Origin of the sequence: Nocardiopsis flavescens, from assembly GCF_900141985.1 — a bacterium.
GTDB lineage: Bacteria > Actinomycetota > Actinomycetes > Streptosporangiales > Streptosporangiaceae > Nocardiopsis > Nocardiopsis flavescens.
Genome location: NZ_FQZK01000011.1, coordinates 173,014 through 228,997, shown reverse-complemented (window position 1 = coordinate 228,997; position 55,984 = coordinate 173,014). Strand labels below are relative to the sequence as shown.

Genomic DNA, 55,984 nt, shown 5'->3' with positions numbered 1-55,984 from the left:
GCGACGGCCAGCACCATGATGTACAGCGTGCCGAAGAAGCCGGCCGCGTAGCCGCCGCCCTCGCGCCGGGGCGGGGGCTCGGTGGCCGTGAAGAACTCCAGGTTCACCACGCCGATGCCGCGCCGGGTGACCTCGAAGATGATGAGGAACAGCGGGATCATCGCGAGGATCATCGCGCCGGTCAGGATGACCGTGGCCGAGCGGTTCTTGAACCGCCGGAAGCCGGAGCCGGGCGGGCGCACGCTCAGCGGGACGTGCTGCGCCGGGGTCGGGGGTGTCGTGGTCGCGGTGCTCATACTGCGGCGTCTCCCGTGAACTGCCCCAGGCGCCACACGACGACGCGGGCCAGGACGTTGATGATCATCGTGACCAGGAACAGGGCGACACCGATCGCCATGAGCCCGGTCCGGGTCTCCGGCGAGGACTCGCCGAAGGTCGCGGCGATGTGCGAGGCCATGCTGCTGCCGGTGCCGAAGAGGCTGGCGCCCCAGGACTGGGAGCCGCCGATCAGCATCAGGACCGCGATGGTCTCGCCCAGGGCGCGGCCCAGGCCCAGCATGGTCGCGGCGACGATGCCGGAGAAGCTGGAGGGCAGCACCACCTTGGTGATGACCTCCCACCGGGTGGAGCCCAGCGCGTAGCCGGCCATCTGCTGCTCCAGCGGCTGCACCGCGATGACCTCGCGGATGATGGCGGTCATGATCGGCAGGATCATGATCGCCAGCACGATGCCCGCGGGGAAGTAGCCGACGCCGCGCACCGGGCCCTCGAAGAGGAAGAACCAGCCCAGGGTGGACTCGACCAGCTCGAAGAAGGGGCGCATCACGTTCGGCAGGAACCAGTGCAGGCCCCAGAGGCCGAAGATGACGCTGGGCACCGCGGCCAGCAGCTCCACTGTGTAGGAGAGCGGCTTGGCGATACGGCGCGGGGCCATGTGGGTGAGGTAGACGGCGACCATGATCGCCAGGGGCAGCGCGATGATGATCGCGATGGTCGCGGTCACCAGGGTGCCGTAGATGAACGGCCAGGCGCCGTACGTGCCCGTGATCTCGGTACGGGAGCCGCCGGCCGTCCAGTCCTGCCCGAAGAGGAACCCGAAGAAGCCCTCCTTGGCGAACACCGGCCACGCCTCGGTGGTGGTCCGGATGACCATCAGCGCCAGGATGACCAGCACGATGGTCCCGGAGGCGGCGACGGTCCACTTGAAGATCGGGTCGGCCATCCGCCCTCTGCCGGACGCCAGGGTCCTCCGTGGGGAGTCCTCGGGGGCCTGCGGGGCCTCGGGGGCCTCGGTGGGCATGTGCTTCTCCTCTGTGGCTTTCGTGGGGAGTGGAGAGCGGTCCCGCCCCGGCACCACGGGGCGGAGGAGGGGGTAAGGGGGCGGCGGCCGGGCCGGGGGCCCGGCCGCCGCGGGCGGTCTCCGGAGGGTGAGGGGGTGCCTCGCGCCTCGGGGAGGGGTCCGCTAGTTGGCGGAGTTGGTCTTCTCCAGCTCGGCGATCACGCGGTCGGTCAGGGCGTCGCCCAGGGGGGCGTAGCCCAGCTCGCCGGCCAGGTCGCGGGCGCCTTCGTCGGTGAGGGCCCAGGTCCAGAAGTCGATGATCGCGTCGGCGTTGGCCTGCTCGTAGCCGCAGGTGTAGGTGAAGATCCAGTTGGTGCCGGCGATCGGGTAGCCCTCGCCGCCGACGTTGTCGATCGCGAACTGGAAGTTGTCCGGGACCTCGACCTCCTCGGAGGCGGCGATGGTCGCCTCCAGGGTGGGCTCGATCGGGGTGCCGTCCTCGTTCACGATGTGGGCGACGGACAGCCCGGCCTCCTGGGCGAAGGACTGGTTGACGTAGCCGAGGCCGCCGGGGTTCTGGGTGATGCCCTGGGCGACGCCGTCGTTCTGCTGGCCGCCGACCAGGCCGTCGGCCCAGTCCAGCTCCTTGCCCTCGCCGTACTTGTCGGCCCACCAGTCCACCTCGGTGGTGAGGTAGTGGCTGAACACGTACGTGGTTCCGGAGCTGTCGGAGCGGTGGACCGGGATGATCTCGTCGCCCGGCAGGTCCAGGTCGGGGTTGAGCTCGGCGATGGCCGGGTCGTCGAAGGTGGTGATCTGGCCGTCGTAGATCTGGGCGACGGTCTCGGCGTCCAGGACCAGGCCGTCCAGGGCCTCGTTGTTGAACGCGATGACGACGGCGCCGAAGACCACCGGGAACTGCACCGCGGCGCAGCTGCGGGCCTCCTCGGCGGCGGCCAGGTCCTCTTCGTCCAGGAACTCCTCGGAGGAGCCGAAGTCGACCGTCTGCTCCAGGAACTGCTCGACGCCGGCACCGGAGCCGACGCTCTGGTAGTTGATCTGGACGCCGGGCTGCACGTCGCTGTTGTAGGTGTAGATCAGGTCCTGGAAGAGCGGGTCCGGGAAGCTGGCGCCCGCACCGGTCAGCGAAGCGCTGAGCTGCTCGGCTGCGGCGTCGCCGCTGGTGTCGCCACCGGTGTCGCCTCCACCGCCGCACGCAGTGGCGAGCAGGGGGATGGCCGCCAGGACGGCGAGCTTGGAACGCCCGTTGCGCATGTCGAAGTTCTCCTCGTTGAATCACCGCTGTCGGGGCTGACGTAAAACGACGTTAAACGCGAAGAAAGTCGCGTCGTCATCGAAATGGCGGCCAGGTGGTGGAAGTCGGGTGAATGGGGGGTGAATGGTGGTCACATTCAGGTAACGAGCCGTGTGCGACCGCGAGGTGGCCGGAGAGTCGCCGTGACGCATCCCACCGTGATGACCTGTGGGTATGCCAAGGGGAGGCGGGGGGTGCGCGGTCATCGCGCCGATATTCGTATTTCTTCGTCATTCACTTTCGCGTGTGTCTTCCGGGGAAGTGACGCGAACATGAACAAGGGGCCGCCCCGGGTGATCCGGGGGACCCTTGGAGTACTGCTCAGACCATGCCTATCCGCCGTTCGCCGTGTCCAATCGATATCCGATCCCGCGCACCGTGTGGATGAATCTCGGGCGGGCCTCGGAATCACCGAGCTTGTGGCGCAGCCTGCGGATGTGCACGGCGATGGTGTTGTTGACCGGGGGCAGCGGCTTGCGCCAGACCTCGGTCCACAGCTCCTCGCGGCTGACCACGCGGCCGTGGTGGCGCAGGAGGAAGTCCATGATCCCGAACTCCCGCAGCGCCAGGTCCACCGGGTGTCCGTCCACGAACAACCGGTGGCCCAGGGCGTCCAGCTCCAGCGCGCCCGAGCGCAGCGAGGCGCCCGGCGCGGCGACCTGCTCCAGGTGGCCGCCCCCGTCCATGCCCGGCAGCGAACCGCGCAGCAGCGCGGCCAGCTCCGGGATGCGGTACGGGCGGCTGACACAGGCGGTGGCCCCGGCGGCCAGCGCGCGCAGCGCGCGCTGGGAGTCGCCGGGGCCCACCCCGATGAGGATCGGTATGTCGGTCGCCCGCCGGGTCACCCGCACCAGCGTCTCCAGGTCCACCTCGGGAGGGGCGGCACTGGTCACGATCGTGTCCGGGCGGATCAGCCCCACCCGCAGCAGCGCCTCCGCCCCGTCGACGCACACCGTGATGTCCACGTCGTGGCCGCTGAGCGAGAGCACCAGCTGGTGCGACTGCTCGGACTCGGGCTCCACCAGCAGAACGCGGAGCGGACCCTCGGCGCGCTCCACCACGTCGTCCGGGGCGCCCGAGGGGTGGGGCACGGACGTGGAGGGGGAGAGCGCGGTCATGGTCATGGTTCCACTTCGTCGGAGGGGCGTGTCGAAGGGGCCGGGGGCGCGGGCTCCGATCAGCCGAAGCGGCCGGAGATGTAGTCCTCGGTGCGCTGGTCGGCGGGCTTGCTGAAGATCGTCGCCGTCTCGTCGAACTCCACCAGGCTGCCGTAGCGCTCGCCCTCCTCGTCGACGCCCGCGGTGAAGAAGGCGGTGCGGTCGGAGACGCGCGCGGCCTGCTGCATGTTGTGGGTGACGATGACGATGGTGTACTCGGCCGCCAGCTCGTACATCAGGTCCTCGATCTTGAGCGTGGCGATCGGGTCCAGTGCGGAGCAGGGCTCGTCCATGAGGATGACCTCGGGGTTCACCGCGATCGTCCGGGCGATGCACAGGCGCTGCTGCTGGCCGCCGGAGAGGGCGAAGGCGCTCTCCTTGAGCTTGTCCTTGACCTCGTCCCACAGGGCGGCCTTGGTGAGGGTCTCCTCGACCAGGTCGTCCATGTTGGCGCGCACGCCGTTGATGCGCGGGCCGTAGGCGACGTTGTCGTAGATCGACTTGGGGAACGGGTTGGGCTTCTGGAAGACCATCCCGATGCGGCGGCGCACCTCGATGGGGTCCACGTGCTGGGCGTACAGGTCCTCGCCGTGGTATTCGACCTTGCCCTCGATACGGGCGCCGGGGATGAGGTCGTTCATCCGGTTGAGCGTGCGCAGCACCGTGCTCTTGCCGCAGCCGGACGGGCCGATCATCGCGGTGATCTGGCGCGGGCCGACCTTGAGGTCGACGTCGCGCACGGCCTTGTTGGAGCCGTAGTAGATGGAGAGGCCGGAGACGTCGAAGACGGGGTCGCCCAGTCCGGGCACCTCGCGGTTGTACCGGATGGTGTCGGGGGCGACTCCGCGACCGGAGTCGGTGGCACGAGCGGACGCGGTGTTGCTGATGGACATGGGGCCACTTCCGGGTCGGACGGTGCTTGCGGGCTCAGGGAGTAAACCGGCGGAGCGCGGTCGAACCCATGCAAATATGCCCGCGTGAAGCTGCGGTGAACGATCCCCGTGGCCAAGATGAACGTGGGCGGTGGAGTCGGAGGTGCGATGACGCGGAACGTTGCCCTTCCGTCACCGAAACGGTCGGTTCGGCTCCGCCGGGCCGTGTCCGGCCAGGTGGGAGCCCCGCGCGGCGGGTCCGGACCCGGACACGGCGGTGCCCCGGCCTCGGGGCCGGGGCACCGGTGTCCGCCGCGCGTGCGCGAGCGCCCCGTCAGGCGCCCGCTTCGCCGGACTGCTCGGCGATCTTCTGCTTGACCTCGTCCATGTCCAGCTCGCGGGCCTGGCTGATCAGGCTCTCCAGGGCCTCGGAGGGCAGTGCGCCCGGCTCGCTGTAGATCACGGTCTGGTCCCGCACGATCATCAGGGTCGGGATGGACTGGATCTTGAACTCGAAGGCGAGCTCGCGCTCGGCCTCGGTGTCCACCTTGGCGTGCACGATGTCGGCGTTCTTCACCGAGGACTGCTCGAAGACCGGGGCGAACTGGCGGCAGGGGCCGCACCAGTCGGCCCAGAAGTCGATGAGGACGAACTCGTTGTTCTGCAACGTGTCCGCGAAGTTGTCCTTGGTGAGTTCGAGGGTGGCCACGGGTTCTCCTGCATCTGTCGGTGTCGGCCGGTCGGACACGCGGTCCGGCCGCCTTCCTCTTCGGTGGACTACAGCGATCGTGCCCACTCGTTTGTTCCACATGCCCGGACGGCGCGACCGGAGCGCTCCGCCGGGCCGGAATTCTCCTACCCAACACGTGATGCATACCTGTTTGGGCGGAAAGTGAAGATGCGGCTACCGTCGGAGGCGGGACGGAAGAGAAGAGGGGGATCGGATGGGCGCCGACACGGCCGAAGGGGACACCGGAACGGGCGGCGACACCGTCGACTACCGCTTCACCCTGGCCAACGAACGCACCTTCCTGGCCTGGGTGCGCACGGCGCTCGCCCTGCTGGCCGGGGCGGTGGCCGTCCTGCACCTGCTCCCCCTGGGCTGGGCCGAGGGGCCCCGCACGGTGGTCGGCCTGACGCTGGCGGCCCTGGCCGCCGTCATCACCGTCCACGCCCCGCTGCGCTGGTACCGGGTCCAGCGGATCATGCGCGACGGCGGCACCCTCAAGATGAGCCCGCTGCCGCTGCTGACCACGATCGCCGTGGGCCTGGTGTGCCTGGTCGTGGTGCTGGGGCACCTGCTGTGAGGAGCCCCGCCGACCGCGGGGACCCGGGCCTGCAACCCGAGCGCACCCTGCTGGCCTGGCAGCGCACCCTGATCCTGCTGGTGGCGGTGGGCCTGCTCTTCCTGCGCGGCGAGCTGGCGCCGGGGACGACGGCGGTCCCCCAGGCGCCGCCCGCGCTGCGGATGGCGCTGATGGCGGCGTTCCTGCTCGTGGCGGGGGTTCTGGGCCTGCACCTGTGGCTGCGGTGGCGCCGCAGCCGCGAAGGGCTGCGCGATCCCCGCACCGGCGCTCCGCCGGGCGCGGTGTCCGCGCCCTGGGCCATGCTCCTGCTGTGCGGGTCGGTGCTGGTCCTGAGCGCGGTCCAGGTGTTCACCGTGCTGGCGGGGTGAGACCGGCCCGGGCCGTGTCCGGAGGTGCCCCGGCCGGGCCGGTGGCCGGGTGCGGCTGCCGGGGTGACGGTCTTCGTCCTCCCCGGGTGGGGCCGGGGCACGCGGCCGTGTCGGCGGTCCGCCGGACCGGTGGCCGGGTGCGGTGCCGGTGCGCGGACCGGACGGGGTCCCGGACGGGCGGGGCCCTCGCCGCGGCCCGTCCGCGCCGCCCCGCCGGGGGCGGGATCCGTGCGTGCGGGCGGACGCCGGTGCCCGCGGCCGTGCGCGGGCGGTCTCCCCGGGGCAGGGGGGAGGCCGGCCCCCTTCCAGGGGGCGGGGTCTCCATGAGCGGGGATGGAGCGGGATGCCCTGGACGGGCGTGGGAAGGGCGGGCACGCGCTCCTGCCCTGTGGCGGGTGGGGAGCGGCCGTGCCGGTTCTCAGGCGGGCTGCGGGACCGTGGCGGTCTCCTGCGCCCGGCGGTGCTCCACGATCGAGGTGATGATGTCGTTGAGGTCGCGCGCGGGCTCGTACCCCACCAGGCCTCTGGCCAGTGATGTGTCCGGGTAGCGGCGCTGCATGTCCTCGTAGCCCTCGCCGTAGGCCTGGTCGTAGTCGATGTAGACGATCTCGCTGTCCGACCCGGTCAGCTCCACCACGCGGTCGGCCAGGCCCTTGATGGACACCTCCTCGTGCCCGCCGAGGTTGACCGCGCGGTTGTAGGCCGCCGGGGTGTCCATCAGCCGCAGCAGGCCGGGCACCACGTCGTACACCGAGCCGAAGCAGCGGCGCTGCGTCCCGGTGCCGTACACGGTGACGGGCAGGCCCGCCAGCGCCTGGTCCACGAACCGCGGCACGACCATGCCGTAGCGCCCGGTCTGGCGGGGCCCCACGACGTTGAAGAAGCGGGTGATCACGCACGGGACCCCGGACTCGGAGCCGTGCACGTAGGCGACCAGCTCGTCCAGGCCCTTGGCGGCGGCGTAGGACCAGCGGCTCTTGGTCGGCGAGCCGTAGATCCGGTCGTCGTCCTCCCGCAGCCCGTCCGCGTCGTTCTTGCCGTAGACCTCGCTGGTGGACGCGACCATGTAGGGCACCCGGTGGGCGACCGCGGCCTCCACCACGTTCTCCGTGCCGTGCAGGTTGATCCGCAGGGACCGCAGCGGGTTGTCCACGATGTTGTAGACGCCCACCGCCGCGGCCAGGTGGAACACGGTGTCCGCCTCCGCGACCAGGTCGTGGACCAGGTCCCGGTCCAGGACGTCCCCTTGCACGAGGCGGAACCCGGGCGCGCTCTCCAGTTGGACCAGATTCTCCGGCGACCCGGTCGACAGGTCGTCCAGGACGACCACCTCGTGCCCCTGTGCGACGAGGTGGTCGCACAGGTGGGAGCCGATGAACCCGGCTCCTCCGGTGACTACAGCCTTCATGGTTTCCCCTCCACTTACAGGCGTTGGATTCTCTTCTTCACAGGGGTGGTGGCGCGAAATGGGACGGGTGGGGGAGTCCGGGTGCCGGGGCGGGGTCCGGCGCCGTTCAAGCCAGGCAGCGCAGGACGTGGAACCCCTCGCCGAGGGCGACGCCGGCCTGCATGCCCCGCAGGACGGCCAGGCTGCGCAGGGTCAGGTCCGAGCGGGTGTGCGGGTGCCGGTGGCTCTGCGACCCGTACAGCTCCATGCCGAGGAGCTTGTCCCCCATCTCCTTCTCGGACAGCTCGACGATGAGGTTGGGGGAGGGCGCGTGCTCCAGCCGCCACTGGTCCGCGGCCTCCTCGTAGGCCAGCACCAGGCGCGGGTGGTGGCGCAGCGCCCTGTCGGAGGGGCGCAGGGCGGTGTGCACCGCCTCGGCCGTCACCTGGTGGTCCTGGTTGTAGCTGGTCCGGTGGGGCGCGATGACCGTGGTGGGCCGCAGCCGCGCCACGGACAGCGGGCTGGTGGCCTCGATGATCCGGGTGAGGTCCACGCGGGGCACCGCGTCCAGCCGCAGGTGGTACTCGTCGCCGGGCAGGGCCATGTGCCAGTCGTCCCAGCGGAAGTGGTCGGCGACCTTCTTGATCTCGGCGTAGCGCTCCTCCGCGGTGGAGAAGCCCTTCGGCGACTGGTCGGCCGTGTCCCCGACGGTCATGAACTGCACGAAGACCTCGGCGCCGGCGGCCTTGGCCTTGCTCATGAGGCCGCCGCAGCCGAGCGTCTCGTCGTCGGGGTGGGGTGCGAGGACCAGGATGCGCTCCTGGGACCAGTCCGTCGTCATGCTGCCTTCCCGTCCTTTACCTACCGGGTGGGGGCGCGCGCCCGCGCGGCGCGGGGCACCCCGGGTGACACGGCGGCCGCGGTGCCGCCACGGTGAGATCGGCTCCTCGTGGAGATCAGCCCCGTGTTCGCGCCCCACGGAGGATCTCCAGGGCGCCGGGACCCGCGTTGAGCAGCAGGTCGAGCGCCGACAGGCGGGGGGCGAAGTCGTCGGCCTCCCGCTGGTGCTGGCGGTACACCGGGTGCCGGAACCCCTGCCACTCGACGTCGATCCCGTAACGCATCAGGACCCGCGGGTCGAGGTAGTCCCGGGCACCGTCGCCGGACAGCAGCACGTCCGCTCCGGTCTTGGTGCAGATCTGGGCCAGCAGCTCGCTCTTGTGGCCGGGGAAGTCGCCGATCTCGCTGGCGCGCAGGACCGGGGTGTCGATGCCGAAGCCGCGCATCACCATCCGCGTGGTCGCGATGGCCAGGCCCGCGAGGTCGTCCCACTCGGTTTCGTACAGGCGGGCGATTTCTTCCTTGTAATCGTTCCAGTAGGGCGTCTTGGGGTAACAGTGTTCTGCCAGTGCCTTGAAGTGCTTGCTCCTCCATTTCTGGCTGTTGTCAATGGCTTTGTCCAGAATCAGGTCCTCCCGACTGCCCTGGGCGACGGGAACTGTCAATAGCACGGGACGTCCACGTCCGGCCACATAGTTGCGGTTTTGCCAGCCGCGTCGTTCGAACTGGACCGTATCGAGGACGACGAAGCGGTCACAACGGTCGAGTTTGTCGACCATTCCCAGCCACGGGAGGTAGTGCGGCTGGTGGATCGCCACCCGGACCCGTCGCTCCGGCGAGGTGTCCCCGCCGGTCACGGAGTCGGCGGCGGGGTCTCGGCCCGAGTCGGTCGGAGCGGGTCCGGGTGCTGGGGGAACCGGTTCACCGATCACGCCGTGCACTCTCCTTGTCTCCGTCCGTCCCAGAACATGATGAAGGGGCGAGATGTCAGGGACGTCCGGTTATAAACCGGTGGCGCGTGCGCCTCCGGCCCCCGATCTCAAATATCTTCTAATGGGTACCACTTCGCACAAGCCCGTGTATACGATTTCCGTGGCCTACATAGGACGCGAACTCGGGTGAACCCCTCCAGGTGGCAGGGCGTCAACCTAACGCCGACTTAGCGGGTTAATGTCGGTCCGAAACCGCTGACTTTCGGGAGGGGTCCCAAGGCTGTGCGTATCGTGCGCTTCGTCGGCGGCCTGCTGGTCGGGCTGATCGCCCTGGTACTGGCCGCCGCACTCTTCGTTCTCTGGTTCGACTTCGCGACCGACATGGCCGCCGCAGCCGGACTCGGCCCCGTGGGGTACGTGTTCCTGTGGCTCGCCTTCGGCGCCAACCTCCTGCTCTGGACCGTCGTCGGGGCGCTGCGCCTGGGCGACGACTCCGTCCGCGCCGTGCTGCGGCGCGACACCACGGCCGGCGACCGCCGCGCCGTCCGCTCCCGCGAACGCGTCCTCGTCGGCTCCGGCGGCTCCGCCGTCGCGTCCGCCGACTCCGACGGCACCGAGGACGCCGTGGCGGCCCGGGGCGGGGAGGAGCCCCGGAACGCCACCATCGCCGTGATCATCCCCGCCCACAACGAGGAGCCGGTCATCGGAGGGGCCATCTCCTCGGCGCTGGGCCTGTTCCCCCGGTGGGACATCTACGTCGTGTCGGACTCCTCCCGGGACTCCACCGCGGAGATCGCCGCCAAGACCGGGGTCAACGTCCTGGAACTGCTGACCAACCGCGGCAAGGCCGGGGCCATCGAGGCCGTCATCGAGGAGTTCGCGCTCACCGAGAACTACGACGGCGTGCTCATCCTCGACGCCGACACCGAGCTCGACCAGGGGTACGTCGACGGGGTGCGGCGCCAGCTGCGCGACCCCAAGGTGGCCGCCGTCGCCGGGTTCGTGGTGTCGGAGTGGAAGCCCGGGGAGCGCACCTTCGTCGGCCGGACGATCTCCGCCTACCGCGACCGCCTGTACTTCATGCTCCAGTACTTCATGAGGTTCGGGCAGACCTGGCGGGGGACCAACGCGTCGTTCATCGTCCCCGGCTTCGCCAGCGTCTACCGCAGCGAGGCGCTGCGGGAGATCGAGGTCAACCCCAAGGGGCTGGTCATCGAGGACTTCAACATGACGTTCGAGGTGCAGCACAAGCGCCTGGGACGGATCTCGATGCGGCCGGACACCAAGGCCTACAGCCAGGACCCGTTCACCTTCTCCGACTACCGCAAGCAGGTCGGGCGGTGGACGCTGGGGTTCTGGCAGACGGTGCGGCGCCACGGTATCTGGCCCAGCACGTTCTGGCTGTTCCTGGGGCTGTACATCTTCGAGGTCGTGGTGGTGTCGGCCATCCTGCTGCTGACCACGCTCGTCGCCGGGTTCGTCCTGGTCGGCACGCTCGCCGGGGAGGCGTTCGTGTCGGTGCCGCTGGTGGGGACGTCCTTCACCGCGGTCACCGCGTTCCTGCCCCTGACCGCGCTGGCGATGGGCCTGCTCATCCCCGACTACATGCTGACCTGCGTCATGACCGCGATCCGGCGGCGGCCGTCGTACCTGCTGTACGGGCTGCTCTTCTTCCCGATCCGGGTCGTGGACGCGTTCATCACGCTCAGGATGATCCCGAAGGCCTGGACCGCGCAGTCCGACGGCCGGTGGTCCAGCCCTGACCGCGTCGCCAAGAGGTGACCCGGGCGCGGGCCCGCCGGGTCCGCGCCGCGGGGGCGGGGGTGGGGAACGGCACGCGCCACCCCGGCGACGGCCGGTTCCGGACAGCGTTTAGCCTCGGGAAAGGGACCCCGACCCTCCTCGGGGAGCGAGCCGTCTGAGTGGGTGTGGAGTAGCGGTGGACAAGAGCCGTGTGTCGTTGGCGTTGTACCGGGTGCTGGCCTATGTGACCGGTGTCTTCCTGCTGGGCCTGACCTTCGCGGCCATGCCCGCCAAGTACCTGATCGGGGAGACCGCGCGGTTCTCCCTCGTGGCGGCGCCGGCCGGTCTGGAGAGGTGGTTCGGCCCCGAGTCGCCGCTGATGCTGTTCATCGCCATGCCGCACGGCTACATCTACATGGTGTACGTGCTGGTGGTGCTGTGGGTCGCCCTGGACCGCCGCTGGAGCGCGCCCAAGACGCTCGGGGTGGTCCTGGCGGGGACCATCCCGGTCCTGGGCTTCGTGGTCGAGCACCGCGTGGTCAGGACGGAGAAGGCGCGGGAGGCGGGGGCCTCCCCGGCTCAGGAGCCGGCGCCCGCGGGCTGATCCTCGGACTCCGGGGCCTCCTCCGAACCGGGGGCGGCCCCTTCGGCGTTCCGGGCCCGGCGCGCGTCCGCCAGCTCCCGCCGCATCAGCAGGACCCAGAACACCAGCGCGGAGGCGCCGAACATCGCCCACTGGACGGTGTAGCTCAGGCTCCGCCAGTTGACCGTGAACCCGGTGGGCGGCTCTGGCGGCGGCACCGGCGTCAGGCCCTCGGCCGCGGGGTCGCCCTCGGGCAGGATGACGTAGCCCTCGTAGAGGGGGTGGTCCCACTCGTTGACGAGCAGCGAGGTGGCGATCCGCTCCACCGTCCCCTCCCGGGTGGCGACGGGGGTGAACCCGCCGTCCGAGACCGGCGGCAGCAGCCAGCCGGAGACGGTGACCTCGTCGGCGGTGACCTCGGGGACCGCACCGTCCTCGGGGACCCAGCCGCGGTCGACGGTGACGGCGGCGCCGTCGTCGGTGACCAGCGGCAGGATGACGTCGTGGCCCGGGACGCCGTCCTCCGTGCGCGGCACCAGAAGCGTGTCCCGCGGGGCGTAGCGGCCGGTGACGGTGACCGCCGTGTTGGCGAAGGTCTCCGGGTGCATGTACTCGCCGGGTTCGAGCAGCCCGTCGAGCGGTACGGCGTCGGCGAGGTCCTCCACCGGGTTGGTGATGACCTCGCGGTCCGGCTCGAAGGCGCGGACGAACTGCCAGGAGGTTCCGGCGGTGCACACCGCGGCGACCAGGAGGATGCCGAGGTGGACGCCGATCCATCGGGGACTGAGCAGCGGTGATCTCACCCGACCAGGCTATGTGCGCCTTCGGGGGAGTCGATCATGACCCCGGGTTGACACTGCCCGCGGCGACTTGGGCCGGTATCGACGGAGGAATGGTGATCACTTTAAGTTATTCCTCGTGACTTAGGGTTGTCTATCGAGGTCGGGGTGGGTAGTGTCTCTATCAACACGGAACGACAACGTCGCTCCGGGGCCCGGGGTCCCGAGTGCAGCGGGTCGGCCGTGTGCGGACCTTCCAGGCCGCGACTCCAGGGGGGAGGAGTCGCAGGCCGTTTCCCAGGCGAGGGGCGCTTCCGTACTTTGAGGGGGGATGCGGAAGCGGCCCTCGCCGCCTTTTCACGACGGGGTGCGCCTTCGGGCGCACCCCGTCGTCGTGTGCGGGGCCCGGGCACCGGGTCAGCCCATCGTCTTCTGGCCGTCGAGGGACTCGCGGATGACGTCGGCGTGGCCGCAGTGCTGGGCGGTCTCGCGGAGGATGTGCAGCAGGACGTCGCGGACCGACCAGGAGGCGCCCTCCTCGAACCACGGCGCGGCCGGGAGCGGGTGGCTCCGCTCCAGGTCGGGCAGGGAGAGCACGTACTCCTCCGTCCGGGCCCCGACCCGCTGGTACCCGGCCAGCACGCCCTCCAGGGTCTCGCCCTCCAGCAGGCGGAAGCTGTCGACCTGCTCCTGCCAGGTCCCCGGGTCCTCGTAGTCGACCGGCTCGGCGGCGGGCCCCTCCTGGGCGAACCGGATCCAGTTCCGCTCCGCCTCGGACACGTGCTTGACCAGTCCCACGAGGGTCAGCTCGCTGGCGGTGGTGCGCCGGGAGGCCTGCTCCCCGTCGACGCCCTTGAGCGTGTACCGCAGGAAGTCCCGCTGGTCGGCGAGCATCTTGAGCAGGGACGTGCGCTCGGTGTCCGTCGTCATGGTGAACCGCCTTCTCTGTCGCCGTCTCGGTGCTCCCCACCCTAGAAACGGTGCAGGTCAGGTTCTGTCCTCCATGCGGGTCGAAAGTGGGGGGCGCCGCGGTGCTTGCGGATACCCTGGCGTTCTGGCGACTCGGAGGCCTCATGACCATTCCGCTCCAGTACCGGATCGACGGACCGCGGCACGCCCCGGTCGTGCTGCTCGTCCCGCCGTTCGGCACCACCCTGTCGGTGTGGGAGCCGCAGATGCCCGAGCTGACCCGCAACCGCCGGGTCCTGCGGATCAACCACCGCGGCCACGGCACCTCGCCGGCCGGCGACGGGCCGTGCGGTTTGGAGGACCTCGCCCTGGACGTGCTGGCGCTGCTGGAGCGGCTTCAGATGACGCGGGTGTCGGCGGTGGGAGCCGGGTTCGCCGCCTCGCTGGTGGTGTGGATCGCCGCCAACTCCCCGCGCACCCTGGAGCGGATCGCCCTGCTGGCCGCCGCGCCGCGCACGCCCCCCGCGCACCGGTGGGGCCTGCTGGCGGACCGGGTGCGCGAGGCCGGGATGGAGTCGGTGCTCGCCGATGTGTCGCTGCCCTGGTTCACCCCCGACATGGGCGAGCTGCGCCCCGACGTGGTCGACCGGTTCACCGGGGAGCTGGGCCGGATCGACCCCGGGGCGTTCGCCGCGGTGTGCGACGCGGTGCACACGATGGACCAGCGCCACCTGGTCGCGGGGGTGCGGGTGCCCTCCCTGGTGGTGTCGGCCGCGCACGACCCGATGCTGCCGCCCGGGCACGGGCGCAGGCTCGCCGACGGCATCGCCGACGCCCGGTTCGAGGTCGTCCCGGGCGCCGCCCACCTGCTCGGGGTGGAGCGGGCGGACCGGGTCAACGAGCTGCTGGTGGAGCACGTGGCCCCGTGATTCACAGGAGCGGGCTGCTGATCTCCAGCAGGTAGCCGTCCGGGTCGCGGAAGTGGGCGGCCCGGGTCCCCCACGCCGTCCAGTCGCGCGGCGCCATCACCTGGCGCGCCCCGTCGGAGACCAGCCGGGCGGCGGTCGCGTCCACGTCGTCCACCTCGAACACCACGGCCATGCGGTCCTGGTGGGGGAGCTCGGGGTCGGCGGTGTCCGTCTCCAGCGCCTCGGCCATGACCTCGCGCTGGTTCAGCGCGAGGCGGGTGGTGGAGTCCACGTCGAACTCGGCGTAGCGGCTGTGCTCGTCGCCGCGCAGCACGGGGAACTTGAGCACGTCGGAGTAGAACCTGAAGCAGGCCTCGTAGTCGTTGACGAGGAGCCGGATGTAGCTGCAGCGCATCTTGGGGCCTTCCAGCGGGGTCTGCGGTCGTCGGCACCAGTGTGGCGTGTCGGGGGGACTCCCCTCTTGAGTATCCGTACCCGGTTTCGGGGTCCAGGGGGGTTCCGACACGGCCGCCGACGGATTTCGTGCGGTCGGCCGGACGCGGCCGGGTGGCCGCGCTGAGCTGCGCCTTCACCCCCGATAGTCCACCTGCGTCAAGCCGTATCGCCTCTGCATCCAGATGTAGTCCTTGTTCTTCTGGATGTAGTACATGTACTATCAATCGCAATAGAAGGACGACGAGGGAGGTGCGGCCATGGCGGATGCCAGAGCACGATCGGTGGCCCGGGAGGTGGCGCACGGGGTGCCGGCCGAGGCGGCGATCACCGTGCGCGGCCTGCGGATGAACTACGGGACGACCGAGGTCCTGCGCGGTGTCGACCTGACCGCCCGCCGCGGCGAGGTCGTCGCCCTGCTGGGTCCCAACGGTGCGGGCAAGACCACCACCGTGGAGATCCTGGAGGGCTTCCGGGCCCGCTCCGCGGGCGAGGTCGACGTGCTGGGCACCGACCCCGCGCGGGGCGACGAGCGCTGGCGGTCCCGGATCGGCGTGGTCATGCAGTCCTGGCGCGACCACGCCGCCTGGAAGGTGCGCGACCTCGTGGACCACTTCGGCCGCTTCCACGCCCCCTACGCGGAGCCCGGCCGCCCCCGCCCCTACGACACCGACGAGCTGCTGGCGTCGCTGGGCCTGGAGGAGCAGTCCCACAAGCGGCTGCGCACGCTCTCCGGCGGGCAGCGCCGCCGGGTCGACGTCGCCCTGGGCCTGGTCGGCCGCCCCGAGCTGCTCTTCCTCGATGAGCCCACCACCGGCCTGGACCCCCAGGCCCGCCGCGACTTCCACGAGCTGGTCCACCGGCTCACCGACGAGGACGACACCACCGTCCTGCTCACCACCCACGACCTGGCCGAGGCGGAGAAGCTCGCCGACCGCGTCCTCATCCTCGCCGGCGGGCGCATCGTCGCCGACGGCAGCGCGGACCGGCTCTCCTCCCTGGTCGGCATGCAGAGCGAGGTCACCTGGTCCGTCGGGGGCGTCCGCCACGTGCACGCCACCGACAACCCGGCCCGGTACGTCGCCGGGCTGTACCGGGAGCACGGCGACGCCGTCACCGACCTCAAGGTCCTGCGCCCCTCGCTGGAGGAGGTCTACCTCGACCTGGTCCAGCGCTCCGAGTCCGGCGACGCCGACCGGGCCGCCGCCGAGTTCGCCGAGGAGATCCGATGAACCCCGCCCTCAACGCCGTCCGCGTCGGCCTCTCGCGCGGCTGGATCGAGTTCAAGAACACGTTCGGCAACTTCGGCGAGGTGATCGGCGGCTACCTGCTCACCCCCGCCCTCTTCCTGGCCATCGCCCTGTTCACCGCGGACTCCACGGTGGAGGGCGGGGGGACGCCCCTGGGCGCGTTCCTCATGGCCTCCGGCGTGACCATGCTGCTCCTGCTGCTCGGCACCATCACCATCGCCCAGGTCGTCGGCAGCGAACGCGAGGACGGCACCCTGCTGCGCTCCCGGGTCGTCCCCGACGGGATGGTCGGCTACGCGGTGGGCAAGACCTGGTACCTCGTCACCATGTCGGCCCTGTCCCTGGCCCTGATGCTGGTGCCCGGGATCATCCTCATCGACGGGTTCGCCGTCCAGGGGGTCGCCGGGGCGGTCACCCTGGCGTGGGTCTGCGTGCTGTCCCTGCTCGCCATCGCCCCGATCGGCGCCGTGGTCGGCTCCCTGCTCAGCAACCCGCGCACCGGCGTCGGCCTGCTCATGCTCCCCGTCATGGGGCTGACCGGGGTCTCGGGCGTGCTCCTGCCCATCGCCGTGATGCCGGGGTGGCTCCAGACCGTCGCCCAGGTCTTCCCCGTGTACTGGGTCGGCCTGGGCGTGCGCGCCGCGGTCCTGCCCGGGTCCCACGCCGCCGCCGAGCTCACGGGCACCTGGCAGCTGCCGCAGGTCGCCGCGGTCCTGGCGCTGTGGGCCGTGGGCGGGTTCGCCGTCGCCCAGTGGGTGCTGCGCCGGATGGCCCGCAAGACGTCGGGGTCGAGGGTCCAGCAGGCCCGGGAGCAGGCGATGCAGCGTGGCTACTGAGGAGAAGAAGGGCGGGAACGGCCGCCGCGGCAAGGCGGCGGCCGGGAACGCCGAGGTCATCTACAACCGGATCGCCATGCTGCGGGCGGAGCGGGAGGTCTCCCGCCGCCAGCTCGCCGAGGCGCTCGGGGTGCACTACCAGACCGTCGGCTACCTGGAGCGGGGCGAGTACAGCCCCAGCCTCCACCTGGCCCTGCGGATCGCCCGCTACTTCGAGGTCTCCGTGGAGGTCGTGTTCTCCACCGAGCCCTTCCCCCGCATCGGCGGCTGACCGCCGCGCCCGTACCCGGACAACGAGAACGAGAGCGAGACGAGGTACCACCATGATCGGCCGTATCGTCGACGAGTTCCGCCCCTCCCGCGTGATCGAGGACAACGACCGCGCCGCCTATCTGAGCACCGAGAACCCGCGGTTCCGCCGGGCCTGGGCCTCCCGCGCCCGGCGCCGCCGCCTCGCGGCGCTGTCCGCCGCGGTGTCCGCGGCCTCGGTCCCGCTGCTCGCCGCCGCGGTGGCCCTGCCCTCGCAGGTGTCGCTGCTCTTCGCCCTGGCGTTCGCCGTGGCGGCGTTCGCCTCGGCGGTGCTCGCGACCCGGCTCAACAAGGCGACCCGGATGTCCCTGCCCTACCGCCTGCTCGACGAGCGCCAGCGGGCGGAGCGGGACCGCTCCGTCCGGTTCGGGCACCGGGGCACCACGGCCCTGCTGTTCGCCGGGTTGATCGCCGCGGGGGCGCCCTCGTTCCTGCCCGGGGAGCCGGTGTTCCCCGCCGTGCTGGCGCTGCCGCTGCTGTGGACGCTCATCATCGTGCACACGTCGCTGCCCGCGCTGCACGCGGCCTGGACCCAGCCCGACGAGGTCGTCGACGACCCCGACGCCTAGGACCCCGGCCGCCGGACCGGCCGACAGCACCCTCCCGGGCCACGCCCGACCGCACCACAGCGAAGGATCACCATGTTCATCGGACAGCCCGACGACCGGACCCAGGAGCGCATGCGCGCCCTGATCGAGAACCCGCGCCGCCGGGCCTTCTGGGCGGCCCGCCCGCGCCGCCGCGCCGCCGTCGCCGTCTTCCTTGCCACCACCCTCGGGGCGGCGGCCGTCCTCGTCCTGCCCCTGGCCGCCGACGCGTCGTGGTCGCTCGCCGGGGTCGCCGGGTTCGTCGTCCTGCTGGTCACGAGCGCGGTGATCTCGACCCACATCAACATCGCCGCCCGGTGGGTGGCGGGCTACCGGGGCCTGGACGAGTTCCAGCGGGCGGAGATGGACCGGGCCACCCGCCTCGGGCACCACGTGACGGCCGCCCTGGCCACCCTCCTCGTCGGGGTGACGGCCGGGTTCGCCGCGGCGGCGCCCGGAACCGACATGGGCGCGGCGGTCCCCCTGGTCGTCCTGGCACCGCTGGTGGTGGTCACCGCCATGACCCACGCCGCGTTCCCGGCCTGCTACCTGGCCTGGACCCGGCCCGACGAGCTCTCCGACGACGAGGAGGGCGACGACGGGGAGGACGCCTGACGCGGGGCCGCGGCGCCCCCTCCGGGGGCGGGCGGGGGGCCGGTCACCAGATGTCGGGTCCGGCCCAGCCGTAGGAGTCGCGGTGCGCGACGGCGGCGAGCTCGTCCTCGGACAGGACGCGGGGGTGGCCGACCATCCGGGCGCGCAGGTAGGCGGCGCACAGCCAGTCGAGCAGGCGCAGGTTCTCCAGGGCGTGCTCCAGGCCCCGGCCCAGGGCGACCCCGCCGTGGTCGGCCAGCAGGGCGGCGTCGCGGCCCTTGAGCGCCTTGACCGCCTGGTCGGCGATGTCGCCGGTGCCGTAGGTGGCGTACGGGGTGACCGCGATCGCCCCGCCCAGGGCGGCGGCGCGGTGGTGGATCGGGGGCAGCTCGACCAGGACCGAGGAGGCCGCCACGGTGTCGGCGGTGAACGCGTTGACCACGGCGCCGACCTCGCGCCCGTGGCCGGCGGACCGCCGGTGGACCGCCATGTGCAGGGTGGTCTCGGCCGCCGGGTCGCGGCGGCCCTCCAGCATCCGGTCGTCCAGGGACATCACCGGGCAGTCGGCGGGCTGGATCTGGTCCAGCGGGATGCCGTGCGGGGTGACGACGACCAGGTCGCCGCGGCGCACGCTGAGGGTGGCGGATTCACCGGGCGCGACGCCGGGGGCGGCGGCGAGGGTGCGGGCGGCGAGGCAGACGTCCCGTCGTTCCTGCTCCAACAACATCTGGTGCTTTCCTCGAAGGTGCGCGGTCGGGACCCGGTCGGGGCCGTCGGTGCCGGACGCCCACGGACCGGGCGGAGCACGGAGGTACACCTCAATGTACGTCAAAGCCTCCTCCCCGTATTCCCCGGGTTCCGGGGAGGGGCCGGCCGCGCCCGCCCGCCGGGCCGCCGCACGGCGTTGTTTGCGCCGGGCGGACGGGGGCAGACCGGGCCCGTGAACGAACGCCATGACACCCTCCCGGAGGCGCCCTACCTGGCCCCTGCGGGCTCGGTCCGCGCCACCAGCATCCACGTCGACGGGGAGTGGAGGGCGGCCCGGGACGGCCGGGTCCGGGAGATCGTCGACCCCGCCGACGCCTCCGTGCTGACCGTGGTCAGCGAGGGCGGCCCGGACGACGCCGGGGACGCGGTCGCCGCCGCCCGGCGGGCCTTCTCCGGCCCCTGGCGGAGCACCCCGGCGGGGGAGCGGGGCCTGCTGCTGGAACGCGTCGCCGGCCTCCTGCGGCGGGACCGCGCGGAGATCGCCCTGGCCGAGTCCCTCGACACCGGCAAGACCGTGGAGGAGGGCGGCATCGACGTCGACGACGTCACCGCCGTCTTCCGCTACTACGCGGGCCTGGCCGACAAGGACGCCGGGCGCCTGGTGTCCGCGCCCGAGGGCGTCCAGAGCCGGATCGTGTACGAGCCGGTCGGCGTCTGCGCCCTCATCACCCCGTGGAACTACCCGCTGCTCCAGCTCTCCTGGAAGCTCGCCCCGGCGCTGGCCGCGGGGAACACCTGCGTGGTCAAGCCCACCGAGGTCACCCCGGTCACCACCCTCAAGCTCATGGAGCTGCTGGTCGAGGCGGGCGTCCCCGCCGGCGTCGTCAACGTGGTCACCGGCAGCGGCCCTGGTCCGGGCGCGGCCCTGGCCGCGCACCCCGGCGTGGACCTGGTGTCCTTCACCGGCGGCCTGGACACCGGGCGGCGGATCATGGCCGCCGCCGCTCCCACGGTCAAGAGGATCGCCCTGGAGCTGGGCGGCAAGAACCCCAACATCGTCTTCCCGGACGTGGACCTGGACACCGCCGTCGACCACGCCCTCAGCGCCGCGTTCTTCCACTCCGGGCAGGTGTGCTCGGCCGGGGCCCGGCTCATCGTCCACGAGGACGTCCACGACGCCTTCACCGCCGAGCTGGCCCGCCGCGCCGACGCGATCCGCCTGGGCCGCGGCCAGGACCGGGGGGTGCGCTGCGGCCCGCTGGTGTCGGAGCACCACCGCGCCAAGGTGGAGGCCGCCGTCGCCCGCGGCGTCGAGGAGGGCGCCCGGATCATCGCCGGGGGCGGGCGCCCCGCGGAGCCCGAACTCCGGGACGGCTACTTCCACCGCCCCACGGTGTTCGTCGACTGCGACCGCTCCATGGACATCGTCCGCACCGAGGTGTTCGGCCCCGTCGTCACCGTCGAGCGCTTCCGCACGGAGGAGGAGGCGATCGCCCTGGGCAACGACACCGACTACGGGCTCTCCGGCGGGGTCTGGACCGGCGACACCGCGCGCGGCGAGCGGGTGGCCGCGGCGCTGCGCCACGGCACCGTCTGGATCAACGACTACGGCCCCTACTTCCCCGGCGCCGAGTGGGGCGGGTTCGGCCGCAGCGGCATCGGCCGCGAACTCGGGCCGTCCGGCCTCGCCGAGTACCGCGAGGCCAAGCACATCTACCGGAACCTGTCCCCCGAGCCGCAGCGCTGGTTCGGCTGACCGCCCGGCCCGCGGCGCGGCGCCGCCGCGCCCCGGGTCGGCCCCTCCCCCCGTCAGGACCACGAGAGGAATCAGCGCGTGTCCCAGCACACCTACGACTACGTGATCGTCGGCGGCGGCACCGCGGGCTCGGTGCTCGCCGACCGGCTCACCGAGGACCCCGGGACCACCGTCTGCCTGATCGAGGGCGGGCCCGACGACCGGGACCTGGAGCACGTGCTCCGCCTGCGCGACTGGCTGGGCGTCCTCGACGGCGACCTCGACCTGAAGTACACGACCACCGAGCAGCCCCGCGGCAACTCCCACATCCTGCACTCCCGGGCCCGCGTGCTCGGCGGCTGCTCCTCCCACAACACGCTCATCAGCTTCCGGCCCTTCGCCCGGGACCTCGACGACTGGGTGGCCGCCGGCGCCGAGGGCTGGGACAACGCCACCGTCCAGTCCTACGCCGACCGGATCAAGTGCAACATCGTCCCGGTCGCCGAGAAGGACCGCAACGCCATGGTCCGCGACTGGGTGGACGCGGCGGCGGAGGCGGCGGGCGTCCCCGTGGTCGAGGACTTCAACGCCCTGACCTCGCACGGGGGCGGGTTCGCCGACGGCGCCGGGTTCCTGTCCGTCGCCTACGACCCCTACACCGGGTACCGGTCCTCCGCGTCGGTCGCCTACCTGCACCCGGTCATGGACGTGCGCGACAACCTCACCGTGCTGCTGGAGACCTGGGTGGACCGGGTCGTCCTGGACGGCGACCGCGCCACCGGGGTGGAGGCCGCGGACCGGGAGGGGGCGCGCCTGTCGGTGTCGGCGCGGCGCGAGGTGATCCTGTGCGCGGGCGCCGTCGACACGCCCCGGCTGCTGCTGCTCTCGGGGATCGGCGCCGCCGGGCACCTGCGCGAGGTGGGGGTGGAGCCCCGCCACGACCTGCCGGGCGTGGGGGAGAACCTGCTCGACCACCCCGAGTCGATCATCATGTGGCGGACGAGCAGGCCGGTGCCGCAGAACACGGTGATGCACTCCGACGCCGCGCTGTTCGTCCGGCGGGACGGCTCCGACCCCCGCCCGGACCTGATGTTCCACATCTACCAGGTCCCCTTCGACGACAACACGAAGCGGCTGGGCTACGCCTCCCCTCCCGAGGGCCACGCGGTCTGCATGACGCCCAACATCCCGCGCTCGCGCTCGCGCGGCAGGCTCTACCTCACCAGCGCCGACCCCCGGGACAAGCCCGCCCTGGACTTCCGGTACTTCACCGACCCCGACGGCTACGACGAGCGGACCGTCGTCGACGGCCTCAAGATCGCCCGCGAGGTCGCGGCGACCGAGCCGTTCCGCTCCTGGATCGAGGAGGAGGTCGCCCCCGGCCCCGGGGTGCGGACCGACGAGGAGCTGTCGGAGTACGGGCGCCGCGCCGCCCACACCGTCTACCACCCGGCGGGTACCTGCCGGATGGGCGCCGCGGACGACCCGATGGCCGTGGTCGACCCGCGGCTGCGGGTCCGGGGGCTGCGCGGGCTGCGGATCGCGGACGCGTCCGTTTTCCCGACCCTGCCCACGCCCAACCCGATGGTCATGGTCCTGGCGCTGGGCGAGCGCGCCGCCGACCTGGTGCGCGAGGACGGCCGCGGACGGGGGTGAGCGGCAGGGAGGGGACCGGCCCGGCGCGGCCGGGTGCCGGGCCGCCGGGCCGGGCGCCGGCGCGGAAAGGTCACGGCCGGGGCCGCGGCCGGTCGCTTTTGCGACGCTCATGGGGAGCCGCCCGCATAGTGGGATGACTTCGGGGAATCGGGGGATGCGTGCCCCTTGTACGCGCGCGAGCAGGACATGAGGATCATTCATGTCCACCGCTGCGGGCGACGACCCCTGGAGGACCATGCGCTGGGACCGATTCGCCGTCGCGGTGGGAACCGTGCTGTTCCTGGACGCCCTGCGGGTGTTCCTGCCCTCGCTCACCACCCTCTTCGGGCGGGCGGGGGAGACCCCGGCGGAGCTGATGGGCCTCTACGCCCTCGCCTGGTTCCTCGCCCCCGTCCCCTTCGTCGCCGCCGCCCGCCGCCTGGAGCCCGCCCGCACCGCGCTGGCCGCGGGCGCCGTGCTCGCGGTCGGGCGCCTGGCCCTCCAGGCCACCGACGGCGGCGCTCCGCAGCTGTACCTGGCGTCGTTCCTGGTCGGGGCGGGGACCGTGTGGCTGACCGCCTCCGCCATGGCCACCGTCGACCACCCGCGGGCCACCGGGCACGGGGTGATGGTCGGGGTCGTCACCGGCGTCGCCGCCACCGCCGTGGTCCACACCCTCCTCAACACCGTCGACCTCGTGTGGCGGGACGGGCCTCTGGCCTGGGCCGGGGCGGTCGCCGAGGTCGCCCTGTTCGCCTGGGCCGCCGCCGGGGCGTACCGGCACGGGCCGGGGGGCGGTGAGCCCCGGGCCGTCCCCGCCCGGGCCTGGCTCGCCCTGGGCCCGCTGCTGTTCCTCTCCGGGCTGTACACGGCCAACCCGGCGGTGGGCGAGGCCATCGGGGAGACGCCCGTGGCCGCCGCGCTGGTGGCCACCGCCGCCGTGCTGTCCGTGATGGTCGCGGCCGACCCGCGCTGGTCCACCGGGCACCCGGCGGCCGCGTTCGCCGTCCTGGCGGCGGCGCTCGCCGTGCTGTGGGCGGCGCCCTCGGACGCCGGCGGCGTCCCCGGGGTCTGGCCCGCCTGGGCCCTGGCCGCCCTGCCGGCCGGCCAGCTCGCCCTGGCGGGCTGCGCCGGGTGGGCGGTGCACCGGACGGGCCGGCCGGGGCGCGCCGCCACCGGGTGGGCGGCGTTCGGCGGGCTGTTCCTGCTGGCGGTCCTGGTCTTCGGGTTCTACGCCGCCTACGACCTGTACTACGGCAACGCGCTGGTGCCGTTCCTGGCCCTGGTACCCCTCGCGGCGGCGATGACCGGCCGCGGCCCGGTCCCGGCCCGCTCCGGGCGGCCCTGGCTGACCGCCGGGGCCGCCGCGCTGGCGCTGGTGCTCACGGTGGCCGCGCCGACCTGGCACACCTCGTTCCGCACCGGGGCGGAGCAGGCCCACGAACCCTCCTCGGGGCTGCGGGTGGCCGCCTACAACGTGCGCATGGGGTTCGGCATGGACGGGCGCTACGCGCTCCACGAGCAGATCGCGCTGCTCGGCGGTGGCCTGCCCGACATCGTCGTCCTCAGCGAGGTCGACCGCGGATGGATGCTCAACGGCGGCCACGACGCCCTCTCCCTCACCGCCGAGCAGCTCGGCATGCGGGCCTACTGGGCCCCGGCCGACGGGCCCCTGTGGGGCGACGCCCTGCTCACCTCGCAGGAGGTCACCGCGGTGCGCGGGCACACGCTCACCCCCAGCGGACCGACCGGCGCCCAGGCCCTGGAGGCCGTCGTGCGCTGGGACGGCGGCACCGAGGTCAGCGTCATCGCCACCCACGTACAGCCGCGGACCTACGACTTCACCGCCGAGAGCGCCCGGGCCCAGCTGCGGGACCTGGCGGACCTCGTCGAGGGGGCCAGGTCCCAGGGGCGGCCGGTGGTCCTGGCCGGGGACCTCAACATCGAGCCCGGGAACCCGGCGTGGTCGATCCTCACCGACGCCGGCCTGCACGACCCCTTCGAGCGGCCCTTCAACACGATTCCCAGCCTGGCCGGGCCGCCGCAGGAGATCGACCACATCCTCGTCACCGAGGAGTTCACCGCCCAGAACCCGGACAACCCGGACGTGCCGCACTCCGACCACCGGATGGTCTCGGTCGACCTCGACCTCGACGGCGAACCCGGCTCGGAGTGATCAGCATCCCGGGCGCTCGTAGCGCAGCCTCCGGGCCACCCAGTAGACGTTCACGCACGACGCCGCGAACCCGGCCCCCAGCAGCACCACCAGCCACAGCGGGGCCTGCGCCACCACCGACACCACCGTGCCCGCCGCCAGTACCAGGCAGCCGAACACCGCCAGCACCAGCCGGAACCCCAGCGCGCTCGCCGGGCGCTCCGGGCTGCCCAGCGGCCCCTTCAACCGTCCACGCCGCAGTTTCTCGCGACCCATCGCGACCACCTCCGGTCCCTCCCTCTACCCCTACCCCCGCCGGCCCCCTCCCCGACCCCGCCCCATGCGGAGCAGGGATGTCCGGCGAACCGGGTGTCCGCCCGGCGACGGGGGTGTCCGTAGCCCGTGTCCCGCGGATCGAGGGGGGCGGCCTCTCCACCCGGGACGTCCTCGACCGGTACGTGTCCGCTCCCGGCGGCACACCGGTCGTCGTCGCCGGCGTCGGCGACGAGTAGGGGAAGGCCGGGTGGGGAACGCCGCGGGGGCGGGGCGCCGACGGCGCCCCGCCCCCGCGGCGGAGCGGTGCTACAGGTCGCCCAGCAGGGTGGGCAGCGCGGACTCGTAGGCCTCGCGCAGCTCGGCCAGCGGGACCTCCACGGCCCCGCCGCCGTGCGACACCACCAGGGCGTCCCCGCCCACGGTGCCGATCTGCTCCACCGGCACGCCGTGGCGGGCCGCCAGCGCCACGAGCCCCTCTTCGCCGCCCGGGGCCACCGCGACGATCGCGCGGGCGCCGGACTCGCTGAACAGGGCGGTGAACACGTCCGCGGACACCGTCACCCGCACACCCGTCCCGCCGCGCAGCGCCGACTCGGCCAGGGCCACGCCCAGGCCGCCGTCGGACAGGTCGTGGGCCGCCGCGGCCAGACCGCTCTCGGCGGCCTCCGCCAGCACCTCGCCCAGCGCCGCCTCCGCCGTCAGGTCCACCCGCGGCGGCAGTCCGCCCAGGTGGCCGTGGACGGTGTCGGCCCACGCCGAGCCCCCGAACTCCGGCCGGGTCTCGCCCAGCAGGAAGACCCGGGCGCCCTCCTCGGAGAACGCCGTCTTGAGGCGGGTGCGCACGTCGTCGATGACGCCCAGCACGCCGATCACCGGGGTCGGGTTGATCGCGACGTCGCCGGTCTGGTTGTAGAAGCTCACGTTGCCGCCGGTCACCGGGGTGCCCAGCGCCTTGCAGGCGTCGGCCAGGCCCCGGGTGGACTCGGCGAACTGCCACATCACGCCCGGGTCCTCGGGGGAGCCGAAGTTGAGGCAGTTGGTGACCGCCAGCGGCCGGGCGCCGGTCGCCGCCACGTTGCGGTACGCCTCGGCGTACGCGAGCTGGGTGCCCGCGTAGGGGTCCAGGCGCGTGTAGCGGCCGTTGCCGTCGGTGGACAGCGCGACGCCCCGGTGGGAGTCGTCGGCGATGCGGATCATCCCGGCGTCGTGCGGGTTGGACACCACGGTGTCGCCGCGCACGTAGCTGTCGTACTGCTGCGTCACCCAGGTCGGGTCGCCCACGCCCGGCGCGCCCAGCACCCGCAGCAGCTGCCCGCGCAGCTCCGCGTCGGTCGCGGGCCGGGGCAGGTCGGCGGCGTCGTCGGCCTGGAGGGCGTCCTGCGACTCCGGGCGGGCGTAGGGGCGCTCGTAGACCGGGCCCTCATCGGAGGCGGTCCGCGGCGGCATGTCCACCACGGTCTCCCCGTGCCAGGTCATGACCAGGCGCCCGCCGCGCTCGGCCTCCTCGGGGGTGACGTCGGTGACCTCGCCGATCTCCGTGGCCAGGATCTGCCACTTCTCGCAGATGGCCAGGAACTCGTCCATCTTGGCGGGCTCCACGATCGCCATCATGCGCTCCTGCGACTCGCTCATGAGGATCTCCTCGGGAGTGAGCCGCGGGTCGCGCAGCGGCACCCGGTCCAGCCGGATGTCCATGCCGCCGGTGCCGCCCGCCGCCAGCTCGGTGGTGGCGCAGGAGACGCCCGCCGCGCCCAGGTCCTGGATGCCCACGACCAGGTCCTTGGCGAACAGCTCCAGGCTGCACTCGATGAGCAGCTTCTCCATGAACGGGTCGCCGACCTGGACGCTGGGCCGCTTGGCGTGCGACTCGTCGTCGAAGGTCGCGCTGGCCAGCACCGAGGCGCCGCCGATGCCGTCGGGGCCGGTGGTGGAGCCGAACAGCACCACCTTGTTGCCCGGGCCGGGCGCCTGCGCCAGCTTGATGTCCTCGTGCTTCATCACGCCCACGCACAGCGCGTTGACCAGCGGGTTGCCCAGGTAGCCGGTGCCGAAGCCGATCTCGCCGCCGATGTTGGGCAGGCCCAGGCAGTTGCCGTAGAAGGAGATGCCCGAGACCACGCCCGGCAGCACCCGCTTGGTGTCGTCCGCGTCGGCCGGACCGAACCGCAGCGCGTCCATGACCGCCACCGGGCGGGCGCCCATGGTGAGGATGTCGCGGACGATGCCGCCGACGCCGGTGGCCGCGCCCTGGTGCGGCTCCACGTAGGAGGGGTGGTTGTGCGACTCGATCTTGAAGGTCACCGCGCGGCCGTCGCCGACGTCCACCACACCCGCGTTCTCGCCCATGCCGACCAGCAGGGCGTCGCTGTGGGGGGCCTTCTCGCCGAACTGGCGCAGGTGCACCTTGGACGACTTGTACGAGCAGTGCTCGCTCCACATGACCGAGTAGATGGCCAGCTCGGCGGAGGTGGGGCGGCGGCCCAGGATCTCGCGGACCCGCTCGTACTCATCCTTCGCCATGCCCAGTTCGGCGTACGGCTGAGGCGTGTCCGGGCTGTTCTGCGCCACGGCGACGGTGTCGAGACGAGGTACTTCAGACATGCGTGGTTCCGTTCGGGGTGTGCGGTTGTGGGCCGGGCCGCGGCGTCCGCCGACCGGCGCGGAGGGTCGTGGGCGGGGTCAGCGGGTGAGGTCCGCGTAGCGGACCATCAGCACCGCGGGCTCCCCGGCGCCGCCCGTGGAGGTGTCGGCGATCATGACGGTGTCGTCGGTCAGCACGGTCTGCTCCGGCGGCACGTCCTCGGGCGACTCCGCGCCCTCGGGGAGCATGATCTTCCAGCCCCGGTCCAGCAGGTGGTCGTAGACCTCCTGGACGGTGGCGCGGGCGTCCCCGGTGACCTCGCCGTCCTCGGTGAGGACGGTGACGAGCCGGGCGCACCCCTCCTGCCGGCAGTACACGTCGGCGTCCGGGTCGGAGGAGTAGGACAGCCCGGGCGGCACGGAGCCCAGGGAGGAGACGTCGGGCACGTCGGCCTCTTGTGCGGGCGGCGTCCCGCTCTCCTGGCCCGCCCGGGGGGATCCGGCCGTTGCGGCGCCCAGGGAGTTGAACAGCCCGACGGCGGCCGACACCACCAGGCCCACGACGACGATGCCGACGAGTACGTACATCGTGGTCCGGGAGCGCAGGAGCGCCATCATCGCGAGGATCGTCCCCTTGTCGGTGTGCGGCGGGGCCGGGTCGGTCTCAGACTCCGGCCGGGGTCTTGTCGCCCAGGCGGGCGAGGATCGAGGTGAAGAAGCCCAGGCCCTCGGTGGAGGGGCCGGTCAGCGCCTCGACGGCGTGCTCGGGGTGCGGCATGAGGCCGACCACGTTGCCGTGCTCGTTGGTGATCCCGGCGATCCCGCGGCGCGAGCCGTTGGGGTCGGAGTCCAGGTACCTGACCACGACCCGGTTCTGCGCCTCCAGGGCGTCGAGGGTGGCCTCGTCGGCGACGTAGCTGCCCTCCCCGCTCTTGAGGACGACCAGGATCTCCTGGCCCTCGGTGTAGTCGCGGGTCCAGGCGGTGGCGGTGGTCTCCACGCGCAGCCGCTGCTCGCGGTTGACGAACCGCAGGCTGGAGTTGCGGGTGAGCGCCCCCGGCAGCAGGTGGCTCTCGCACAGGATCTGGAAGCCGTTGCAGATGCCCAGGACGGGCAGCGCCCCGGAACGGGCGGCGGGGACGAGCTCCGACATCAGCGGCGCGAAGCTGGCGATGGCGCCGCAGCGCAGGTAGTCGCCGTAGGAGAAGCCGCCGGGCAGGACGACCGCGTCGACGCCCCTGAGGTCGGCGTCCCCGTGCCACAGGGAGACGGGTTCGGCACCGGCCAGCGCGACGGCGCGCGCGGCGTCCTTGTCGTCGAGGGAACCGGGGAAGGTGACGACGCCCACACGGGCTGTCATGAGCACACTCCGAGTCGTTGGTCGGGTCCCTCCCCGCGGGTGCGGGGAGTTGTCGGCGAGGAGGAAGTCGGCGTCCGTCCGACCCCGAGGGGGGTATCGCGTCCGCACTTGGCAGCGTACCCGCTCACCTGTGCGGGGGTACGACGCTCACCCCCGTTCCGGGGTCCGCTTTCGTAGGAATCTCCTGATTCCCACGGTTCGCGGGCGCCCGCGGGTGTACGACCCGACAGACGGCGTGGTGTGCGACACGTGGTGCGCGCCACTCCCGGCGGCGGGGGGCCGACGCCCCCCGGTCTCAGACCCGGTCCAGCAGGAGGGCGTCGGCCGGGGCCGGGACCCGCCCGGCCGCGCTCCCGGGGTCCTCGTCGCAGGAGGTCCGGCGCTTGCGCAGCAGTACGGTGACCCTCGGCTCCCCCTCGAACGACACCTCGTCCATGAGGCGGCGCATCAACAGAATGCCCCTGCCCGATTCTGAGTCCAGTCCGGGGAGGGGCGGGGGTCGTTCCGAGGTGAAACGCGCGGCTAGCGCCTCGGTGTCGGGCGCTCTTCCCGTATGGGAGATGCGCACTTCACACCAGTGCTCGTCGATCTCGGCGTCCACCCGGTAGTCGGACACGGGTCCGCCGTGTTCGACGGCGTTGGCGCACGCCTCGGAGGCGGCCAGGAGGAAGTCGTCGACGCAGTCCCGGCACAGTCCCGCGCGGTGCAGGAGTGTTCCGAGCATGTCGCGTGCGACGGCGACCGTGTACGCCCGCCGCGGGAGGGAGATCGAGAAGGCAACGTCCATGAAATAACTCCTCTCGTGCTCCGTCGTCGGTCATGGGCCCGGCACGTCAAGGAACCTTCCCGAGGGGGATGGACGTAAAACGACCGGCGGTGCCCTCATGGGGCTCCGCCGGTCGTTCCATTGCACATCAGACGCCGCGGACACTCCTCGCGCTTTTCGGCAAATGCCGTAAATCCGGCGACGGTGTCCGCTGTGCCGGGCCGCGCGGCGGCCCGGGGGCTCAGGAGTCCACGCGGACGCTGAAGTCCTCGATGACGGTGTTGGCGAGCACGGTCTCGGCCAGACGGCGGACGCCGGCCAGCGCGGCCTCGTCGACCTCGCCCTCGACCTCGACCTCGAAGCGCTTGCCCTGCCGGACCTGTTCGATCCCCTCGAAGCCCAGGCGCGAGCAGGCCCCGGCGATGGCCTGGCCCTGCGGGTCCAGGATCTCGGGCTTGAGCATGACGTCAACAACGACGCGGGCCACAGGGTCCTCCACAAGAGAAATGGGTGTGCCGCCCTCCCGTCCCCTCCCGGCTCCCCGGCCGGGCGGACGCCTCTCCGTACTGCTCGGAGCGGGCGACGCCAGAGTACGGCACCGGCGGGGGGCGCGGTGCGGCCGAGACCCGTCTCACCCCGGTGCGGCCGCGTGGGCGCGGTCCGCCGGGGAATATCCCCGACGCCTTGCGGGGTAGGGGGAGAGCGGGGTTTTTACCGCATCCTGAACCCCGCAAGCGAGTGTTTCGGTACGTTCGTGACTCGGATCACCTTGATTGATGTCATCATTGAGAGCACGAGATGGCGTCTAACAGGGTGGAAGTGATCGTCCGGTCGTCCTGAGGGGGAATCTTGACGACTATCGAAATGGAAGCGATCGCCGCGCGCAACAGTGACGGGCGGGAGCCTGAAGAGGCGTTGGACTTCGCCACCGCCGTCACGCCGTTCGCGGACCAGCTCTATCCCACGGCCCTGCGGATGACCCGCAATCCGGCCGACGCGGAGGACCTCGTCCAAGAAACGTTCGCCAAGGCGTTCGCCAATTTCCACCAGTTCCGCGCCGGCACCAATCTGCGTGCCTGGCTCTACCGCATCTTGACCAACACCTTCATCAACACCTACCGCAAGAAGCAGCGCGAACCGCGGCAGGAGACCACCGACGAGATCAAGGACTGGCAGCTCGCCGCCGCCGAGGCGCACACCTCCTCGGGCATGCGGTCGGCCGAGAACGAGGTCCTGGACCACCTGCCCGACTCCGACATCAAGCAGGCGCTCGCGCGGCTGCCCGAGGAGTTCCAGGAGGTCATCTACCTCGTCGACATCGAGGGCTACGCCTACAAGGAGGTGGCCGAGCGCATGGGCACCCCGCTGGGGACCGTGATGTCGCGGCTGCACCGCGCCCGCCGCCAGCTCCGCGAGATGCTCACCGACTACGCCCGCGACCGCGGCATGCGCGTGCCCGCCGCCCGCTAGCGGGGCCCCGCCGACCCCGCCTCCCCGCGCGGCCCGCGCCCCCGACGGACGGGGACGGGTCCGGGGACCCCGAGGCCCCTCCGGCAGGAGACCCCCGTGCCGGGGCGCCTCCTCACGCCGGGCGGCCCCGGCGCCGGTGCCCGGCGCGACCCCCGGCGACCTGGGGAAGGGCCCTGCGGCGGCACGCGCCGCGGGTCCGCGCACCCGGCCCCCGCGCAAGCCCGCCGAACGCGGGCGCCGACCCGCGCAGGGGCCGCGACCCCGCTCCCGCCCCGTATCGGGGGCCGGAACCGAGGGGTTTTCGGACCGGACCCCCGCCACGCTCCGTGGCCGGACCCGGCCGCCGCCGCTCCGCGGCCGCACGCTCCGCCACTCCCCGACAAAGTTGTCGGAAGACCTTGTACATGCTAGGAAGCCCTGCTAATCGGGCTGGTCCGGCATCGGGGAACATGTACTCGCGGCGTAAAAGGTGTCGGCCGGGTCTTGCGCTCTCCACGGTGAGTTCTGTCACCATATGGTGAGGTCCGCCGTACATCCATCACCCCGGGTGTACGTGCGGCGATCCGGCCGGCCAGCGTTCACCCGCGCGAAACCGGCCCCGAGTACCCGAGGAGCGACGTGTCGGACACCACCGCGCACGAGGAACCGGAGCTCATCCAGCTCCTGACACCGGAAGGGGAACTGACGGGCCACCCCGACTACCCCCTGGAGATCACCGCGGACGAGGTCCGCGACCTGTACCGGGACCTGGTCCTGGTGCGCCGCTTCGACGGTGAGGCCGTCTCCCTCCAGCGCCAGGGCGAGCTGGGCCTGTGGGCCTCGCTGCTGGGCCAGGAGGCCGCGCAGATCGGCTCCGGCCGCGCCCTGCGCGGGCACGACATGGCCTTCCCCTCCTACCGCGAGCACGGCGTCGCCTGGTGCCGCGGCATCGAGCCCGAAGAGCTCCTCGGCATGTTCCGGGGCGTCACCAACGGCGGCTGGGACCCCCACGAGCACGGGTTCCACCTCTACACGATCGTCATCGGCAGCCAGGCCCTGCACGCCACCGGCTACGCCATGGGCGTGCAGCGCGACGGCGCCCTCGGCGAGGACGGCACCGCCGTCATCACCTACTTCGGCGACGGGGCCACCAGCCAGGGCGACACCAACGAGGCGTTCAACTTCGCCTCGGTGAACAACGCCCCCGTGGTCTTCTTCTGCCAGAACAACCAGTGGGCCATCTCCGAGCCGCTGGAGCGCCAGGCCCGCGTGCCCATCTACAAGCGCGCCTCCGGCTTCGGCTTCCCCGGCGTCCGGGTGGACGGCAACGACGTGCTGGCGGTCCTGGCCGTCACCCGCGCCGCCCTCGACAACGCCCGCGAGGGCAACGGCCCCACCCTGGTCGAGGCGTTCACCTACCGGATGGGCGCCCACACCACCAACGACGACCCCACCCGGTACCGCAACGCGGCCGAGCTGGAGGAGTGGAAGGCCAAGGACCCGATCCTGCGGGTGCGCCGGTACCTGGAGCACAACGGGCTGGCCGACGACGCCTTCTTCGCCGGGGTCGACGCCGAGGCCGACGCGCTGGGCGAGAAGGTCCGCACCCAGTGCCGGAGCCTGCCCGACCCCGAGCCGCTGGACATCTTCCACGAGGTGTACGCCGAACCCAACGTCCACATCGACCGCCAGCGCGCGGAGTTCGCCGAGTACCTGGCCTCCTTCGAGGCGGAAGGGGTCCGATAGGCCATGTCCAACCTCACGATCGGCAAGGCCGTCAACGCCGGCCTGCGCGCCGCGATGGAACACGACCCCAAGGTCCTCGTCATGGGCGAGGACGTCGGCAGGCTCGGCGGTGTCTTCCGGGTCACCGACGGGCTGCACAAGGACTTCGGCGCGGACCGGGTCATCGACACCCCGCTGGCCGAGTCCGGCATCGTCGGCACCGCCATCGGCATGGCGATGCGCGGCTACCGCCCCGTGGTGGAGATCCAGTTCGACGGGTTCTTCTTCCCCGCGGCCAACCAGACCTTCACCCAGCTCGCCAAGATGCGCCGCCGCTCCGCGGGCAAGCTCAGCGTGCCCGTCGTCATGCGCATCCCCTACGGCGGCGGCATCGGCGCCGTGGAGCACCACAGCGAGTCCCCCGAGTCGTACTTCCTGCACACCGCGGGCCTGCGCGTGGTCAGCGTCGCCAACGCGGTGGACGCCTACTGGATGATCCAGCAGGCGATCCGCAGCGACGACCCGGTGATCTTCCTGGAGCCCAAGCGGCGCTACTACGAGAAGGCCGAGGTGGACACCGAGGCGCCCTTCGCCGAGGCGGTCCCGATGGGCGCCGCCCGCGTCGCCCGCCCCGGCACCGACGTCACGCTGCTCGCCTACGGGCCCATGGTCAAGACCGCCCTCCAGGCGGCCGAGGCCGACACCGACCACTCCATCGAGGTCATCGACCTGCGGTCGCTGTCCCCGGTGGACTACCCGACCGTCGTGGAGTCCGTGAAGCGGACGGGCCGCCTGGTGGTCACCCACGAGGCCACGCTCACCGGCGGGCCGGGCGCCGAGATCGCCGCCCGGATCACGGAGGAGTGCTTCTACCACCTGGAGTCCCCGGTCATCCGGGTCGCCGCCTTCGACACCCCCTACCCGCAGTCCCGGCTGGAGGAGCACTACCTCCCGGACCTGGACCGGGTCCTGGACGGGGTCGACCGGGCGTTCGCGTACTAGGGGAACAGGAACACATGGCGATTCAGAAGAACGCCCCCGCGGTGGGCGGCGTGCACTCGTTCAAGCTGCCCGACGTGGGCGAAGGCCTCGTCGACGCGGAGATCCTCACCTGGTTCGTGAAACCGGGCGACGAGATCGCGGTCAACCAGATGATCTGCGAGATCGAGACCGCCAAGGCGGTCGTCGAGCTGCCGAGCCCGTTCGCGGGCACGGTCAAGGAACTGCTGGTCGAGGAGGGGCGGACGGTGGACGTCGGCACGGTGATCATCACCGTGGACGACGGCACCGGCGGTGACGGCGCCGCCGCCCCCGCCGAGGAGGAGCGGGAGAAGCCGCTGGTGGGCTACGGCGAGAAGGCCGGCGCCACCCAGCGCCGCACCCGCCGCCGCCCCGAGCCCGCCGGCCCGGTGTCCCCGGCCCCGGCCGCCAGGCCGGCCCCCGCCCCGGCGCCTCCGGTGGCGGTCGCCCCGGCCCCCGTGGCCTCCCAGGGCCGCCCGCTGGCCAAGCCGCCGGTGCGCAAGCTCGCCAAGGACCTCGGGGTCAACCTCGCGACGGTCGCCCCCAGCGGCTCGGGCGGGATCATCACCCGCGACGACGTGCACGCGGCGGCCCAGGGCGCACCGGCCGACCCGGAGCCGGCCGCCGTGTCCGGGGAGCGGGCCCCCGCGGCCCCCGCGGCCGCGGACCGGTCGGCGCGGGAGCGGCGGGTGCCTGTCAAGGGCGTCCGCAAGGCGACCGCGGCGGCGATGGTGGGCAGCGCATTCACGGCCCCGCACGTCACCGAGTTCCTCCAGGTGGACGTCACCCGCACCATGAAGGCGGTCGCGCGGCTGCGCGAGCACCCCGACTTCGCGGGTGTGCGGGTGTCGCCGCTGCTCATGGTCGCCAAGGCGCTGCTGCTGGCGGTCAGGCGCAACCCGGAGGTCAACTCGTCCTGGGACGAGGACGCCCAGGAGATCGTGTTCAAGGACTACGTGAACCTGGGTATCGCGGCCGCCACCGAGCGCGGCCTGGTGGTGCCCAACATCAAGGACGCCGGGGCCAAGCCCTTGCCGCAGCTGGCGGCGGCGCTCAAGGAGCTCACCGACACCGCCCGCGCGGGCAAGGTGACCCCGGCGGACATGTCCGGCGGCACGATCACGATCACCAACGTGGGCGTGTTCGGCGTGGACGCGGGGACGCCCATCCTGAACCCCGGCGAGGCGGCGATCCTGGCCTTCGGGCAGATCCGCGACATGCCGTGGGTGCACAAGGGCAAGCTGAAGATCCGCAAGGTCACGACGCTGTCGCTGTCCTTCGACCACCGCCTGGTCGACGGGGAGCTCGGCTCGAAGGTGCTGCGCGACGTCGGCGCGGCGCTGGAGGACCCGGAGCTGACCTCGCTCGCCTGGGGGTAGTCTCCTGTGAACCGCGCCGTCGGGGCTGACGGTGCGACCGCGGCCCCCGGGGGAGACCCCGGGGGCCGCACGCGTGCTCAGGGGTCGGCCTGTGCCCGGGGCGGGGGCCCGAACCGTTCGAGGGCGTCGCGCAGGACGGAGGCGGGCGCGGGGCCGCCGGGGGTCCGCGGGCGGACGGGCACCAGGGCGACGGTGAGGACGCCGGGGCCGTCGGGATGGGGGCGGAAGCCGTGCCACCGGAGCCAGAAGGGGTGGCGCTCGCGTCCGCGCCGGTAGACCACGGTGAAGGCGTGGGCGGGTTCCACCGGGTGCGTGGACACGCGGGTCCGGTCCACCTCGTCCCACCCGATGAAGAACGACCGGTCGTCGGGGAAGCGGATCCACCGCCGGTCGACGGCGCTGACGCCGTGGGAGTCGATGACCAGCAGGTCGGGGTCGGAGTACCAGTCCTCGTTCCACAGCAGCCACGCACCCGCCGCGACCGACACGGCGGCCGTTCCGACGACCCAGGGCAGCAGGTCCCGGTAGGCGGTGAGGAAGCCCCCCGTATAGGGGTGCCCCTCGTCCAGCAGGCCGGTCATGCCCCCGGAGGAGACGAGGTCCCACGTGTAGGGCACCCAGGGGACGAGGAACGCCGCGACGACCGGGAAGAGCAGGTACGCCACCACCGAGTACGCCTGCTCGAACCGCGTCCACGGGGTGCTCACGGGGATGTGGAACGGGGCGTCGCGGTCCGGCGTCCCCGGCGGGGCGGGCGCGGCCGGCGGCGGGGCGGGGGGCAGGAGCAGGGCGCTCGCCCACAGGGTGATGAGGAAGACGGCGGCGACCGCCGCCACCGAGAGGAGCGCCCAGAGCGCGACGTCGGCCGCGGGTCCGCCCGGGGCGACCCGCGCGCCGAAGACGTTGCCGCCCAGGGTCAGCACCCCCACGGCTACGGAGAGCCCGGCTGCGGCGAGCAGGCGCAGGCGGGTGCGGGACCGGGGAGAGGGGGGAGGCATGGGGGCTCTCCTTGCACTCGGTTCTGTGAACCCCGTCCCCCGGTTGGACGCCCGCGCGGGCCGTGGAGTTGCCCGTCCGGCCGCCCCGGGGTCCGGGAGCCGCCGCCGGGGGCCGCGCCACGGGGACGGAAAATCTCTCGCACGGGGATGTCGAGAATCCCCCGGCGGCTCCGTCCCCGGGGAGAAGGCGGCCAGAATGGGTCGCACTCGCACCGAGGAGAGATCACGATGGCCAAGTACCTGCTGCTCAAGCACTACCGCGGAGCCCCCGCGGCGGTCAACGACGTGCCCATGGACCGGTGGACCCCGGAGGAGATCTCGGCCCACGTGCGGTACATGAACGACTTCGCGGCCCGCCTGGAGGAGAGCGGGGAGTACGTGGACTCCCAGGCGCTCTCCCCGGAGGGGATGTTCGTCCGGTACGACGGCGAGGGCCGTCCGCCGGTCACCGACGGGCCGTTCCCCGAGACCAAGGACGTCATCGCGGGATGGATGGTGATCGACGTCGACAGCGAGGAACGCGCCGTCGAGCTGGCCGGGGAGCTGTCGGCCGCCCCCGGCGCGGGCGGCCGGCCCATCCACGAGTGGCTGGAGCTGCGCCCGTTCCTGGGCGCGCACCCCACCGTCGAGGAGTGACCCGCGAGGTGGACGAGACCCTGCTCCGGAACCTCACGCCGGGCGTGCTGGGCATCCTGGTCCGCCGCGGAGCCGACTTCGCGGCGGCGGAGGACGCCGTCCAGGACGCCCTGGTCGAGGCCGTGCGCACCTGGCCGTCCGACCCGCCGCGGGACCCCAGGGGCTGGCTGGTCACGGTGGCCTGGCGGCGGTTCCTCGACGCGGCCCGGTCGGACACGGCCCGCCGACGGCGCGAGGACCTCGTCGACGGGGAGCCGGAGCCGGGGCCCGCGGCGGCGGTGGACGACACGCTGCGGCTCTACTTCCTGTGCGCCCACCCGTCGCTGACGCCCGCGTCGGCGGTGGCGCTGACGCTGCGGGCGGTCGGCGGGCTGACCACCCGCCAGATCGCGCGGGCCTACCTGGTGCCCGAGGCGACGATGGCGCAGCGCATCAGCCGGGCCAAGCGCACCGTCGCCGACGCGCGGTTCGACCGCCCCGGCGACGTCGCCACCGTGCTGCGGGTCCTGTACCTGGTCTTCAACGAGGGCTACTCGGGGGACGTCGACCTCGCCGCCGAGGCCCTCCGGCTCACCCGCGGCCTCGCGGCGGCGGTCGACCACCCCGAGGCGGCCGGGCTGCTGGCCCTCATGCTCATCCACCACGCCAGACGCGCGGCCCGGACCGCGCCCGACGGCGCCCTGGTCCCGCTCGCGGAGCAGGACCGCTCCCTCTGGGACACCCGGGCGATCGCCGAGGGCGTGGGGATCCTCCAGGGGGCCCTGGCCCGCGACCGCCCGGGAGAGTTCCAGGTCCAGGCCGCCATCGCGGCGCTGCACGCCGACGCGCCCACCGCCGGGGAGACCGACTGGGTGCAGATCGTCGAGTGGTACGACGAACTCGTGCGCCTCACCGGCAGCCCGGTCGTCCGCCTCAACCGGGCGGTGGCCGTCGGCGAGGCCGACGGGCCGCGCGCCGGGCTGGCGGCGCTCGCCGAACTGGACGCGGCGCTGCCCCGGTACACCGCCGTGGCGGCCTACCTCCACGAGCGCGACGGCCGGGAGGAGGAGGCGGCCCGGCTGTACGCCGAGGCCGCGCGCGGGGCCGCAGACCTGGCCGAGCGCGACCACCTGACGCGTCGGGCGGCGCGGATCAACGCCCGGCTGCGCGGGTGAGGTGGCGGGGCCGACCGCGGGCCGGGCGGGCGCGGGGGCCGCTCCCGCCCCGGGGGTGGCGGGGCGGTGCGCGGGGGGCGTGGGCCGGCGGGGCCGTCTGACGTGTGGGGCGGTGCGGATCGACGCCGGTCCGCGATGGGGACGGGGCCGGGTGACCGCCGCCGCGCCCCCGCCGGGGCGGTGGCCCTGTTCGCGAGGGGGCCGCTCCGGTCCCGCGGTGCCCGTGTGCCGGGGGCGGGAGCGGGCGGCGGCTCCGGAGCCCCCCGCCGGGTCGCGCGCACCGGCCCGGGGCACGGGGAGGAGCCCGTCCCCCAAGGGGGAGGAGGACGGGCCCGTACCCCTGTTGTTCCCCGGCGTGTCGCCCCGGACACCTGCCGGCGCCGGGTGCCGGCGCCGGGTGTCAGAACGGCAGGGGGACCATCCCGTACACCGCCCCGACCGCGGCCAGTACCAGCCCCGCCAGCGCGGCCAGCGGCAGGTGCACCCGGGAGAAGGGCCGCAGCAGCCCGCGCGCCAGGCAGACCCCGACGAGCGCCGCGGACACCGCGGCCAGGACGCCCGTCACCGTCATCGGGACGGTGAGCGCCGCGGACCCCTCGACCAGCCATACCTGCGCCACCGCGAGGTCGGTCGCCGCGTAGACCAGCAGGCCCACCGCCGCGACCGCCGCCAGCGCCGTCCCGGTCAGCGCCAGCCGGGTCGCCAGGGTGAACCCGGTGCCCGACCGCTGCACCGGGACCAGCACGGTGAGCAGCACCAGCAGCGCCGCCCCCGCGGCCACCAGGTGCAGGGAGGGTGAGGCCAGGGCGCCGGTACGGGTGTACACGGAGGTCGGGTTCATGTCGGTGGCGATCGCGGCCACCGCGCCGTCCCGCTCGACGAACGCCAGGAGGTCCGCGCCGTTCTCCGCGACGAACACCCCCTCCTCCACCGGCAGCCAGCGGTCGTCCGAGGCCAGCGCCCCGCGTACCGACAGCGTTCCGTCGCCCGCGTCCCGGACCGTCACGTTGTCGAACAGGGCCACCAGCCGCGCCGGGCCCGACGCCGCGCGCCGGGAGGTCACGTAGGAGCCCTCGTAGGCGCCCAGGTCGGCGTCCGGGTCGGCCGCGCCGGCGGGGTACCCCTGCGGCGCGAACGTGTCGACGAACGCGTCGAGCACCGCCAGGCGCAGGTCCACCATGGGGTTCGCCCCCGCCGCGTCGTCCCCGTTGACGGCGACGAACACGCCCGCGTCGATCTCCGGCACCACCGCGTATCCCGTGTGCAGCCCGGTCAGGTCGCCGCCGTGGCCGATGACGGGGGACTCCCCGGCCCGCCGCTGGTAGGTGCCGTACCCCAGGCCGGTCGTCGCCGGATGCGCCCCCGATCGCCGCTCCACCAGGGCCTCGGCCACCCCCGGGGCGAGCGCCTGCTCGCCGTCGACGCGCCCGCCGTCCAGCAGCGCCTCCATGAAGAGGGCCATGTCCCCGACGGTGGTCACCGCCGTGCCCGCCGGGACGTTCCCGATGTGCGGGTCCTCCACGGCGGTCCCGTCGGCCAGGTGCGAGGTGACCAGGGGCCGGTCGGCGCGCACGTCGGCGAGCTGCGCGAACTCCGTGTCGTCCATGCCCAGCGGGGCGAACACGTTTTCCCGGGCGTACTCCTCGAACGGGGTCCCCGACACCTCCTCCACGACGTATCCCGCCAGCGCCACCCCGTAGTTGGAGTAGGCGGTGTACTCGCCCGGCTCGAACAGCCGCTCCGGGGCGGTGGCGCGCAGGGTTTCGCCGAGGGTGGCGGGGGCCTGCTCCTCCACCGCCTCGGCGAACCCCGCCGTGTGGGTGAGCAGGTCGTGCAGGGTGACCGGCGGGCCGGGGAGCCGGTCGCCCTCGGACAGGTAGGTGTCGACGTCCTCGCCGAGGTCCAGCCGGCCCTCCCCGGCCAGGGTGAGGACGGCGGCGGCCGTGAACGACTTGGCCACGGACGCCGTGGGGAACAAGTGCTCCTCGGCGTCCAGGGGCGTTCCCTCCGCCAGGTCGGCGTACCCGTGGGCGGCGGTGGCGACCCGCTCGCCGCCGAGGACGACGGTCACGGCCGCCCCGGGAGCGCCGTACTCCTCCAGGAGCGCGGCCACCCGGTCGTCGGTGAAGGCGCGGGCGCTCTCCGGGGTCAGGGACACCGCCTCGCGTGGTGCGGGGGCGGTGGGCGCCGCGGGCGCCGCCGCGGTGACAGCGGGCGCCGTGGTCAGGAGTACCGCCGCGCACAGGGCGGCGGCGCGTCGGCCGGGCATGCGGTGACCTCTCGTCGGGGGGTTCGCTCTCCCTCCCGAACCTAGGTTCCGGACCCCGCGGGCACACGGGGCCCGGCCACCGGAAGCGGGGTGGAGTCCGCTCCACCCCGCTTCCGGTGGCACGGGCCCGGCCGCGCCGTTCGGCGGGCACATGGCGGGGCCGGCGCCCGCCCCGGCGACCGGGGCGGGGCCGGCCCGCGCCGTGCGCGGCCCCCGGCGCTACGGGCGCTCGCCGACCTCCCCGACCCAGCCCGACCACACGTAGGCGACCTGCGCGGCGGTCAGCGGGTAGGACAGGCCGTAGTCCTCGGCGGACCCGTACTCGGGGTCCTCCGACAGGAGGGTGGAGTCGCGGTACAGCAGCGTCCCGTCGCCGGCGTCGAAGAGGAAGCGGAACTCCGTCACGGCCGCCTCGTCCTCCACCTCGACGGAGAACAGCTCGCCCTCCCGGCCCAGCGGGTCGGCGGCGGTGCCCAGGTACTCCAAGCCGTCGAGCCCGGCGAGCACGCGCTGCACGGCGGCCTCCTCGGGGCCGGCCAGCGGGCGCGTCCCGTACAGGAACTCCACCGCGTTCACGATCCCGGCCGGGGAGCGGTCCTCGGGGCCCTCGCCCAGGCCGGCGAGCACCTCCTCCAGGCCCTCGGGGTCGGCGGGCAGCTCCTCGGGCCACACCAGGGCCGGGTGCAGGGTGTCCTCGAAGGACTCCGAGCCCCGCTCCAGGAACGCCTCGTGGTCCGCCTCCTCGCCGCCCTTGTCCAGCGGCGGCAGCGGGTGGTCGTCGGAGCGGTGCTCGCCGCCCGGGCCCGTCCACTCGTTCCACTCGTAGGGCACGTAGCGGTAGCCGTGGGTCTCGTCGGGGTCGTCGTCCCCGGCGTTGGCGGTGAGCCGGACCAGCTCGGTCCCCGACGTGGAGACGAAGCCGACGCGGCCCCGGCCCGGGGCCGGACCGCGGTCCTCGGTGACCCCGGCCAGCGCCAGCAGGCCGTCGGTCCCGTCCACCGGGTCGCCGCCGACGACCTCGATCGGCTCGGGCGGGGCGGCGTAGGCGGACGGGATGCCGCCGGGCTCGTCGGCGGGCGGCAGCAGGGCCGCGGCGCCCACGGCCAGGGCCGCGGCGGCGGCTCCGCCGACCAGGAAGGGGATGCGTCTCCACAGGGGGCGGGACATGGCGGGGGACTCCTCCAGTCGTGCGATGGCGTCGGTGCGGGCCCGGTGGCGGGCCTCGGGGGCGGGCGCGGCGCCCGCGGCGGGGTCGGCGCCGTTCAGGGCGTTGCGCAGCGCGGTCAGGTCGTCCATGCCGCCTCCTTCGGGGCGTGGTCCGGGGTCGACTCGTTCATGTGGGCGTTGAGCCTCTTGCGGGCCCGGTGCAGCCGGGCGCGGGCGGTGACGTGGGTGCAGCCGACGACCCGGGCCGCCTGCCGGCAGTCGAGCCCCTCCCAGGTCACGAGCATCACGAGCTCGCGCTCCTGTTCGGTGAGCCGGGCGAGGGCGGCCAGGGCCCCGGCCCGTTCGACCACCCGGTCGGCGTCGTCCGCGTGGACCGCCGCCCCCGGCCGCCTGCTCAGCGACTCGGCGATCAGGTCCTGCCGCTGGTCCCTGCGCAGGTGGGCCAGGGTGATCCGGCGTGCGCAGGCGTACAGCCAGGGCAGTTCGCGGCCCGGCGGCATGCGCTCCGCGCGCCGCCAGGCCACGACGAAGGCCTCGGATGCGACGTCGTCGGCGTGGTCGGGGCCCACCCGGCGCCGCGCGTAGCGGTGAACGGCGTCGTAGTGCTCCTCGAACAGGGCGTTGAAGTCACGCTGGCCGGAGTATGCGTCCCCGGCCGTGCCGCGTCTCATCGGCGTACCTCCCGTCCTCTCACCTGTATGTGTCGGGGGAGGGGGGAGTGTGAGGCCGGCGGCGGGCTTTTCCCGGTCAGCCCAGCAGGAAGGTGACCGCGAAGAGCACCGGGACCGTCGTGAACGTGGAGATGAGCACGGTCTCGCGCACCGTGTCGACGTCCACGCCGAAGCGCAGCGAGTAGGTGAAGACGTTCTGGGCCGTGGGCAGCGCCGCCAGCACGACCACCGCGAACAGGTCCGGGCCCGACAGGTGGAACACCAGGGCGCCCAGCGCCCACGCCGACAGCGGCTGCACGACCGACTTCAGCGCCACCGCGAACAGCACCGCCCCGCGCTGGGGGCCGCGTCCGGGCATCCCCGACCCGTGCATCGAGATGCCGAACGCCAGCAGCATCGCGGGGACCGCCATCGCGCCGATCAGCTCGAACGGCTCCAGCAGCGGGGCGGGCGGCGTCCACCCCGACGCCGACACCGTCACACCGGCCAGGGACGCCAGCAGCAGCGGGTTGCGCACGGGGGTGCCGAGGGCGCGGCGCAGCACCGGGCCCGCGCCGCGGACCTCGCCGCCCGCCAGGTCCAGCACGGTCACGGCGATCGGGGCCATCACCAGCATCTGGGTCAGCAGGATCGGCGCCACCAGGGAGGCGTCGCCCAGGACGTAGGAGGCGATGGGCAGGCCCAGGTTGCCCGCGTTCACGTACGAGGAGGTCAGCGCCGACATGGTGGTGCGGGAGACGCCCCAGCGGCGCAGGAGCCCCGTCGCCACCACGACGACCACCACCACCGCCACACTCAGGGCGCTCACCACGACCTTGCCCGACAGCAGCACCGACAGGTCGGTGTCGAGGAGGATCGTGAACATCAGCGCGGGGCCCGCCACGTAGAAGGCCAGGGCGCTGAGCACGTCGCGGGCTCCGTTGCCCAGCAGCGAGAGGCGGCCCAGCATGTAGCCGATGACGACGACGGTGGTGATGACGCCGAAGCCGGTGACCACGCCGGACACGGGGACCTCCTGGGTAGTGGGGAACCCTCGGAATCTACTCCGGGGTCCGGGGCCGCCGCCAGGAGCGGGATCACACCCGCTAGTCGCGGGGGGCCGGGGAGGGCGACGGGTCGGCCTCCGCTTCCTCCTCCTCCGCGGCCTCCTCCTCGGCTTCGCGCTCGGCCTCCTCCTCCGCCTCGCGGGCGGCGTCCCGGGCCGCGCCGCGGGCGGTGCACACCTCGGCGGCGGGGGCGGACGAACCGTCCACGGCGATGACGGTGAAGCAGTACTCCATCACCGTGTTCTCGGTGATGACCTGGGCGGACACCACCCCGGGGCCGGTCCGCGCGAGGGTCGCCGGGTCGTGGCCGAGGGGACCGCCGAGCACGAAGAAGGAAGCGGTGCCGCCGCTGTTGTCGGTCCAGCTGAGCATCACGTTGCCGAGGTTGTCCTGGAGGGCCACCGCGGAGGGGGCGGCCACCTCGGGCGGGGCCTCGGGGGAGACGACCTCGTCGGCGGGCCCGGAGGGCGAGGGCTCGGGTGAGGGCTCCACGGCGGCGGCCGTCTCGGCGACGGGCGGCGGCGACGTGGACGCGAACACGCCGGAGACGGCGGTGACCAGCAGGATGCCGCAGACGGAGACGGCGATGTGCAGGTGGCGGCGCCAGCGGGCGGGCGCTCCGCCGGGGACGGCGGGGGACCGGGAGTCGGCGGTCTCCTTCTCCTGCTCGATCTCGTCGATGGGCAGGAACGAGGACCGGCCGTCGCCGCTCCACCCCTCCAGCCGGGACCAGGCGCGCAGCGCCGAGATCTCCTCGCCGCGCAGCTTGGCCATCATGATCTCGGCGGTACCGCCGGCGTCGACGACGGGCGCGCGGTCTCCGGGCGGGGGGACGGGCACGGGGCCGTGCGGGGGGCCGCCGGGGGCGGGCGGACCGGGGGGCGGGTACCCGAACGGCGCAGCGCCGGGCGCCGCGGGGGCGGCGGGCTGTGCCGGGGCGGGACGCGCCCGCGGGGGCCACGCGGTCGCCGGGGGCTGCGCCCCGGAGGGGAGGGTGTGGGCGGGCCGGGCTCCGGAGGGGGCGGTGCCGTGGCCCGGCTGCGCGCCGGAGGGGAGGGTGTACGCGGGGTGCGCACCGGAGGGCGCCGACCCCGGGTCGGGCCGCGTGCCGGGGGGCCACGCGGTGGCCGGGGGCTGTGCCCCGGGGGGTGCGCCGGGAGGCCGAGCGGTGGCGGGCTGCTGTGCTCCGGAGGGGAGGGTGTGGGCGGGGTGGGCTCCGGAGGGCGCTGTGCCGGCGTTCGGCTGTGCGGGGGGCATCGGAGGACGTCCCGCACCGGGCGCACCAGGGGCTGCCGGCGGAGCCTCGGGCGCCCGGTCGGCCGCCGGGGTGTGGGCGCCGGGGGGCACGGGGGTCGTGCCCGGGGCGCCGGGCGGCTGTTCAGGGTGGTGCGGCTGCGGTGCGGGCCGTGCCCGGGAGGGCGTTTCCGGGGTCCATGCGGTGGCCGGGGGGTGCGCGCCGGAGGGGGCGTCGGGGGTCCATGCGGCTGCTGGGGTTTGGGTGCCGGAGGGGGCGTCGGGGGTCCAGCCGGCCGTCGGGGGCCGCACCCCCGAGGGGGGCGTGTGGGCGTTCGCGTCGCCGGAGTCCGCGGCCGGGCGGGTGATGCGCGCCTGCTCGAAGGCGTTGGCGAAGGCCGCGGCGCTCGTGTACCGCTCGCCCGGCTCCTTGGCCATCGCCCGGGTGAGCACCCCGCGCAGCTTGCGCGACACGTCGGAGCGCGGCACCGGCCGCACCTCGCGGGTGAGCGCCCGCTCCGCGTAGGAACGCGGCTCGAAGTCCCCCTCGGCGAACGGCGGCCGTCCCACCAGCAGCGTCCAGACCGTCGACGCCAGCTGGTAGACGTCCGACGCCGCGGTGCGCGGTTCTCCGCGCAGTGCCTCCGGCGCCGCGTGCTGGAACGACTCCGAGCGCGGATCGGGCGGCGGCGCGGACTCGCCCGCCCGGTGCACCGCGCCGAACCCCGTCAGCACCGGGGTGCGCCCCGCGCGCAGCACGTTCCCCGGGCACACGTCCCCGTGCAGCATCCCGCGCTGGTGCATCGCCTCCAGGGCCCCCGCGACGCTGCGTGCGACCGCCGCGGCCTCCTGCACCGGCGCCGGTCCCTTGTTCGCCAGCAGTTCCGCGAACGACCCGTCCGGGTAGAACGGCAGCGCCACGAACATGCCGCCGTCCGCGGTGCTCCCCGCGTCCAGCAGCGGAACCACGCCCGGCACGCCGCTGAGGTCGCGCAGCCGCTCCAGCTCTGCCCGCCCCCGGTTCGGCGGCAGCACCTTGAGCACGACGTCGGCCCCGCTGGCCGACCGGGTCGCGCGCACGATGCGGGCCCGGCGCCCCTGCGTCAAGGGGACCGGCGTCCCGTACCCGGGCGCCCATGAGGACATGAGAGAAAGGACTCCCTAGGTGTGGTGGTGGCGGCGGGTCAGGGCCGCGCGGACGTCTCCTGGGCGTTCACGCCCCACCCGCGTTCGGAGTTGACCTCCTGCTGTCGGCCGAAGGCCCCCACCAGGGCGATGACCCCGCAGATCAGTGCGACGAGGATCAGTCCGCCGATCACCGCGGGCCACACCTGCTGGCGTCGGCGCCAGTAGCGGCTGGACCCGTACAGCAGCGCGGACCGCAGCTGGCGGTGGCGCAGGGCGTCCGCCTGGAGGACGTACTTCTCCTCGTCGGGCGTGTAGTGGAACGCCTCGGGAAGCTGCGGCTCCGGGTCGGCCGGGGGTGGGGTGGACATCGTCGCAGAGCCTACTAGAACAGACCGTCCAGGTACCGGGTGAGCTTGCTGTAGTTGTCGGCGGTGTCGCCGGTGGCGGCGATCAGCGTCACGAACGCCGAGTTGACCTCGGAGAAGTGGGTGTCGAACTCCTGCGCCTTGCTCTGGAACTGCGCGCTGCCCGACCCCTCCCACTTGCTCACGGTGGACTCGGACTGCTCGTGGATCTGGCTCATGATCGCGGTGAAGCGGCCCAGGTGCGCCTGCTGGTCCTCGGCCAGGCCCTGGATGCCGGCGACGTCGCCGTAGACGTCGTAGTTGGAGGCTCCCACGGGGGTACGCCCTTTCTTCGTTCGGAGGGGTCGGGGTCAGGCGTTGATCGGCCGGGAAAGACCGCCCAGGTCACTGACGGACTGCCCGAGGACGTCACTGGATTCCTGGTCGGTGAGGTTGAACTGGCCCTGTCCCTCGTTCAACTTGATGCCGTTCTGGCCGCACCAGGTCATGAGCTCTTCGAAGCGCTCGGAGAGGGCCTGCTTGGCGTCGTTGAAGTCCGCGAGGGCCTGGCCCTGGAGGACGTTGGCGTCCTGGCTCATGTCATCGATGAGCTGGGACATCTGACCGCGGAGATTGTCGGATTCCTGGCCGAGCTGTTCTCCACCGGTGGAGAGGGCGTCATGGTTCTCAATACCGACGTGCGACATCTGAGCCTTTCCGGTCGTTCGGTTGCGAGGGCTCCTCCGAGTGGCTTTTCGGCCACGGTGATAAAGGAGGGGATATCACGGACGATAGTAACGTCCGAGTCCGTGGGTCAACGCGGGAACTCCGCCTGGAACGTCTCATTCCTGCGGGCTCTCCTCGGCGGTGACGGGGGTGCGCACCCAGCGCACGGCAAGCGGCCATCCGTCCATGGACGCGTCGTGGAACCGGGGGAACAGCTCCTCGGTCCCGGCGACCGCGCCGCCCTCGTTCAGGTCGACCCGGAACCATGCCGTGGGCGTCTGCGCCAGGACGGCGTCGCGTTCGGCGGGCAGCGCGTACTGCTCGACGGGGCCCTGGGCGTCCTCCAGGAGCCGGGCGGCGGTGTGCCCCTGGCCGTCGACGGACACCAGGTAGGCGCCCGCCGGGGAGCCGTCGCCGGTGTCGGCGGACCGCAGCAGGGCGGTGCCCGCGCCCCAGACGGGCGCGTCGTCGAAGCTCTGCCACTGGCCGCCGTCGATGGTCAGGGTGGCGTTGACGACGCTGTCGCCGGTCTCGCGCACCACCAGGTTCCCGGCGCCGCCGACCTGCCGGGTCTGCACGCTGTTGCGGATGTGCAGGGCGCCGTCCGGGGTGAGCGACCAGTCGCTGGGGCTCTGGTTCTCGCCCAGGGGGAGGGTGCCCTCCTGGTTGGGCGTGCCGGCGGGTGCGTCCAGGGGCACCGACATCACCCGGGGCGGGTTGGCGTCCGCGGGGGCGTCGGAGACGAACCACAGGCGGTCGCCGTGCACGGCCGGGGCGGACAGCACCTCCCCCGCGGGCGGGGTGACGCTCTCCACCGGCAGGTAGAAGAATGCCGAGGGCTCCTCGCCCTCGGACGGCTCGGCGGTGGGCGGGGTCTCCTCGGCGTCCGTGAGCACGGCGACGTGGACGGCGTTGGGCTCGCGGGTGGCGTACACGTAGTACGTCCAGTCCTCGGAGAAGCGGGCGTGCACCGGGGGTGCGGCGGCCATGGGGTCGACGGAGCCGTCGGGCAGGTCGAACCGGTGCAGCGGCTCCCCGGTTCCGGCGTCGTGGAACACCAGGGCCTGGTCGGTCTCCGGATCGCCGCCCCCGTAGCCGCGGTGTACCAGCGCCAGGCCCGCGGGCCCCTCCTCGGTGAGTTCCCCGACGGTCGCGGGGTCGTCCCCGCCGGGCTCGTCGGCGGCCGTGCCGGTGCAGGCGGTGAGCGCGAGCAGGCACACGGTGAGAGCGAAGGTGCGCCGCATGGGGGACTCTGCCTTTCAGGGGAGAACGGTGCCTGCTTCCGGTGTGTGCGGGAGGTGGGATGCCCCAGGGAAGATTACGGTTCGCATGGTCACAGAACATGCACCGGGGCGGCCGAAAAGGAACGCGGTACCGGTGCACCCGAGGTGGCGGGCCCGGTCCGGTCCGCCACGGTGTCCGGTTCCGGCCATCGGTCCGGGTGCGGGCCGCTGCGCGCACCCGTATGCCGTCCAGGCCCGGTGCGTGTACGTCGGAAACGGCGACGGGGGATCACGGTTCCGCGGTGGCCAGAGCTTCCGTGAGGTGGTTGAGACCGACGTCGCCGAAGAACTGGACCGGGTCCATCGAGGTGTGGAGGCGCGGCTCCCCTGCCTCCTCGGTGTAGGCGGCTTCGTCAAGGTCGTCGAAGGAAAGGACACCGTCCTCGATGAGGAGGGCGACACCCGCGTGGGCGGCGGAGGCCCTCATATGTGTGTCCGTCCCTACCAGGAGCATCCGGGGTGGTGAGTCCGTGTCCTCCGCCGGGACGGTGAGGTTCTCGGTGACGGAGGCGGCGGACAGGACCTCCGGGGTGCGGAACGTGCCGTCGTCTCCGTTCACATACAGGTGATCGGCGCCGAACTCCCCGCGCAGTGCCCGCTGTACGACATCGCTCGCGCCACCGCCCGAACTCCCGGAGTCCACTACGAGGATGTCCGGCGCCTGGTCCGGCCTCCCGGCGAAGGCGGTGTCCCAGGTGGTCTCACCCGTTCCCATCGAGAGTGCGACCAGGTGTCCCTCGTCCGTCCCCCGGCACTGGAGTGAAAGGTAGACGCTTTCGGCCTCGGAAGCCGTTCTCAGGTCGGCGATCGTGCCTCCGGAGGCCTCGCATCGGTCGGCGGCCTCGACACTCCAGACCTCTTCGGTCCCCCGGCTCCGATCCTGGGCGCTCACCCGGCCGTCCCCGTCGATGAGGATCCTGGTCCGTTCGGTCCCCAGGCCGTGAGCGACGGGGGCGTCGGCGTGCAGTTCCGCGGAACTGAGGATCTCGCCGGTGCCGGGGTCCAGGACGACTTCGACGAGAGGGGACGAGGGGCTTTCCGAAAGCGGATGGGTGACCACGAGGGCATCGGTTCCGGAGGGCAGGTCCACCGATACCTCCGTCTCCCCGTGTACGAGGTAGCGCCAGCGTTCTCCGCCATCGGGATGGCCGACCCCGACGACGCCGTGCGGCGTCACGGCGACGGCCCTGTCGCTGCGGCGGGCCATGGACGCGTCTCCGAGCCCGTCGGCGGGTTCGAGTTCTTCGAACTCCCGCAGCGTCGTGAAGTTCCCTTCGCCCCGGACACCGGCCTCCTCGGCGGTGATGTGGTCGACGGCGACCGGTTCGCCCGCGGTCCGTTCGCTCGTGCACGCCGAAGCCGTGAGTACGAGGGCGGAAGCCGTTATGAGGATTTTCTTTCTCATGGATATTTCTTCTTCTCCGGTGCCTCCGATGTATTCTTTATTAGATGCACCTCGGCTTCATGCTCTCCTGGTATCCGGTGGTGTAGGTTTCCACCACCGCTCGTATGTCGATATTCGGATGCGTTTCGCCGAGTGCGTTTTCGATCTCTGTCATGAGGGTTTCGCCCTTGTTCGAGTGCCCGGTCACCCAGTTGTTCGGCGAGAGGGGGAGGTCGAGGGCTCGTCCGCGCCAGCGTTGGGCAGGGGCCGCTCCCGCCGGCCCGGGAGCCGCCCGGGAACCGGTTGTGCGGGTGCCCGGATACGGGGGACCACCGTGGCGTTTCCGGAGCGGACCGAAGGGCGCAACCGGTGTGCTCACGTGGTCCGGGAACCCGCTGCCGCAAACCCGGGCATGCGGTGGCGATCGCCGGTGGCCGGATCCGGTGCACGGTCCCGGAGCACGGCATTCGGGCGCGGACCTCAGTGCAGCCCGACCAGTGCGGCCGTGGTTCCGTCGCTGGAGTGTTCTCGGAGGATGACGGCTCCGGGGACCGCCTCGAACGCTCCGGGCCCCAGCACCCGATCGACCTCCCTGAGCGACAGGGTCTCAGGAGCGACGACCTCGAACGGGACGGTGATCCTCTCACCGCCGTGTTCGGTCCCCCATCCGTGGACGACCGGTTGGAGGACGTCGTTCCCCTCCCCTGTCGGGCTGAGTTTCACAAGGGCCCCGGAAAGGGGAAGGTAGCCGGTGATCGCGCTTCCGGCTTCTTCCCTATCGACGAGGGTGCGCTCGATGACCTTCCCCGAGAACTCGCGCAGCTCGTACGAAAGGTTTCCGTCCCGGTCCTCCCGAACGGCGAGGTAACCGTCGGGCAGCACACGCAGCAGGTCGTTGTCCAGTGAGTCTTCGAGGTCGTCGGCGATGACCTCGCCGGTGGAGGCGTCCACGATGAGGGTGCCTCTGAGTGTCGAGATGTCCTGGTGGACCAGTACCTCTCCCGTGCCGGCGAGGTCGAGGTCGGTGGAGACTCCGAGGTCCTCGTCACGGGAACTGCGCCAGAGCTCCTCGCCCGATTCCGGAGAGAAGGAGACGACCTCCTGATCGCCGTCGGCACAGTCCTGAACGACGATGAACGCGGTGGGTGTGGTCAGGGCTTGCCGGACCTCCCCGGCCGGCCCGCCGTCGGAGCAGGAGGCCTCTGCTTCCCATGGTTCGCCGGAGCCTTCCCAGGGATCCATCGTCAGAAGGCCCTGGCCGTTCTCTTCGCTCATGGAGACCAAACCGGAGTTCAAAGGGATGCCGAGGCTTTCCAGGGACAGCTCATATTCCTCTCTTTTTTCATGTTCTTCGACTATTATTTTCCCTGAGGCGGCGTCCAGGACCGCAATTCCCTGCTCGCTCGATACGACCACTCGGGAACCGTCGGGTGTCGGCTCGACATCGTCCGTGGACTCGGAGAATCCATAGCTCCACAGTGTTTCCCCGGTCAGCGTGTCGATGGCGAAAGCCCCGCTGGACGTATGTGCGACGGCGCCGGTGGGTACGGGTATCACCTCGAATACGGGATCCTCCTCCGGGGAATTCCATTTCCATGCGACCTCGCTGACGGACACGGGGACGGGGGTCCCGTGCCGTGCGCTTCCGAAAACCTCATGAATTCCTTGGCGCTCGGACGCCTCATCGGTCGTCTGGCAAGCTGAGCAGGTGATGATCGCACAGGCCGAGGCGATCGCCCCGATTTTTCCTCTTCTTTTCTTCGATGGCATATCAGATCTTTTCTCGGGCGTTGTCGTAGGCTTGGGTGTAGGTTTCGAGTGCAGAGTCGGGAGAGATTCCATTTTCGAGCTCGGCATTGTCCTGTACGTATTGCCAGGCGTCCCTGAAGGAGTCATTCCTGGTGGCATCGTTCTCGAAACCGTCAAGGGATATGTAGTATGCTCCGTTCGAGTCCTGTGATACGAGGCCGGGGGCAAGGCTTTCCAGGTCTCTTCCTGTATTCGGGTCGTTTTCTACTATTTCTTGGAGTATTCGTGCCTGGGTGGTCTCGATGATGTGCCAGGGTTCGTACTCCTCGACGAGTCTGGGGGTCATCGGGTGGTCTTCGATATTAAAATGTTCCTTCGTGAAAATTTTGAAACCCTCTGCGACGACTCCGCTTCCGGGGAAGTTCATCTCTGAGAAAACGGACCCGGCCATATCGATGCCGTATCCTGTGACCTTGTTTATATGGGCGTTCGCCTGGGTGCTGTTGGTGGTCCGTGTCGCCGCCTCGTCGATGAGGGCCGCATCCACGAGTCCGCGGAGGATCCCCGCCTGGGCGGCGTCTCCAGTTGAAATTATTCCCAGTCCGCTATCGTCTCTATAGTCGGGGAAATCGTTGAGTGACTCGTTTCCGAAGCGAACCATATTCGCATAGATGTGTGCCGCCGAATTTTCATCTCCCATGGCCTGCTCAAGGAATGCGGAGCGCGAATCAGTCATCAGCACCACGCCGGTGCCGGGGTGGTATCCCGACTCGTCAAATGTGCTTACTTCGTCCCCCAAAGGGGTTCCGTTCTCGCTCGCGAAGGCGTCTATGTAGGTTGTGAAAAGCTCGGACCAGGCCCAGGCCAGGTTGGGGTTCAATTGGCCTGCGGATACATCGTTCCAGACCACGTCGACTTCTTTTCCATTTTTGTTCAGAGTCGTCCCTTCCATGCTGTGCCCTGTTCCTGAAATCGCACTGCCGAACTCCGGGTCCGAGAAGAGGTCCACGAATTCCACCAGTGCCTCCCCTCTCATCTCCTCGTTTTCGTCTCCTGCCTGCTCCCATATCCAGTCCGTCATCGCCCCGACGGCGGAGCCGTCATCCGGCCAGTCTTGGCGGTACAGGCCTCTGAAGGTCATCTCCGGATCGAGCCCGTAAAGGGGGTGCGCGTAGTCGCCCTCGCCGGTGATGATGGCGTGGTTGGCATTTTCATTCCTGGAGGAAACCTGTATCAGGTGCTGTGCGTCCACCAGATCGATGGTGAGGGGTTTGTTGATGCCTTCCGGGTCGTCATTCTCGGTGTCCCAGTCGTCGAGTTGCCCGGCGATCGTCTGTGTGAGGTTCACTGAGAATTGCTCGCCCCCTCGGAGGCCGGAGTCGGAGAAGTTCATCATCTCCGAGAAGATGCTTATGTGGGGTTGCCAGTCGAACAGGTCATAGTGTTCCTCGATTCCGGGACCCTCGACGGCGGCGATCACGCTTTCCGGAAGGCTGTGATAGCTGCCTCCGATCGATTCGTCGGATAGGACGAGAAGACCATTCCCCAGTGTGCCGAGCAGATTTTCCTTCAGGTCTTCTGGGATGTCTGTGCCATGCGAGGCCTGGATGGCTACCCCGAGAACCCCGGGATACTCCATGTTGGTCCCGTTCTGCTCCAGGTGGTCATAGAAATCGGAAAGGAATTCCAGGTGTTCTCTTTCCATGTTCCCGCCGCTCTGCTGCTTGGCCGCGGCAACCAGGGCGAGATTATTGATGATCGCGGTGACCTCTGTGACGTCCCCTTCGTACCCCCGGGGGGCATCTATGAAATCAGAGAAGTCTTCCGCTGCCTCTTCGGGCGAGATATCGATGGGGGCGGCTTCGACGTCCCCGCCGAGGTTGAAGTACGACCAGGTGATGTAGCCGTTCTCGATGAGGCGCTGGACCGCTGCGGGGGTGGGACCGTTCCTGAGGTCCTGGAGGAGGTCGACGGAGACGGAGTCCAGATTCGCGTAGGCGATGGCCTCCTCCCCCTCCAGCTCGTCGGCCAGGGCGCGGAGTGCGGCTCCGGCCTTCTGCGCGGGCGTTTCCTGCCCGACGAAGCGGAAGGCGGCCTCGGTCTTCTCCAGGTCCGCCTCATGGGCGGGCGCCTCTGCGTTCCACCGGTCGACGACCCTGCGCCGCTCGCGCTTGTACCCGCTGACGGCGTCGGCCCACTCCTCGGTGACCGCCGAGCAGAAGCGGAGGTTGGAAGCCACCTCCATCCAGACGGCCAGGTCCTCCGCGCTCAGAGCCGAGATGTCCCACTTGACGATTTCGGTGAACTCTTTCGCGGCACCGTCGAAGTCCTCGTTCAGGCCGTCGGCGCGGCCCAGGATCCGTCTCTCCAGCATGTTCACGTCTTCGGCCCCGGCGCGGATCTCGGAGACCTTCATGGGCGGGTCGTAGTGCATTTCCAGGGTGTACGTGCCCACCATCACGGCCTCGACGGTCTCGCCGTTGTAGGTCACGTCTCGCTGCGACATCGGTGTCGTCCTCCGCTGGGGGATCGGGGGTCAGAAGAGTTCGGCGCCCTCGGGCCGGTCGGGCCTGAAGTTGACGTCGGGCATCTCGGCCCAGGCCTCGGAGAACCGGTCCCCGGCCTCGTAGTCGTTCAGGGCGATCTCCGAGGCGCCCGCCTGGATGCCGTTGGCGAGCGAGATCCCGTTCTGCTGGACCTTGTGCACCTCGGGTTGGAGGTCGTCCCGTACGGCCACGTAGCCGGAGGAGATCCACCCCGTGTAGCCGGCCAGGTCGTCCATGAGCATGGTGAAGGTCTCCTCCAGGCCGACCATGGCCTCCGCCATGGCCTCGGCCTGGACGGCTTTTTCGGCCGCGGCCCAGGTATTGGCGCCGACTTCTTCCGAGCTCATCGGGTCGTTCCTCTCCGAACGGTTCGGGGTCCGGGAACCCTTCGGTCCCGGGTTCCGGCCGGCAGGGCGTACGTAGGCCCGCCAGAGGACATTGAACAGGGTCGATATCACTCCGGGTGTGCGGGCGTGTGCCCGTGTGGAGTGATCGCGCAGGTCGTGCGGGGATGGCCGGTTCCGGCCACCGGCCGTGACGGCGCCCCGCGGGAGGGCGCGGCTTTTCCGGCCCTGCCCCGGCGGACGCGCCCGAGGAGGGCGGGCCCTGCGGCGCCGTACCGCCGCGGGCGGCGGCCCCTCCGCCCCGGTCGACGGCGCGCTGGCGGCGGCCCGGTGCCGGCCGGCCGCCGCGGTGACCTGCACGGTCACGGGCGCGAGCGGGCTCCGCCACGCCCGGGCACACGGCCCCGGGAGCGCGCGGGAGGGACCGGGAGCGGGGAGGCCCCGCCCGCTCCCGGCGGCGGTCAGGCGGGGGGCTCGCTCCAGCCGACCTGGAGGACGTCCGGGCGCTGGCCGCGCCGGGCCAGCAGGGCGCGGCCCTGGGGGAGCTGGCGGGAGGCGGTGCCGTTGGAGAGGCGGCCCTCCATGCGGTCGCCGGAGAACAGCACGCCCGGGGTGGCCATGTCGTTGAGCGACTGGAGCACCGGTTCGAACATGGCGCGGGCGGCGCCGCCGGTGCGGCGGGCCGCGATCACGTGCAGGCCCAGGTCGGCGCCCTGCGGGATGAACGGGGCGAGCGGCGCCAGCGGGTTGGCGCGCGAGCCCGTCATGTCCATGTCGTCCACGACGACGTACAGGTCCAGGCCCTTCCACCAGCTGCGCTCGCGCAGCTGCTTGGGGGTGACGTCCGGGCCGGGCTGGCGCTCCTTGAGCGACCCGGCCAGGTTGCGGGCGACCGCGCCGGTCTGGTCGGCACTGGTGCAGTACGCCAGCAGGTACTCCTCCGGGACCAGCTCCAGGTGGCTCCGCCGGAAGTCCACCATGACGATGCCGATCTCGGACGAGGGCCGCCGCATGATCTGCTTGACCAGCCCGCGCAGCAGGGCGCTCTTGCCGCTCTGCGGGTCGCCGAACACCACCAGGTGGGGGTCGCGGGCGAGGTCGGTGGTGGCCGGGGCCAGGGTGCTCTCGGCCAGGCCCAGGACCAGTTCCAGGCGGCGGCCGCGGGGAGCGCGGCGGCCCTTGAGCAGCTCGTCCAGCTCCACGCGCGCGGGCAGGGTCTTGACGCCCTGCACCGCTCCCTGGGGCCAGCGCTCGCCGATGCGGGCGACCAGGTCGTCCAGCCCCTCGGTCAGGTCGGCGTCGGTCGCCGAGCCGTCCACCCGGGGCAGCGCCACGTGCGTGTGGTGCTCGCTCGCGGTCAGACCGCGGCCCGGGGTGTCCTTGGGGACCTCGTCGGCGACCTTGCGGCCGATCCCGGAGTCCATGGGGTCGCTGAGCCGCAGCTCGAACCGTCCGCCGAACAGGGCCTGGAGCCGGGACCGCACCTGGGAGGAGGCCGCGCCGGTGAGGACCGTGTGCACGCCCAGGGAGGGACCGCGGGTGGCGATGTCCATGAGGAACTCGTCGGCCTCGTCGAAGGTGTCCCGCACCGACGACCAGCCGTCGATCAGCAGGAACACGTCGCCCGCGACGCTCTCGGGCACCTTGCCCTCGGCGCGCGCCCGGCGCAGCGCCGCCGGGGAGTCCAGCTTGTACTTGCGGAACGCCCGCTGGCGCCGGTCGAGCTGGGCGCGCACGTCCACCAGGACCCGCTGCACCTTCTCGGGGTCGGACCGCCCGGCCACCCCGGCCACGTGCGCCAGCCCGTCCAGGGACTGGAGCCCGCCGCCGCCGAAGTCGACGGCGTACACGACGACCCGGCCGGGCGGGTACCGCCAGGCGAGGGAGGCCACCAGGGTGCGCAGCAGCGTCGACTTGCCGGACTGGGGCCCGCCCAGGACCACCACGTTGCCCTCGCCGCCGGTGAAGTCCAGCTCGGCGGGCACGGTGCGCTGCTCGCGCGGGATGTCGGTGAGCCCGAACACGGCCCGCATCTCCTCGGCCGGCGGTTCGACCCCTGGGCCCTTGGGCGCGCCCTCCCCCTCCGTGCCGCCCTCGCCCAGCTCCGCGA

The 55,984-nt window shown here is 72.2% G+C and carries 54 protein-coding genes (2 of these 54 running past the window's edge); 20 read left to right on the top strand and 34 right to left on the bottom strand.

Features of this window, described 5'->3' with window-relative positions:
• The 6 genes from pstA to trxA form a co-directional block, all read right to left on the bottom strand.
• Window positions 1–296, bottom strand: the 5' end (the start) of a protein-coding gene (pstA, locus tag BUE45_RS18865) for a phosphate ABC transporter permease PstA (protein WP_073380671.1). It extends 616 nt beyond the left edge of the window; 296 of the gene's 912 nt are visible here — the first part of the coding sequence; its start codon is at window positions 294–296; the stop codon falls past the left edge of the window.
• Window positions 293–1,300, bottom strand: coding sequence for a phosphate ABC transporter permease subunit PstC (gene pstC, locus BUE45_RS18860; RefSeq protein ID WP_073380670.1), 1,008 nt, complete (start codon window positions 1,298–1,300; stop codon window positions 293–295). Before pstC ends, pstA begins: the two co-directional genes overlap by 4 nt.
• 162 nt (window positions 1,301–1,462) lie before the next feature.
• Entirely contained in the window at window positions 1,463–2,554 is a 1,092-nt protein-coding gene (gene pstS / locus BUE45_RS18855; RefSeq protein WP_073380669.1) for a phosphate ABC transporter substrate-binding protein PstS, read from the bottom strand.
• A 372-nt stretch (window positions 2,555–2,926) separates the two neighbouring features.
• The gene (locus BUE45_RS18850; RefSeq protein WP_073380700.1) at window positions 2,927–3,712 is read right to left on the bottom strand and encodes a winged helix-turn-helix transcriptional regulator; all 786 of its coding nucleotides are present in this window, start codon (window positions 3,710–3,712) and stop codon (window positions 2,927–2,929) included.
• A gap of 59 nt (window positions 3,713–3,771) precedes the next feature.
• Window positions 3,772–4,644 carry a phosphate ABC transporter ATP-binding protein PstB gene (gene pstB / locus BUE45_RS18845; RefSeq protein WP_073380668.1) on the bottom strand — a complete coding sequence of 291 codons (873 nt, stop codon included), beginning with the start codon at window positions 4,642–4,644 and terminating at the stop codon, window positions 3,772–3,774.
• A 313-nt stretch (window positions 4,645–4,957) separates the two neighbouring features.
• On the bottom strand, window positions 4,958–5,332 hold the full coding sequence (gene trxA / locus BUE45_RS18840; RefSeq protein WP_073380667.1) for a thioredoxin: 375 nt from the start codon (window positions 5,330–5,332) through the stop codon (window positions 4,958–4,960).
• 235 nt (window positions 5,333–5,567) lie between these two features.
• Between trxA and BUE45_RS18835 the strand changes: the two genes are divergently transcribed.
• On the top strand, window positions 5,568–5,930 hold the full coding sequence (locus tag BUE45_RS18835) for a YidH family protein (protein ID WP_073380666.1): 363 nt from the start codon (window positions 5,568–5,570) through the stop codon (window positions 5,928–5,930).
• The gene (locus tag BUE45_RS18830; RefSeq protein ID WP_073380665.1) at window positions 5,927–6,298 is read left to right on the top strand and encodes a DUF202 domain-containing protein; all 372 of its coding nucleotides are present in this window, start codon (window positions 5,927–5,929) and stop codon (window positions 6,296–6,298) included. The genes BUE45_RS18835 and BUE45_RS18830 overlap by 4 nt, the downstream gene beginning before the upstream one ends.
• A gap of 418 nt (window positions 6,299–6,716) precedes the next feature.
• Here the strand turns inward: BUE45_RS18830 and BUE45_RS18825 are convergent, their stop codons facing one another.
• The 3 genes from BUE45_RS18825 to BUE45_RS18815 all read right to left on the bottom strand — a co-directional run bounded on the left by BUE45_RS18825 (window position 6,717) and on the right by BUE45_RS18815 (window position 9,343).
• On the bottom strand, window positions 6,717–7,706 hold the full coding sequence (locus BUE45_RS18825; protein WP_073380664.1) for an NAD-dependent epimerase/dehydratase family protein: 990 nt from the start codon (window positions 7,704–7,706) through the stop codon (window positions 6,717–6,719).
• 106 nt (window positions 7,707–7,812) lie between these two features.
• The gene (locus BUE45_RS18820; protein WP_073380663.1) at window positions 7,813–8,526 is read right to left on the bottom strand and encodes a PIG-L deacetylase family protein; all 714 of its coding nucleotides are present in this window, start codon (window positions 8,524–8,526) and stop codon (window positions 7,813–7,815) included.
• Between the two features lie 115 nt (window positions 8,527–8,641).
• A complete protein-coding gene (locus BUE45_RS18815; RefSeq protein ID WP_281256359.1) occupies window positions 8,642–9,343 on the bottom strand; it encodes a WbqC family protein in 702 nt (233 codons plus the stop codon).
• A 396-nt stretch (window positions 9,344–9,739) separates the two neighbouring features.
• Between BUE45_RS18815 and BUE45_RS18810 the strand changes: the two genes are divergently transcribed.
• Window positions 9,740–11,239, top strand: a complete 1,500-nt coding sequence (locus BUE45_RS18810) for a glycosyltransferase family 2 protein (RefSeq protein ID WP_073380661.1) — start codon at window positions 9,740–9,742, stop codon at window positions 11,237–11,239.
• Between the two features lie 157 nt (window positions 11,240–11,396).
• Window positions 11,397–11,804, top strand: coding sequence for a DUF3817 domain-containing protein (locus BUE45_RS18805; protein WP_178378574.1), 408 nt, complete (start codon window positions 11,397–11,399; stop codon window positions 11,802–11,804).
• Here BUE45_RS18805 and BUE45_RS18800 read toward each other — a convergent pair.
• On the bottom strand, window positions 11,780–12,586 hold the full coding sequence (locus BUE45_RS18800; protein ID WP_073380660.1) for an SURF1 family protein: 807 nt from the start codon (window positions 12,584–12,586) through the stop codon (window positions 11,780–11,782). The genes BUE45_RS18805 and BUE45_RS18800 overlap by 25 nt on opposite strands.
• Before the next feature lie 393 nt (window positions 12,587–12,979).
• Entirely contained in the window at window positions 12,980–13,492 is a 513-nt protein-coding gene (locus tag BUE45_RS18795; RefSeq protein WP_073380659.1) for a DinB family protein, read from the bottom strand.
• A gap of 143 nt (window positions 13,493–13,635) precedes the next feature.
• Between BUE45_RS18795 and BUE45_RS18790 the strand changes: the two genes are divergently transcribed.
• Complete coding sequence (locus BUE45_RS18790; protein WP_073380658.1) at window positions 13,636–14,400, top strand: alpha/beta fold hydrolase; 765 nt, start codon at window positions 13,636–13,638, stop codon at window positions 14,398–14,400.
• Window position 14,401: 1 nt separating this feature from the next.
• On the opposite strand, the gene BUE45_RS18785 is transcribed toward BUE45_RS18790, so the two are convergent.
• Entirely contained in the window at window positions 14,402–14,794 is a 393-nt protein-coding gene (locus BUE45_RS18785; protein WP_073380657.1) for a VOC family protein, read from the bottom strand.
• A gap of 298 nt (window positions 14,795–15,092) precedes the next feature.
• Between BUE45_RS18785 and BUE45_RS18780 the strand changes: the two genes are divergently transcribed.
• From BUE45_RS18780 to BUE45_RS18760, 5 genes are all read left to right on the top strand, one after another.
• Entirely contained in the window at window positions 15,093–16,064 is a 972-nt protein-coding gene (locus BUE45_RS18780; RefSeq protein ID WP_073380656.1) for an ABC transporter ATP-binding protein, read from the top strand.
• The gene (locus BUE45_RS18775) at window positions 16,061–16,918 is read left to right on the top strand and encodes an ABC transporter permease (protein ID WP_073380655.1); all 858 of its coding nucleotides are present in this window, start codon (window positions 16,061–16,063) and stop codon (window positions 16,916–16,918) included. Before BUE45_RS18780 ends, BUE45_RS18775 begins: the two co-directional genes overlap by 4 nt.
• The gene (locus BUE45_RS18770; protein WP_073380654.1) at window positions 16,908–17,189 is read left to right on the top strand and encodes a helix-turn-helix transcriptional regulator; all 282 of its coding nucleotides are present in this window, start codon (window positions 16,908–16,910) and stop codon (window positions 17,187–17,189) included. The genes BUE45_RS18775 and BUE45_RS18770 overlap by 11 nt, the downstream gene beginning before the upstream one ends.
• A gap of 52 nt (window positions 17,190–17,241) precedes the next feature.
• Window positions 17,242–17,796: a hypothetical protein gene (locus tag BUE45_RS18765; protein ID WP_073380653.1), complete on the top strand. Its 555-nt coding sequence runs from the start codon at window positions 17,242–17,244 to the stop codon at window positions 17,794–17,796.
• 72 nt (window positions 17,797–17,868) lie between these two features.
• Window positions 17,869–18,429 (top strand): hypothetical protein, encoded by a 561-nt coding sequence (locus tag BUE45_RS18760; RefSeq protein ID WP_084737480.1) that lies wholly within the window; start codon window positions 17,869–17,871, stop codon window positions 18,427–18,429.
• Between the two features lie 43 nt (window positions 18,430–18,472).
• Here BUE45_RS18760 and BUE45_RS18755 read toward each other — a convergent pair whose 3' ends face one another.
• Window positions 18,473–19,135, bottom strand: coding sequence for a class II aldolase/adducin family protein (locus tag BUE45_RS18755; protein WP_073380652.1), 663 nt, complete (start codon window positions 19,133–19,135; stop codon window positions 18,473–18,475).
• Between the two features lie 213 nt (window positions 19,136–19,348).
• Between BUE45_RS18755 and BUE45_RS18750 the strand changes: the two genes are divergently transcribed.
• From BUE45_RS18750 to BUE45_RS18740, 3 genes are all read left to right on the top strand, one after another.
• Window positions 19,349–20,872: an aldehyde dehydrogenase family protein gene (locus tag BUE45_RS18750; RefSeq protein ID WP_073380651.1), complete on the top strand. Its 1,524-nt coding sequence runs from the start codon at window positions 19,349–19,351 to the stop codon at window positions 20,870–20,872.
• A gap of 78 nt (window positions 20,873–20,950) precedes the next feature.
• Window positions 20,951–22,507, top strand: coding sequence for a GMC family oxidoreductase (locus tag BUE45_RS18745; RefSeq protein ID WP_073380650.1), 1,557 nt, complete (start codon window positions 20,951–20,953; stop codon window positions 22,505–22,507).
• A gap of 199 nt (window positions 22,508–22,706) precedes the next feature.
• Window positions 22,707–24,662 carry an endonuclease/exonuclease/phosphatase family protein gene (locus BUE45_RS18740; RefSeq protein WP_245833346.1) on the top strand — a complete coding sequence of 652 codons (1,956 nt, stop codon included), beginning with the start codon at window positions 22,707–22,709 and terminating at the stop codon, window positions 24,660–24,662.
• On the opposite strand, the gene BUE45_RS18735 is transcribed toward BUE45_RS18740, so the two are convergent.
• Complete coding sequence (locus tag BUE45_RS18735) at window positions 24,663–24,917, bottom strand: hypothetical protein (protein ID WP_073380696.1); 255 nt, start codon at window positions 24,915–24,917, stop codon at window positions 24,663–24,665.
• A gap of 77 nt (window positions 24,918–24,994) precedes the next feature.
• Here BUE45_RS18735 and BUE45_RS32975 point away from each other — a divergent pair, with 77 nt between their 5' ends.
• Window positions 24,995–25,153 carry a hypothetical protein gene (locus tag BUE45_RS32975; protein WP_245833345.1) on the top strand — a complete coding sequence of 53 codons (159 nt, stop codon included), beginning with the start codon at window positions 24,995–24,997 and terminating at the stop codon, window positions 25,151–25,153.
• A gap of 70 nt (window positions 25,154–25,223) precedes the next feature.
• Here the strand turns inward: BUE45_RS32975 and purL are convergent, their stop codons facing one another.
• The 5 genes from purL to purS form a co-directional block, all read right to left on the bottom strand.
• Window positions 25,224–27,518: a phosphoribosylformylglycinamidine synthase subunit PurL gene (gene purL, locus BUE45_RS18730; protein WP_073380649.1), complete on the bottom strand. Its 2,295-nt coding sequence runs from the start codon at window positions 27,516–27,518 to the stop codon at window positions 25,224–25,226.
• A 78-nt stretch (window positions 27,519–27,596) separates the two neighbouring features.
• Entirely contained in the window at window positions 27,597–28,115 is a 519-nt protein-coding gene (locus BUE45_RS18725) for a hypothetical protein (RefSeq protein ID WP_073380648.1), read from the bottom strand.
• 46 nt (window positions 28,116–28,161) lie between these two features.
• Window positions 28,162–28,857 carry a phosphoribosylformylglycinamidine synthase subunit PurQ gene (gene purQ, locus BUE45_RS18720; protein ID WP_073380647.1) on the bottom strand — a complete coding sequence of 232 codons (696 nt, stop codon included), beginning with the start codon at window positions 28,855–28,857 and terminating at the stop codon, window positions 28,162–28,164.
• Window positions 28,858–29,152: 295 nt separating this feature from the next.
• Window positions 29,153–29,644: an ATP-binding protein gene (locus tag BUE45_RS18715; protein WP_073380646.1), complete on the bottom strand. Its 492-nt coding sequence runs from the start codon at window positions 29,642–29,644 to the stop codon at window positions 29,153–29,155.
• Between the two features lie 220 nt (window positions 29,645–29,864).
• Window positions 29,865–30,110: a phosphoribosylformylglycinamidine synthase subunit PurS gene (purS, locus tag BUE45_RS18710; protein WP_073380645.1), complete on the bottom strand. Its 246-nt coding sequence runs from the start codon at window positions 30,108–30,110 to the stop codon at window positions 29,865–29,867.
• Window positions 30,111–30,487: 377 nt separating this feature from the next.
• On the opposite strand from purS, the gene BUE45_RS18705 reads away from it, so the two are divergent.
• From BUE45_RS18705 to BUE45_RS18690, 4 genes are all read left to right on the top strand, one after another.
• Entirely contained in the window at window positions 30,488–31,093 is a 606-nt protein-coding gene (locus BUE45_RS18705; protein ID WP_178378578.1) for a sigma-70 family RNA polymerase sigma factor, read from the top strand.
• Between the two features lie 618 nt (window positions 31,094–31,711).
• The gene (gene pdhA / locus BUE45_RS18700; protein WP_073380643.1) at window positions 31,712–32,818 is read left to right on the top strand and encodes a pyruvate dehydrogenase (acetyl-transferring) E1 component subunit alpha; all 1,107 of its coding nucleotides are present in this window, start codon (window positions 31,712–31,714) and stop codon (window positions 32,816–32,818) included.
• 3 nt (window positions 32,819–32,821) lie between these two features.
• Complete coding sequence (locus BUE45_RS18695) at window positions 32,822–33,799, top strand: alpha-ketoacid dehydrogenase subunit beta (protein ID WP_073380642.1); 978 nt, start codon at window positions 32,822–32,824, stop codon at window positions 33,797–33,799.
• A gap of 14 nt (window positions 33,800–33,813) precedes the next feature.
• Window positions 33,814–35,196 (top strand): dihydrolipoamide acetyltransferase family protein, encoded by a 1,383-nt coding sequence (locus BUE45_RS18690; RefSeq protein WP_073380641.1) that lies wholly within the window; start codon window positions 33,814–33,816, stop codon window positions 35,194–35,196.
• A 77-nt stretch (window positions 35,197–35,273) separates the two neighbouring features.
• Here BUE45_RS18690 and BUE45_RS32595 read toward each other — a convergent pair whose 3' ends face one another.
• Window positions 35,274–36,194, bottom strand: a complete 921-nt coding sequence (locus tag BUE45_RS32595; RefSeq protein ID WP_073380640.1) for a hypothetical protein — start codon at window positions 36,192–36,194, stop codon at window positions 35,274–35,276.
• Window positions 36,195–36,422: 228 nt separating this feature from the next.
• On the opposite strand from BUE45_RS32595, the gene BUE45_RS18680 reads away from it, so the two are divergent.
• Window positions 36,423–36,830 carry a YciI family protein gene (locus BUE45_RS18680; RefSeq protein ID WP_073380639.1) on the top strand — a complete coding sequence of 136 codons (408 nt, stop codon included), beginning with the start codon at window positions 36,423–36,425 and terminating at the stop codon, window positions 36,828–36,830.
• Between the two features lie 8 nt (window positions 36,831–36,838).
• Window positions 36,839–37,984 (top strand): RNA polymerase sigma factor, encoded by a 1,146-nt coding sequence (locus BUE45_RS18675; protein ID WP_073380695.1) that lies wholly within the window; start codon window positions 36,839–36,841, stop codon window positions 37,982–37,984.
• Between the two features lie 400 nt (window positions 37,985–38,384).
• Here BUE45_RS18675 and BUE45_RS18670 read toward each other — a convergent pair whose 3' ends face one another.
• The 14 genes from BUE45_RS18670 to eccCa form a co-directional block, all read right to left on the bottom strand.
• Window positions 38,385–40,253, bottom strand: coding sequence for a serine hydrolase domain-containing protein (locus BUE45_RS18670; RefSeq protein ID WP_073380638.1), 1,869 nt, complete (start codon window positions 40,251–40,253; stop codon window positions 38,385–38,387).
• Window positions 40,254–40,472: 219 nt separating this feature from the next.
• Window positions 40,473–41,549, bottom strand: coding sequence for a CU044_5270 family protein (locus tag BUE45_RS18665; RefSeq protein WP_073380637.1), 1,077 nt, complete (start codon window positions 41,547–41,549; stop codon window positions 40,473–40,475).
• Window positions 41,537–42,091, bottom strand: coding sequence for an RNA polymerase sigma factor (locus BUE45_RS18660; RefSeq protein WP_073380636.1), 555 nt, complete (start codon window positions 42,089–42,091; stop codon window positions 41,537–41,539). The genes BUE45_RS18665 and BUE45_RS18660 overlap by 13 nt, the downstream gene beginning before the upstream one ends.
• A gap of 76 nt (window positions 42,092–42,167) precedes the next feature.
• Window positions 42,168–43,097 (bottom strand): AEC family transporter, encoded by a 930-nt coding sequence (locus BUE45_RS18655; protein WP_073380635.1) that lies wholly within the window; start codon window positions 43,095–43,097, stop codon window positions 42,168–42,170.
• A gap of 79 nt (window positions 43,098–43,176) precedes the next feature.
• Entirely contained in the window at window positions 43,177–45,516 is a 2,340-nt protein-coding gene (locus tag BUE45_RS18650; protein WP_073380634.1) for a serine/threonine protein kinase, read from the bottom strand.
• Window positions 45,517–45,554: 38 nt separating this feature from the next.
• Entirely contained in the window at window positions 45,555–45,866 is a 312-nt protein-coding gene (locus BUE45_RS18645) for a cytochrome b family protein (protein ID WP_073380633.1), read from the bottom strand.
• A 14-nt stretch (window positions 45,867–45,880) separates the two neighbouring features.
• Window positions 45,881–46,177, bottom strand: a complete 297-nt coding sequence (locus tag BUE45_RS18640) for a WXG100 family type VII secretion target (protein WP_073380632.1) — start codon at window positions 46,175–46,177, stop codon at window positions 45,881–45,883.
• 36 nt (window positions 46,178–46,213) lie between these two features.
• On the bottom strand, window positions 46,214–46,549 hold the full coding sequence (locus BUE45_RS18635) for a hypothetical protein (RefSeq protein WP_073380631.1): 336 nt from the start codon (window positions 46,547–46,549) through the stop codon (window positions 46,214–46,216).
• 135 nt (window positions 46,550–46,684) lie between these two features.
• Window positions 46,685–47,812: a hypothetical protein gene (locus BUE45_RS18630; protein WP_073380630.1), complete on the bottom strand. Its 1,128-nt coding sequence runs from the start codon at window positions 47,810–47,812 to the stop codon at window positions 46,685–46,687.
• Window positions 47,813–48,080: 268 nt separating this feature from the next.
• Window positions 48,081–49,256: a PQQ-binding-like beta-propeller repeat protein gene (locus tag BUE45_RS18625; protein WP_073380629.1), complete on the bottom strand. Its 1,176-nt coding sequence runs from the start codon at window positions 49,254–49,256 to the stop codon at window positions 48,081–48,083.
• A 459-nt stretch (window positions 49,257–49,715) separates the two neighbouring features.
• The gene (locus tag BUE45_RS18620) at window positions 49,716–50,852 is read right to left on the bottom strand and encodes an outer membrane protein assembly factor BamB family protein (RefSeq protein WP_178378573.1); all 1,137 of its coding nucleotides are present in this window, start codon (window positions 50,850–50,852) and stop codon (window positions 49,716–49,718) included.
• A gap of 154 nt (window positions 50,853–51,006) precedes the next feature.
• Window positions 51,007–53,490 carry a TPR repeat domain-containing protein gene (locus BUE45_RS32590; protein ID WP_073380627.1) on the bottom strand — a complete coding sequence of 828 codons (2,484 nt, stop codon included), beginning with the start codon at window positions 53,488–53,490 and terminating at the stop codon, window positions 51,007–51,009.
• 30 nt (window positions 53,491–53,520) lie between these two features.
• On the bottom strand, window positions 53,521–53,877 hold the full coding sequence (locus BUE45_RS18610) for a hypothetical protein (RefSeq protein ID WP_073380626.1): 357 nt from the start codon (window positions 53,875–53,877) through the stop codon (window positions 53,521–53,523).
• Window positions 53,878–54,335: 458 nt separating this feature from the next.
• Window positions 54,336–55,984: the final stretch of a type VII secretion protein EccCa gene (gene eccCa / locus BUE45_RS18605; protein ID WP_281256358.1), read on the bottom strand. It continues 2,329 nt past the right edge of the window; only the last 1,649 of its 3,978 coding nucleotides appear in the window; its start codon lies beyond the right edge, outside the window; the stop codon is at window positions 54,336–54,338.

What these genes read in the sequence shown, in the direction of transcription:
- pstC (WP_073380670.1), bottom strand. Translation starts at nt 1,300, where the DNA reads ATGCCCACCGAGGCCCCCGAGGCCCCGCAGGCCCCCGAGGACTCCCCA.
- pstS (WP_073380669.1), bottom strand. Translation starts at nt 2,554, where the DNA reads ATGCGCAACGGGCGTTCCAAGCTCGCCGTCCTGGCGGCCATCCCCCTG.
- BUE45_RS18850 (WP_073380700.1), bottom strand. Translation starts at nt 3,712, where the DNA reads ATGACCGCGCTCTCCCCCTCCACGTCCGTGCCCCACCCCTCGGGCGCC.
- pstB (WP_073380668.1), bottom strand. Translation starts at nt 4,644, where the DNA reads ATGTCCATCAGCAACACCGCGTCCGCTCGTGCCACCGACTCCGGTCGC.
- BUE45_RS18835 (WP_073380666.1), top strand. Translation starts at nt 5,568, where the DNA reads ATGGGCGCCGACACGGCCGAAGGGGACACCGGAACGGGCGGCGACACC.
- BUE45_RS18825 (WP_073380664.1), bottom strand. Translation starts at nt 7,706, where the DNA reads ATGAAGGCTGTAGTCACCGGAGGAGCCGGGTTCATCGGCTCCCACCTG.
- BUE45_RS18820 (WP_073380663.1), bottom strand. Translation starts at nt 8,526, where the DNA reads ATGACGACGGACTGGTCCCAGGAGCGCATCCTGGTCCTCGCACCCCAC.
- BUE45_RS18795 (WP_073380659.1), bottom strand. Translation starts at nt 13,492, where the DNA reads ATGACGACGGACACCGAGCGCACGTCCCTGCTCAAGATGCTCGCCGAC.
- BUE45_RS18790 (WP_073380658.1), top strand. Translation starts at nt 13,636, where the DNA reads ATGACCATTCCGCTCCAGTACCGGATCGACGGACCGCGGCACGCCCCG.
- BUE45_RS18785 (WP_073380657.1), bottom strand. Translation starts at nt 14,794, where the DNA reads ATGCGCTGCAGCTACATCCGGCTCCTCGTCAACGACTACGAGGCCTGC.
- BUE45_RS18780 (WP_073380656.1), top strand. Translation starts at nt 15,093, where the DNA reads ATGGCGGATGCCAGAGCACGATCGGTGGCCCGGGAGGTGGCGCACGGG.
- BUE45_RS18775 (WP_073380655.1), top strand. Translation starts at nt 16,061, where the DNA reads ATGAACCCCGCCCTCAACGCCGTCCGCGTCGGCCTCTCGCGCGGCTGG.
- BUE45_RS18765 (WP_073380653.1), top strand. Translation starts at nt 17,242, where the DNA reads ATGATCGGCCGTATCGTCGACGAGTTCCGCCCCTCCCGCGTGATCGAG.
- BUE45_RS18760 (WP_084737480.1), top strand. Translation starts at nt 17,869, where the DNA reads ATGTTCATCGGACAGCCCGACGACCGGACCCAGGAGCGCATGCGCGCC.
- BUE45_RS18755 (WP_073380652.1), bottom strand. Translation starts at nt 19,135, where the DNA reads ATGTTGTTGGAGCAGGAACGACGGGACGTCTGCCTCGCCGCCCGCACC.
- BUE45_RS18740 (WP_245833346.1), top strand. Translation starts at nt 22,707, where the DNA reads ATGTCCACCGCTGCGGGCGACGACCCCTGGAGGACCATGCGCTGGGAC.
- BUE45_RS18735 (WP_073380696.1), bottom strand. Translation starts at nt 24,917, where the DNA reads ATGGGTCGCGAGAAACTGCGGCGTGGACGGTTGAAGGGGCCGCTGGGC.
- BUE45_RS32975 (WP_245833345.1), top strand. Translation starts at nt 24,995, where the DNA reads ATGTCCGGCGAACCGGGTGTCCGCCCGGCGACGGGGGTGTCCGTAGCC.
- purL (WP_073380649.1), bottom strand. Translation starts at nt 27,518, where the DNA reads ATGTCTGAAGTACCTCGTCTCGACACCGTCGCCGTGGCGCAGAACAGC.
- BUE45_RS18725 (WP_073380648.1), bottom strand. Translation starts at nt 28,115, where the DNA reads ATGATGGCGCTCCTGCGCTCCCGGACCACGATGTACGTACTCGTCGGC.
- purQ (WP_073380647.1), bottom strand. Translation starts at nt 28,857, where the DNA reads ATGACAGCCCGTGTGGGCGTCGTCACCTTCCCCGGTTCCCTCGACGAC.
- BUE45_RS18715 (WP_073380646.1), bottom strand. Translation starts at nt 29,644, where the DNA reads ATGGACGTTGCCTTCTCGATCTCCCTCCCGCGGCGGGCGTACACGGTC.
- BUE45_RS18705 (WP_178378578.1), top strand. Translation starts at nt 30,488, where the DNA reads ATGGAAGCGATCGCCGCGCGCAACAGTGACGGGCGGGAGCCTGAAGAG.
- BUE45_RS18695 (WP_073380642.1), top strand. Translation starts at nt 32,822, where the DNA reads ATGTCCAACCTCACGATCGGCAAGGCCGTCAACGCCGGCCTGCGCGCC.
- BUE45_RS18690 (WP_073380641.1), top strand. Translation starts at nt 33,814, where the DNA reads ATGGCGATTCAGAAGAACGCCCCCGCGGTGGGCGGCGTGCACTCGTTC.
- BUE45_RS32595 (WP_073380640.1), bottom strand. Translation starts at nt 36,194, where the DNA reads ATGCCTCCCCCCTCTCCCCGGTCCCGCACCCGCCTGCGCCTGCTCGCC.
- BUE45_RS18680 (WP_073380639.1), top strand. Translation starts at nt 36,423, where the DNA reads ATGGCCAAGTACCTGCTGCTCAAGCACTACCGCGGAGCCCCCGCGGCG.
- BUE45_RS18670 (WP_073380638.1), bottom strand. Translation starts at nt 40,253, where the DNA reads ATGCCCGGCCGACGCGCCGCCGCCCTGTGCGCGGCGGTACTCCTGACC.
- BUE45_RS18665 (WP_073380637.1), bottom strand. Translation starts at nt 41,549, where the DNA reads ATGGACGACCTGACCGCGCTGCGCAACGCCCTGAACGGCGCCGACCCC.
- BUE45_RS18660 (WP_073380636.1), bottom strand. Translation starts at nt 42,091, where the DNA reads ATGAGACGCGGCACGGCCGGGGACGCATACTCCGGCCAGCGTGACTTC.
- BUE45_RS18650 (WP_073380634.1), bottom strand. Translation starts at nt 45,516, where the DNA reads ATGTCCTCATGGGCGCCCGGGTACGGGACGCCGGTCCCCTTGACGCAG.
- BUE45_RS18645 (WP_073380633.1), bottom strand. Translation starts at nt 45,866, where the DNA reads ATGTCCACCCCACCCCCGGCCGACCCGGAGCCGCAGCTTCCCGAGGCG.
- BUE45_RS18635 (WP_073380631.1), bottom strand. Translation starts at nt 46,549, where the DNA reads ATGTCGCACGTCGGTATTGAGAACCATGACGCCCTCTCCACCGGTGGA.
- BUE45_RS18630 (WP_073380630.1), bottom strand. Translation starts at nt 47,812, where the DNA reads ATGCGGCGCACCTTCGCTCTCACCGTGTGCCTGCTCGCGCTCACCGCC.
- BUE45_RS18625 (WP_073380629.1), bottom strand. Translation starts at nt 49,256, where the DNA reads ATGAGAAAGAAAATCCTCATAACGGCTTCCGCCCTCGTACTCACGGCT.
- BUE45_RS32590 (WP_073380627.1), bottom strand. Translation starts at nt 53,490, where the DNA reads ATGTCGCAGCGAGACGTGACCTACAACGGCGAGACCGTCGAGGCCGTG.
- BUE45_RS18610 (WP_073380626.1), bottom strand. Translation starts at nt 53,877, where the DNA reads ATGAGCTCGGAAGAAGTCGGCGCCAATACCTGGGCCGCGGCCGAAAAA.